The 52783-nt window shown below is 72.6% G+C and carries 41 protein-coding genes and 1 pseudogene; 27 read left to right on the plus strand and 15 right to left on the minus strand.

Annotated elements, in window-relative coordinates:
- A partial coding sequence (locus A6R01_RS09345) for a putative sulfate exporter family transporter (RefSeq protein ID WP_292605173.1) occupies positions 1-1274 on the plus strand: 1274 nt, incomplete at its 5' end.
- Positions 1275-1389: 115 nt separating this feature from the next.
- Here A6R01_RS09345 and lysS read toward each other — a convergent pair.
- Complete coding sequence (gene lysS / locus A6R01_RS09350; RefSeq protein WP_292605174.1) at positions 1390-3135, minus strand: lysine--tRNA ligase; 1746 nt, start codon at positions 3133-3135, stop codon at positions 1390-1392.
- A gap of 282 nt (positions 3136-3417) precedes the next feature.
- On the opposite strand from lysS, the gene A6R01_RS09355 reads away from it, so the two are divergent.
- On the plus strand, positions 3418-4398 hold the full coding sequence (locus A6R01_RS09355) for a helix-turn-helix transcriptional regulator (protein ID WP_292605175.1): 981 nt from the start codon (positions 3418-3420) through the stop codon (positions 4396-4398).
- A gap of 85 nt (positions 4399-4483) precedes the next feature.
- On the opposite strand, the gene A6R01_RS09360 is transcribed toward A6R01_RS09355, so the two are convergent.
- Complete coding sequence (locus A6R01_RS09360) at positions 4484-5401, minus strand: diacylglycerol kinase family protein (RefSeq protein WP_292605176.1); 918 nt, start codon at positions 5399-5401, stop codon at positions 4484-4486.
- Between the two features lie 235 nt (positions 5402-5636).
- Here A6R01_RS09360 and A6R01_RS09365 point away from each other — a divergent pair, with 235 nt between their 5' ends.
- The 4 genes from A6R01_RS09365 (at position 5637) to ppc (ending at position 12699) form a co-directional block, all read left to right on the plus strand.
- Positions 5637-6935 (plus strand): adenylosuccinate synthase, encoded by a 1299-nt coding sequence (locus A6R01_RS09365; protein WP_292605177.1) that lies wholly within the window; start codon positions 5637-5639, stop codon positions 6933-6935.
- Positions 6936-6980: 45 nt separating this feature from the next.
- Positions 6981-8231, plus strand: a complete 1251-nt coding sequence (gene purD / locus A6R01_RS09370; RefSeq protein WP_292605244.1) for a phosphoribosylamine--glycine ligase — start codon at positions 6981-6983, stop codon at positions 8229-8231.
- Positions 8232-8342: 111 nt separating this feature from the next.
- Positions 8343-9782 (plus strand): adenylosuccinate lyase, encoded by a 1440-nt coding sequence (purB, locus tag A6R01_RS09375; protein ID WP_292605178.1) that lies wholly within the window; start codon positions 8343-8345, stop codon positions 9780-9782.
- A 67-nt stretch (positions 9783-9849) separates the two neighbouring features.
- Positions 9850-12699, plus strand: a complete 2850-nt coding sequence (gene ppc, locus A6R01_RS09380; protein WP_292605179.1) for a phosphoenolpyruvate carboxylase — start codon at positions 9850-9852, stop codon at positions 12697-12699.
- Between the two features lie 133 nt (positions 12700-12832).
- Here the strand turns inward: ppc and A6R01_RS09385 are convergent, their stop codons facing one another.
- Positions 12833-13948: an MFS transporter gene (locus A6R01_RS09385; RefSeq protein ID WP_292605180.1), complete on the minus strand. Its 1116-nt coding sequence runs from the start codon at positions 13946-13948 to the stop codon at positions 12833-12835.
- Between the two features lie 226 nt (positions 13949-14174).
- Here A6R01_RS09385 and A6R01_RS09390 point away from each other — a divergent pair, with 226 nt between their 5' ends.
- The 5 genes from A6R01_RS09390 (at position 14175) to A6R01_RS09410 (ending at position 18091) form a co-directional block, all read left to right on the plus strand.
- A complete protein-coding gene (locus A6R01_RS09390) occupies positions 14175-14762 on the plus strand; it encodes an antibiotic biosynthesis monooxygenase (RefSeq protein WP_292605182.1) in 588 nt (195 codons plus the stop codon).
- A 123-nt stretch (positions 14763-14885) separates the two neighbouring features.
- Positions 14886-15782: a phosphoribosylaminoimidazolesuccinocarboxamide synthase gene (locus tag A6R01_RS09395; RefSeq protein ID WP_292605184.1), complete on the plus strand. Its 897-nt coding sequence runs from the start codon at positions 14886-14888 to the stop codon at positions 15780-15782.
- Positions 15783-15796: 14 nt separating this feature from the next.
- Positions 15797-16225 carry an SRPBCC family protein gene (locus A6R01_RS09400; RefSeq protein ID WP_292605186.1) on the plus strand — a complete coding sequence of 143 codons (429 nt, stop codon included), beginning with the start codon at positions 15797-15799 and terminating at the stop codon, positions 16223-16225.
- A 127-nt stretch (positions 16226-16352) separates the two neighbouring features.
- Positions 16353-17945, plus strand: a complete 1593-nt coding sequence (locus A6R01_RS09405; protein ID WP_292605188.1) for a long-chain fatty acid--CoA ligase — start codon at positions 16353-16355, stop codon at positions 17943-17945.
- Complete coding sequence (locus A6R01_RS09410; RefSeq protein WP_292605190.1) at positions 17942-18091, plus strand: hypothetical protein; 150 nt, start codon at positions 17942-17944, stop codon at positions 18089-18091. Before A6R01_RS09405 ends, A6R01_RS09410 begins: the two co-directional genes overlap by 4 nt.
- A 171-nt stretch (positions 18092-18262) precedes the next feature.
- On the opposite strand, the gene A6R01_RS09415 is transcribed toward A6R01_RS09410, so the two are convergent.
- Both A6R01_RS09415 and A6R01_RS09420 read right to left on the minus strand, forming a co-directional pair.
- Complete coding sequence (locus A6R01_RS09415; protein WP_292605192.1) at positions 18263-18763, minus strand: general stress protein; 501 nt, start codon at positions 18761-18763, stop codon at positions 18263-18265.
- A gap of 73 nt (positions 18764-18836) precedes the next feature.
- Positions 18837-19637: an N-acetylmuramoyl-L-alanine amidase gene (locus A6R01_RS09420; protein ID WP_292605194.1), complete on the minus strand. Its 801-nt coding sequence runs from the start codon at positions 19635-19637 to the stop codon at positions 18837-18839.
- Positions 19638-19722: 85 nt separating this feature from the next.
- Between A6R01_RS09420 and purS the strand changes: the two genes are divergently transcribed.
- From purS to A6R01_RS09435, 3 genes are read left to right on the plus strand one after another with little or no spacing between them, the layout of a single operon-like run.
- The gene (gene purS, locus A6R01_RS09425) at positions 19723-19998 is read left to right on the plus strand and encodes a phosphoribosylformylglycinamidine synthase subunit PurS (protein WP_292605196.1); all 276 of its coding nucleotides are present in this window, start codon (positions 19723-19725) and stop codon (positions 19996-19998) included.
- Entirely contained in the window at positions 19995-20663 is a 669-nt protein-coding gene (gene purQ / locus A6R01_RS09430) for a phosphoribosylformylglycinamidine synthase subunit PurQ (protein WP_292605198.1), read from the plus strand. The genes purS and purQ overlap by 4 nt, the downstream gene beginning before the upstream one ends.
- Positions 20664-20677: 14 nt before the next feature.
- Entirely contained in the window at positions 20678-21124 is a 447-nt protein-coding gene (locus A6R01_RS09435) for a DUF3817 domain-containing protein (protein WP_292605200.1), read from the plus strand.
- 31 nt (positions 21125-21155) lie between these two features.
- Here the strand turns inward: A6R01_RS09435 and A6R01_RS09440 are convergent, their stop codons facing one another.
- Positions 21156-22622 (minus strand): glycoside hydrolase domain-containing protein, encoded by a 1467-nt coding sequence (locus tag A6R01_RS09440; RefSeq protein ID WP_292605202.1) that lies wholly within the window; start codon positions 22620-22622, stop codon positions 21156-21158.
- Between the two features lie 241 nt (positions 22623-22863).
- Here A6R01_RS09440 and purL point away from each other — a divergent pair, with 241 nt between their 5' ends.
- From purL to A6R01_RS09455, 3 genes and pseudogenes are all read left to right on the plus strand, one after another.
- Positions 22864-25113, plus strand: a complete 2250-nt coding sequence (purL, locus tag A6R01_RS09445; RefSeq protein ID WP_292605204.1) for a phosphoribosylformylglycinamidine synthase subunit PurL — start codon at positions 22864-22866, stop codon at positions 25111-25113.
- 117 nt (positions 25114-25230) lie between these two features.
- A pseudogene (gene arfB / locus A6R01_RS09450) lies at positions 25231-25521 on the plus strand (alternative ribosome rescue aminoacyl-tRNA hydrolase ArfB); the annotation flags it as partial.
- A gap of 175 nt (positions 25522-25696) precedes the next feature.
- Positions 25697-26434: a prolyl oligopeptidase family serine peptidase gene (locus A6R01_RS09455; protein ID WP_292605206.1), complete on the plus strand. Its 738-nt coding sequence runs from the start codon at positions 25697-25699 to the stop codon at positions 26432-26434.
- A 72-nt stretch (positions 26435-26506) separates the two neighbouring features.
- Here the strand turns inward: A6R01_RS09455 and A6R01_RS09460 are convergent, their stop codons facing one another.
- Entirely contained in the window at positions 26507-27322 is an 816-nt protein-coding gene (locus tag A6R01_RS09460) for a DNA-formamidopyrimidine glycosylase family protein (RefSeq protein WP_292605208.1), read from the minus strand.
- A gap of 46 nt (positions 27323-27368) precedes the next feature.
- Here A6R01_RS09460 and A6R01_RS09465 point away from each other — a divergent pair, with 46 nt between their 5' ends.
- The 4 genes from A6R01_RS09465 to A6R01_RS09480 all read left to right on the plus strand — a co-directional run bounded on the left by A6R01_RS09465 (position 27369) and on the right by A6R01_RS09480 (position 32171).
- Positions 27369-27728, plus strand: a complete 360-nt coding sequence (locus tag A6R01_RS09465; protein ID WP_292605210.1) for a sterol carrier family protein — start codon at positions 27369-27371, stop codon at positions 27726-27728.
- A gap of 27 nt (positions 27729-27755) precedes the next feature.
- On the plus strand, positions 27756-29093 hold the full coding sequence (locus tag A6R01_RS09470; protein ID WP_292605212.1) for a dipeptidase: 1338 nt from the start codon (positions 27756-27758) through the stop codon (positions 29091-29093).
- Between the two features lie 211 nt (positions 29094-29304).
- A complete protein-coding gene (locus tag A6R01_RS09475) occupies positions 29305-31683 on the plus strand; it encodes a molybdopterin cofactor-binding domain-containing protein (RefSeq protein ID WP_292605214.1) in 2379 nt (792 codons plus the stop codon).
- 11 nt (positions 31684-31694) lie between these two features.
- On the plus strand, positions 31695-32171 hold the full coding sequence (locus A6R01_RS09480; protein ID WP_292605216.1) for a (2Fe-2S)-binding protein: 477 nt from the start codon (positions 31695-31697) through the stop codon (positions 32169-32171).
- A 65-nt stretch (positions 32172-32236) separates the two neighbouring features.
- Here the strand turns inward: A6R01_RS09480 and A6R01_RS09485 are convergent, their stop codons facing one another.
- Positions 32237-34093, minus strand: coding sequence for a cell wall metabolism sensor histidine kinase WalK (locus A6R01_RS09485; RefSeq protein WP_292605218.1), 1857 nt, complete (start codon positions 34091-34093; stop codon positions 32237-32239).
- A gap of 213 nt (positions 34094-34306) precedes the next feature.
- Between A6R01_RS09485 and purF the strand changes: the two genes are divergently transcribed.
- The 3 genes from purF to A6R01_RS09500 all read left to right on the plus strand — a co-directional run bounded on the left by purF (position 34307) and on the right by A6R01_RS09500 (position 37385).
- Positions 34307-35860 (plus strand): amidophosphoribosyltransferase, encoded by a 1554-nt coding sequence (gene purF, locus A6R01_RS09490; RefSeq protein ID WP_292605220.1) that lies wholly within the window; start codon positions 34307-34309, stop codon positions 35858-35860.
- Between the two features lie 16 nt (positions 35861-35876).
- Complete coding sequence (gene purM, locus A6R01_RS09495; RefSeq protein WP_292605222.1) at positions 35877-36953, plus strand: phosphoribosylformylglycinamidine cyclo-ligase; 1077 nt, start codon at positions 35877-35879, stop codon at positions 36951-36953.
- Positions 36954-37205: 252 nt separating this feature from the next.
- A complete protein-coding gene (locus tag A6R01_RS09500) occupies positions 37206-37385 on the plus strand; it encodes a DUF3073 domain-containing protein (RefSeq protein WP_179532341.1) in 180 nt (59 codons plus the stop codon).
- Between the two features lie 141 nt (positions 37386-37526).
- Here the strand turns inward: A6R01_RS09500 and A6R01_RS09505 are convergent, their stop codons facing one another.
- The 7 genes from A6R01_RS09505 to A6R01_RS09535 form a co-directional block, all read right to left on the minus strand.
- The gene (locus A6R01_RS09505; RefSeq protein WP_292605224.1) at positions 37527-38651 is read right to left on the minus strand and encodes a Glu/Leu/Phe/Val dehydrogenase dimerization domain-containing protein; all 1125 of its coding nucleotides are present in this window, start codon (positions 38649-38651) and stop codon (positions 37527-37529) included.
- Positions 38652-38730: 79 nt separating this feature from the next.
- The gene (locus tag A6R01_RS09510; protein WP_292605226.1) at positions 38731-39930 is read right to left on the minus strand and encodes a hypothetical protein; all 1200 of its coding nucleotides are present in this window, start codon (positions 39928-39930) and stop codon (positions 38731-38733) included.
- A 272-nt stretch (positions 39931-40202) separates the two neighbouring features.
- Positions 40203-43625: a response regulator gene (locus A6R01_RS09515; RefSeq protein ID WP_292605228.1), complete on the minus strand. Its 3423-nt coding sequence runs from the start codon at positions 43623-43625 to the stop codon at positions 40203-40205.
- Between the two features lie 203 nt (positions 43626-43828).
- Entirely contained in the window at positions 43829-45109 is a 1281-nt protein-coding gene (locus tag A6R01_RS09520; RefSeq protein WP_292605230.1) for a hypothetical protein, read from the minus strand.
- A gap of 357 nt (positions 45110-45466) precedes the next feature.
- Positions 45467-46537 (minus strand): LacI family DNA-binding transcriptional regulator, encoded by a 1071-nt coding sequence (locus A6R01_RS09525; protein ID WP_292605232.1) that lies wholly within the window; start codon positions 46535-46537, stop codon positions 45467-45469.
- Positions 46538-46790: 253 nt separating this feature from the next.
- A complete protein-coding gene (locus A6R01_RS09530; RefSeq protein WP_292605234.1) occupies positions 46791-47897 on the minus strand; it encodes a hypothetical protein in 1107 nt (368 codons plus the stop codon).
- Positions 47894-48259 carry a hypothetical protein gene (locus A6R01_RS09535; protein WP_292605236.1) on the minus strand — a complete coding sequence of 122 codons (366 nt, stop codon included), beginning with the start codon at positions 48257-48259 and terminating at the stop codon, positions 47894-47896. The genes A6R01_RS09530 and A6R01_RS09535 overlap by 4 nt, the downstream gene beginning before the upstream one ends.
- A gap of 224 nt (positions 48260-48483) precedes the next feature.
- On the opposite strand from A6R01_RS09535, the gene A6R01_RS09540 reads away from it, so the two are divergent.
- The 3 genes from A6R01_RS09540 to ppsA all read left to right on the plus strand — a co-directional run bounded on the left by A6R01_RS09540 (position 48484) and on the right by ppsA (position 52641).
- On the plus strand, positions 48484-49104 hold the full coding sequence (locus A6R01_RS09540) for a hypothetical protein (RefSeq protein WP_292605238.1): 621 nt from the start codon (positions 48484-48486) through the stop codon (positions 49102-49104).
- A gap of 199 nt (positions 49105-49303) precedes the next feature.
- Positions 49304-50200, plus strand: coding sequence for a pyruvate, water dikinase regulatory protein (locus A6R01_RS09545; protein ID WP_292605240.1), 897 nt, complete (start codon positions 49304-49306; stop codon positions 50198-50200).
- Positions 50197-52641 (plus strand): phosphoenolpyruvate synthase, encoded by a 2445-nt coding sequence (gene ppsA / locus A6R01_RS09550; protein WP_292605242.1) that lies wholly within the window; start codon positions 50197-50199, stop codon positions 52639-52641. Before A6R01_RS09545 ends, ppsA begins: the two co-directional genes overlap by 4 nt.
- Positions 52642-52783: the final 142 nt, after the last annotated feature.

Raw genomic sequence — 52783 nt, forward strand, 5'->3', positions numbered from 1 at the left:
CCGGTGCGGTGCTTGACCCATGTGGTCTGGATGCGCTGATCCCCGACTGGAAGGAAAAGGGCGCACCGCTCAACGTGCCGGTCAAGGACGACAATTTTTACATGCTGGGCGAGGCGGGCGACGTTCGTATTCCGAACTTCCCGATGCCGCCGCTGATGAACAACCACGGCAACTACATCGTGTCGATGGGCAACGTCTGCCGCTGGATGGCCGAGCAGGCCGAGGAACTGGGTGTCGAGATCTTCCCGGGCATGGCCTGTTCCGAGCTGGTCTATGGCGAGAACGGTGAAGTGAAGGGCGTGGTTGCAGGCGAGTTCGGCAAGGAAGCCGACGGCAGCCACGGCCCGAACTACGAACCCGGCATGGAACTGCACGGTAAGTACGTCTTCATCGCCGAAGGCGTGCGCGGCTCGCTCGCCAAGCAGGTGATCGCCAAGTACGACCTCCAGAAAGGCCACTGCCCGCAGAAGTTCGGCATCGGCATGAAGGAAATCTGGGAGATCGACCCGGCCAAGCACAAGGAAGGCTCGGTCACCCACACCATGGGCTGGCCGCTGGGCTCCAACGCGGGCGGCGGGTCGTTCATCTACCACATCGAGAACAATCAGGTTTACGTCGGCTTTGTCGTCCACCTGAACTACAAGAACCCGCACCTGTTCCCCTACATGGAATTCCAGCGCTTCAAGCACCACCCGATGGTCGCCGAGCTGCTGGAAGGCGGCAAGCGCGTGGCCTACGGCGCGCGGGCGATCACCGAGGGCGGTTACCAGTCGATGCCCAAGATGGTGGCGCCCGGCGTCGCGCTGCTGGCCGGTCTCGACCCGGTGCAGGTCGGCGCATGGGCCGGGGCCAGCACCCACGAGGTCGGCCAGGTCGTGGTCGCGGGTGGGCTCGCGGGCGGCGGGACGGCGCTCTCGGTCGCGGTGCTTGTCAAGCTCGGCCGGGTGCTGCTCCTGGCGCCGGTCGTCGCCGTGCTCGGGTGGCAGGCGCGACGGGGCGGTGGCGAGCAGGGGGAGCGGGCGCCGCTCGTGCCCGGCTTCGTGGTCGCGTTCGTGCTGCTGGCCGTGGCGCGGACCTGGCTGCCGCTCCCGGACCTGCTGCTGACCGTGGCCGGCGGTGCGCAGGACCTCGCGCTCGCCGTCGCGATGGCCGCGCTCGGCTGCGCCCTGCGGCCGCGGGTGCTGGGAGCGGTCGGTGGGCGCGGGCTCGCGCTGGCGGCCTGCTCGACGCTGCTGGTCGTGCTGCTCGGCGCGCCGGTGGTACTGGCGGCCTGAGGGTCGCGGGGGTCGCGGGGGCCTCCTGGCTCGTCGCTGGCGCTCCTCGCACCTCGACCAGCGGGGCACTGGTGGTCGAGGTGCGAGCGCAGCGAGCCTCGAGACCCGGTGACGCCTACGGGGTCAGCAGCGAGCGCACCTTGTCCGACCCCAGCGCCAGGAACAGCGTGGGCAGCCGGGGGCCGCGCTCGGCGGCGACGAGCAGCTCGTAGAGCAGCGCGAAGAACGCCTTCTGGTCGGCCTTCACCTCGTCGGTCGGTGCGTCGTCGAGGCCCATGCCGCGCGCCAGCTTGGGCACGCCGTAGATCAGCGCGGTGGTCTCGTCGAGCTCGAGACGGTCGGGCAGCCGGTCGAGCAGCTGGCGCAGCCAGCGCTCCTCGTCCTCGCTGAGCGCGGCCAGCCGCTCGGCGTCCTTGGTCTCGCGGACGGTGGTGCGGTCCTCGGCGGGGACGTACTCCGACATCCAGGTCATCGCGCGGCCCAGTCGCGGCTCGAGGTCCTCGACGGAGTCGTGGGCGTGGCCGACGTCGCCGACGATGCGGCTGATCAGCTCCGCCGACCCCGCGGTCACGTCGGCGACCGAGCTGAGCAGGCGGAACGGCACGACGACCTTCGGGCGGGGCAGGGTGCCGGCGGCCGCTGTGGAGACCGCGCGCTCGTAGGCCAGCACCTGGGCGTCGCGCTTGTCGGGGTTCTCGGCCTTGCGGTTCAGGGCGTCCCACTCGTCGTACAGGCGCACGACCTCGGGGCCGAAGTCGATGTCGAAGGCCTGCTTGGGCTGGCGGCGGGCGTAGAGCCAGCGCAGGATCGGCGCCTCGAGGATGCGCAGCGCGTCGGAGGCGGTGGGCACCCCGCCCGAGGACGAGGACATCTTCTGCATGCCGGCGAATCCGACGAAGGCGTAGGCGACGTAGGAGGGCGCGCGGAAGTCGAAGACTCGCTTCACGACCTCCTTGCCGACGGTGTAGGACGAGCCGGGCGTGGAGTGGTCGAGCCCGCCGGGCTCGAAGTCGACGCCCTCGTAGGCCCAGCGCATCGGCCAGTCGACCTTCCAGACCAGCTTGCCCTCGGGCTGGGTCGCCACGTTGGTGACGTGGGAGTCGCCGCAGGCGCAGGTGTAGGCGAGGTCCGTGGTCTCGTCGTCGTACGACGTGACCTCGACGGTGTCGCGGCCGCAGCTGCGGCAGTAGGGCTTGTAGGGGAACCGCGCAAGCGAGCCGGTGCTGGTGGGGGCGTCGTCCTCGTCGGCCACGGAGTCGGCCAGCGCGGCTGCCTCCTGCTCGGACTCGGCGGCGGGCTCGGTCTTCTTGGTGCGGTGCTTGGCCAGCACCTCCTCGATCACGTCGCGGTGACGGATCGCGTGGAGGACCTGCTCGGTGTAGGCGCCGGCGAGGTACTGCTCGGTCTGGGACACCTCGACCATCTCGACGCCGAGCTCGACGAGCGCGGCGCGCAGCGGTGCCTTGAAGTGCTCGGCCCAGGAGTCGTGGCACTCCCACGGGTCGGGTACGGCGGAGAGCGGGCGCCCGATGTGCTCGGCCCAGCTCGGGTCGACCCCGGCCGGCACCTTGCGGAAGCGGTCGAAGTCGTCCCAGCTGTGCAGGTGGCGCACCGCCACGCCCCGGCGGCGCAGCTCCTCGGCCACGAAGTGCGGGGTCAGGAACTCGCGCAGGTTGCCCAGGTGGATCGGCCCCGACGGGCTCGCGCCGGACGCGCAGGTGACGATGCGTCCCTCGGGCAGGCCCTCGGTGAGGGCCTCCTGGCCGCCGGCGTGGCGGATCGCGTCGTCGGCCGCGCGGGTCACCCAGTCGATCGGCTCGGTGCTCTTGCCGCTGGGTCGGGCGGAACCGCCTCGTGACATGGGGTGCTGCTCCTGGTGGGGCTGGTGGGGCTGGTGGGTCGGGGTGGGATACGGCTGTGGGGCGGCCCGCTCCGGGCCGCGGCCACGCTACCGGGTGGGCGCGGCGGGGGGTGGCTCCGACGCCCTCGAGGTGGGACCGGAGCGCGTTCATCCCCCGACGAAAGGCGCTCCGCACGGACCAGGGCCCGAGCCACCGGCACCCAGCATGCGGATGTCCGGTGCGTGCCACAAGGAGGGTAAAGGCCTCTGGCACCAACCTGTCAGGAGTCGTACCATCGCCAGATGTCGTCCGACTCGGTCATCACCGCCCTGGGGTTCGGCAAGGCCGCCGACCGCGCCTACCACCAGGTGGTGGGGCAGAGCGGGCGCGAGCTGGTCTCGATCGCCCAGTCGGTGCTGCGCACCCCAGAGGAGCTGATGCGCGACCTCGCGCCGCTGGTCGAGCGCGGCATCGCGCAGGTCGAGGACTCCCGACTCTTCGTCCTCACCCCGGCCGAGGCCGTCGTGCGGATGGTCGAGATCAGCGCCGATTCGGCTGCTGCGGCCCACGCGCGGCTGCAGGCGGTCGGCCGGGCGCTGCCGCACCTGACCGCCAGCAACGTCCGGCCCGCCGACGGCGACGTCGAGTCGGTGCAGCCGGTCGACGGTGAGATCAGCAGCGGCGGCCAGCCGGTCGAGCTGCTGGCCGCCCTGATCCGCGGCAGCACCGGCGACCTGCTGTGGCTGCGCCCCGACCAGTTCCGCAAGCCGCGCGAGGACGCGATGGCCCAGCTCGTGGGCGAGCAGATCCAGCGCGGACGCCGCTCGCGGGCCATCTACCCGGTGCGGGCCCTGCACGAGGCCGCAGACACCCTCGCGCAGCGGGCCGGCGTGGGCGAGGAGATCCGGCTGCTGCCGCAGCTGCCGACCCGGATGTTCATCATCGGCAGCACCCACGTGATCCTCCCCGAGCCGCTGGGCTTCGTCGACGAGCCGCGCTCGCTGGTGCGCCAGCGCGGCTGGGTGGAGGCGATGACGCTGTGGTTCGAGTGCCTGTGGGAGAAGGCCTCCCCGCTGACCTCGGCCTCCCAGCGCGGCGGCACCGACATGCGGACCTTCCTGCTGCAGCAGCTCGCGGCCGGGGCCCAGGACGAGCAGATCGCCCGCCGCCTCGGGGTCAGCCTGCGCACCGTCCGTCGCCGGGTGGCGGACCTGATGTCCGAGCTCGGCGCCGAGTCGCGCTTCCAGGCCGGTGTCGAGGCGTCCAAGCGCGGCTGGATCTGACCGCCGAGAGGTCACTCGCGCACGGCCGAGAGGTCACTCATGCACGGCCGAGGGGTCGCCGGCGCACGGCCACCACCGGTGAGTGTCAGCGGCGGGGCAGGACCATCCGGTACGCCGCGGGCTCGACGTGCCAGGTGCGGTGCCGCTCCGGGCCGTAGACCTCGCCGTCGGCCGAGCAGTAGAACTCATCGCCCGACACCGAGACGGTCGAGCCGCGGAGGTAGATGACGTCCTCGCGCTCGGGGTGCTTGCCGCGCACCAGCTGGACGGCGTACCCCATCCTCGCCAGCGGTCCGATCGAACGGGCGACCATGACGTCGACCTTCCCGCTCTCGGGGTCGGCGTGCGGGGCGAGCGAGGTGCCGCCGCCCACGTCGGAGCCGTTGCCGACGGCCACCATCAGGACCGGCTGGTCGAAGTCCACGACCCGCTCACCGTCGACCTCGACGCAGAGCCGGACGTAGGGCGGCTTGACCGCGGCCATGGCGGCGCCGATCGGGTAGCCCAGCTTGCCGAGGTTGACCCTGCCCACGCCGACGCTGTGCAGGCGGTCCTTCCAGACCGACGCGCGTCGGCTGGCCTGGGCGCCGGCGCCGGCGTGGACGTGGTTGACCACGACCTCGCCGACCTCGTCGACGACCAGGTCCACGGGCCGGACCTCGCCCTCGAGGACGACGCGGGCGGCCTCCTCGATCTCGAGGGGGATGTCGTTGCCCCGCGCGAAGTCGTTGCCGGTGCCCAGCGGCAGCAGCGCGAGCGTGCGCTCGGCGAGCTCGTGGCGCCGGTGCAGCGCGGAGACGACGGCGTGCATGCTGCCGTCGCCGCCGGCCACCACGATCGTGCGCGACCCGGCGCGGTGCAGGACGCCGTTGAGCTCCCCGGGGTCGGAGGTCGCCGCGACCTCGACCGACGTGGCCTCGCGCAGCACGGCCAGGCCCCGCTCGAGCGTCTCCTCGTCGGCGGTGCCGGCGTCGCTGTTCTTGATGACGAGCAGGGGCTCCACGACGTGCGAGCGTAGTCGTCGGCAGGTCTCCCCGGGGGGTGAGGTGGGGGACGGGCCGGCGCACCGGTACGCCGGCCCGACGGTCCGCGGGCGGGCGCGACAGGCTCGGGCGGACCGGATTTTGGTAGCGTTGCGCCGCAAGAGCCCCGGCGCGCCTTGTGCCGGGCTCTTCGCGTTTCCCCGGCGCTGCCAGCGCCGGGACCGCAGTGTCCGGCAACCAGAAAGTAGCGAGCAGATGCCCGCGATCGCCATCATCGGTGCCCAGTGGGGAGACGAGGGGAAGGGCAAGGCCACCGACCTGCTCGGCTCCAGCGTCGACTACGTCGTGAAGTTCAACGGCGGCAACAATGCCGGCCACACCGTCGTCATCGACACCCCTGACGGCAAGCAGGAGAAGTACGCCCTGCACCTGCTGCCCTCCGGCATCCTCACTCCCGGCTGCACCCCGGTGATCGGCAACGGCGTCGTGGTCGACCTCGACGTGCTGATGGAGGAGCTCGACGGCCTCGAGGCCCGCGGCGTCGACACCTCGAAGCTGGTCGTCAGCGCCAGCGCGCACGTCATCGCCGACTACAACCGGACCCTGGACAAGGTCACCGAGCGGTTCCTCGGCTCCCGCCGGCTCGGCACCACCGGACGCGGCATCGGGCCGACGTACGCCGACAAGATGAACCGCATCGGCATCCGCATCCAGGACCTCTTCGACGAGAAGATCCTGCGCCAGAAGGTCGAGGGCGCCCTCGAGCTCAAGGGCCAGGTGCTGACCAAGATCTACAACCGCCGCGCCCCGCTGGTCGACGAGACCGTCGCCGAGCTGCTCAAGCACGCCGACCGGCTGCGCCCGATGGTGCGCGACACCGGCCTGCTGCTCAACCAGGCGCTGGACCGCGGCGAGACCGTGCTGCTCGAGGCCGGCCAGGCCACACTGCTCGACGTCGACCACGGCACCTACCCGTTCGTCACCTCCTCCTCGGCCACCGCCGGCGGCGCCTGCACCGGCTCGGGCATCCCGCCGATGCGGATGGACCAGGTCATCGGCATCGTGAAGGCCTACACCACGCGCGTGGGCGAGGGGCCGTTCCCGACCGAGCTGTTCGACGACTCCGGCGAGCACCTGCGCAAGGTGGGTGCCGAGTTCGGCACGACGACCGGCCGCCCGCGGCGTTGCGGCTGGTACGACGCGGTCATCGCCCGCTACGCCGCGCGGGTCAACGGCGTCACCGACTTCGTGCTCACCAAGCTCGACGTGCTGACCGGCCTCGAGCAGGTGCCCGTGTGCGTCGCCTACGACGTGGGCGGCGTGCGTCACGACGAGATGCCGGTCAACCAGACCGACTTCCACCACGCGGTGCCGATCTACGAGTACCTCCCCGGCTGGTGGGAGGACATCTCCGGCGCCCGCACGTTCGCCGACCTGCCGCAGAACGCGCAGGACTACGTGCGTGCGGTGGAGAAGATGTCCGGCGCCCGGATCTCCGCCGTGGGCGTCGGGCCCTCGCGGGACGCCACCGTCGTCGTCCACCCGCTGATCTGATCCTCCCCTCCGGCTGAGAAGGACCCTCGCGTGAGCTCGTCCCCCCTGACCTGTCTCGTCATCGGCACCGGGGGGCGCGAGCACGCGCTGGCCCGCGCGCTCTCGCTCGACCCCGGAGTCGCCGCGGTGCACGCGGCGCCGGGCAACCCCGGCATCGCCGCGGTCGCCACGCTGCACGACGTCGACCCGCTCTCGGGGGAGTCGGTCGCCGACCTCGCCGAGTCGCTGGGCGCGGACCTGGTCGTCGTGGGCCCCGAGGCGCCGCTGGTGGCCGGGGTCGCCGACGTGGTGCGGGCGCGGGGGATCGCGGTCTTCGGTCCGTCCGGTGCCGCCGCGCAGCTCGAGGGCTCCAAGGCGTTCGCCAAGGAGGTCATGGAGGCCGCCGGCGTCCCGACCGCCGCCGCGATGGTGTGCACGACCCCGGTCGAGGTGCAGGCCGCCCTCGACGCCTACGGCCCGCCCTACGTCGTCAAGGACGACGGCCTGGCCGCCGGCAAGGGCGTGGTCGTCACCACCGACCGCGACGCCGCCGTCGAGCACGCCGCGCAGTGCGAGCGCGTGGTGATCGAGGAGTTCCTCGACGGGCCGGAGGTGTCGTTGTTCGCCCTGACCGACGGGACCACCGTCTACCCGCTGCAGCCCGCCCAGGACTTCAAGCGCATCTTCGACGGCGACGAGGGCGCCAACACCGGCGGCATGGGCGCCTACACCCCGCTGCCGTGGGCGCCCGAGGGCCTGGTCGAGGAGGTCCTGCGCGACGTGCTGCAGCCGACCGTCGACGAGATGGCCCGCCGCGGCACCCCGTTCTCCGGTCTGCTCTACGCCGGCCTCGCGCTCACCTCCCGCGGCGTGCGCGTGGTCGAGTTCAACGCCCGCTTCGGCGACCCCGAGACCCAGCCACTCATGGCGCTGCTGGACTCCCCGCTCTCCCCGCTGCTGATGGGCTCGGCCACCGGCACGCTCGCCTCGGTCCCCGCGCCCACCTGGAAGCCGGGCGCGGCCGTCGCCGTCGTGATGGCCTCGGCCGGCTACCCCGAGTCCTCCTCCAAGGGCGACGTGATCCGCGGGCTCCCCGACGCGGAGGCGCTCGAGGGCGTGCACGTCATCCACGCGGGCACCGCGATGGTCGAGCGGGCCACGGTCACCGCCGGCGGACGCGTGCTGGCAGTCGTCGGGACCGGTGGCTCCCTCGGCGAGGCGCGCGAAGCGGCGTACGACGGGGTGAGCTGCATCGAGTTCGAGGGCGCCCAGCACCGGACCGACATCGCGGCGAAGGCGGCGGCCGGCGAGGCGTGAGGTTCATCGGGGCGCCGATGAAGCTCACGGTGCCCCGACGCAGGTGCATCGGTGGGGCGTGAGACCCCCGCCCCGGACCACGATGTGCCCCGCACGGACGGACACGCGACAATGGCCGCCGTGACCGTCCCGAACGTCCTCGCCACCCGTTACGCCGCCGCCGACCTGGCCGAGATCTGGTCGCCCGAGCACAAGATCGTCCTGGAGCGCCAGCTCTGGGTCGCGGTGCTGAAGGCCCAGAAGGACCTCGGCATCGAGGTCCCCGAGGGCGTCGTCGAGGCCTACGAGGCGGTCGTGGCCCGCGGCGAGGAGGCCGTCGACCTCGACTCGATCGCCGCGCGCGAGCGGGTCACCCGCCACGACGTGAAGGCGCGCATCGAGGAGTTCTGCGCGCTCGCCGGTCACGAGCACATCCACAAGGGCATGACCAGCCGCGACCTCACCGAGAACGTCGAGCAGCTGCAGGTCAAGCAGTCCCTCGCCCTCCTGCGCGACCGCGCCGTCGCCACCCTGGCGCGGCTCGGCCGCCTCGCCGCCGAGCACGAGACCACCGTGATGGCCGGACGCTCCCACAACGTCGCCGCGCAGGCGACCACGCTGGGCAAGCGGTTCGCGACCGCCGCCGACGAGATGCTGGTCTCCGTCGAGCGCGTCGAGGACCTCCTCGCGCGCTACCCGCTGCGCGGCATCAAGGGCCCGATGGGCACCGCCCAGGACATGCTCGACCTCCTCGACGGTGACGCCGAGAAGCTCGCCGACCTCGAGCAGCGCGTCGCCGCCCACCTCGGCTTCGAGCGGGTGCTGACCAGCGTCGGGCAGGTCTACCCGCGCAGCCTGGACTTCGACGTGCTCTCCGCGTTGGTCCAGCTGACCGCCGGCCCGTCGAACCTCGCGACCACGATCCGGCTGATGGCCGGCAACGAGATCGTCACCGAGGGCTTCAAGGAGGGGCAGGTCGGCTCCTCGGCGATGCCGCACAAGATGAACACCCGCTCCTGCGAGCGCGTCAACGGCCTGGCCGTCGTCACCCGCGGCTACCTCTCGATGGTGGGCGAGCTGGCCGGCGACCAGTGGAACGAGGGCGACGTGTCCTGCTCCGTCGTACGCCGCGTGGCGCTGCCCGACGCGTTCTTCGCCGTCGACGGGCTGTTCCAGACCTTCCTCACCGTGCTCGACGAGTTCGGCGCGTTCCCGGCCGTGATCCAGCGCGAGCTCGACCGCTACCTCCCGTTCCTGGCCACCACCAAGGTGCTGATGAGCGCGGTCCGCAACGGCGTCGGCCGCGAGACCGCCCACGAGGCGATCAAGGAGGCCGCGGTCGGCACCGCGCTCTCGATGCGCCAGGGCCAGGCCGAGAACGACGTCTTCGCCAAGCTCGCCGCCGACGAGCGGCTCGGGCTCACCCAGGCCCAGCTCGAGGCGCTGGTCGCGGAGCCGATCAGCTTCACCGGCGCCGCTGTGGCGCAGGTGCAGGCGGTCGTCCGGGCCGTCGAGGCGCTGTGCGAGCGGCACCCGGCGGCTGCGGCGTACTCGCCCGGCGCCATCCTCTGACGCCGCTTCCACTCGCTGCGGCGGACACCTCACCCGGGTGAAACATCCGACGTGTTGACTTGTCCGCATGGTTGAGGAGACCCGTACGCCGGAGACCGCCGACCTCATCGAGGCCGACCGCCGCGAGCCCCGGGTGTCGGCGTTCGCGGGGGGCGTGTCCTCCGACGAGCAGCACGCCTCGCTGCGGGCGTCGGTGCGTCAGCTCGGCCGCCTGCTCGGGGAGGCGATCAGCCGGCACCAGGGTCCGGAGACGCTCGCGCTGGTCGAGCAGGTCCGCGAGCTCTCGCGCGACCCCGACGACGGCGACCTGCACGCGCTGCTCAGCGAGCAGGACGACGCGACGGCCGTGACCCTGGCGCGCGCATTCACGGCGTACTTCCAGCTCGTCAACGTCACCGAGCAGCTGCACCGCTGGCAGGAGGTGACCGAGGACGGCGAGGGGCCGCTGGCCGCGACGACCGGCCGCATCCGTGAGGCGCTCGACGAGGGCTCGCTGAGCCCGGAGCTGCTGACCGAGGTGCTCGGCCGGGTCGAGTACCGCCCCGTCTTCACCGCCCACCCCACCGAGTCCACCCGCCGCACGGTCCTGCGGCTGCTGCGCAAGGTCGCCGCGACGATCGCCGCCGCCGAGGACCCGCGCCGCCGCCCCGGCGACGACGCGCGCACCGAGCGCCGCCTCGCCGAGCTGGTCGACCTGCTGTGGCAGACCGACGAGCTGCGCATCGCCAAGCCGCAGCCCACCGACGAGGCGCGCACCGCGCTCTACTACCTCGCCCAGATCGCCCAGCACGTCATCCCCGGGCTGATGGAGGAGCTGCAGCACCAGCTCGGCACCGTCGGTGTCGAGCTGCCCGCCGACGCGCGGCCGCTGCGCTTCGGCACGTGGGCGGGCGGCGACCGCGACGGCAACCCGTTCGTCACCCCGGAGGTCACGCTGGAGGTGCTCGGCCTGCAGCATGACTTCGGGCTGCGCGAGCTGGTCCGCCAGGTCGAAGAGCTGCTCACCGAGATGAGCGCCTCCACCCGCGTCGTCGACGTGACCGAGGAGCTCCAGGAGTCGCTGGCCGCCGACGCCGAGGCGCTGCCGATCACCTACTCCACGATCAAGCGGCTCAACGCCGAGGAGCCCTACCGCCTCAAGCTCAGCTTCGTCCGCGTCCGTCTCCAGCGCACCCGCGACCGGCTCGCGAACGGCACCGCCCACGAGCCCGGCCGCGACTACCTCGGGTTCGCCGAGCTGCTGCGCGACCTCACGCTCGTGCGCGACTCGATGCTCGCTGACGGCGACACGCTGACCGGCAACGGCGCGATCCTGCGGATGATCCGCACCGCCACCGCGACCGGCCTCGGCATGGCGACCCTCGACGTGCGCGAGCACAGCGGCAAGCACCACGACGCCCTCGCGGAGCTCTTCGACCGCACCGGCGAGCTCGACGTGCCGTACGCCGACCTCGACCGTGAGCAGCGCATCGAGCTGCTCTCCCGGGAGATGGCGGGTCGGCGTCCGCTCGTCGGCGCCGGGCACCCGCTGGGTGACGGTCAGGCCGCCGCCAGCCTGGAGCTGATGCAGACCCTGCGCACGGCGCTGGACACCTACGGCCCCGACGTCGTCGAGACCTACATCGTGTCGATGGCGCACGACGTCGACGACCTCTTCGCGGTCGTGGTGCTGGCCCGCGAGGCCGGGCTGGTCGACACAGGCGCCGAGGGGGAGGACGCGGTCGCGCGGATCGGGTTCGCCCCGCTCTTCGAGACCGTCGCCGAGCTCGAGGTGGCGGGGCCGCTGCTGGAGCGGCTGCTCTCGGACCCGGCGTACCGTCGCGTGGTCGCCGCCCGCGGGGACGTGCAGGAGATCATGCTCGGCTACTCAGACTCCTCCAAGGACGCCGGCATCGCCGCCTCGCAGTGGCAGATCCACCGCGCCCAGCGGGCGCTGCGCGACATCGCCCGCGAGCACGGCGTGCGGCTGCGGCTCTTCCACGGCCGCGGCGGCTCGGTGGGTCGTGGCGGTGGCCCGACGGCGGAGGCGATCCTCTCCCAGCCCTACGGCTCTCTCGACGGGCCCATCAAGGTGACCGAGCAGGGCGAGGTCATCTCCGACAAGTACCTCCTGCCCGAGCTCGGTCGCTACAACCTCGAGGGCGCGCTCGCCGCCGTGGTCGAGGCATCGGTCCTGCACCGCACCTCGCTGCTGCCGCAGGAGGTCCTCGACGACTGGAACGGCACCATGGACCTGGTCGCCGGCCACGGCCAGACGGCCTACCGCGGGCTGGTGCGCGACGAGGCGCTCGTGCCGTTCTTCGTCACCGCGACCCCGGTCGACGAGCTGGGCAAGATGAACATCGGCTCGCGCCCGTCCAAGCGCCCCGGCGGCGCCGGCGGCCTCGACGACCTGCGCGCGATCCCGTGGGTCTTCGGGTGGACCCAGTCGCGGATCATCCTGCCCGGCTGGTTCGGCGTCGGCTCCGGCCTCGCCGCGGCCCGCGAGGACGGTCGCCTGGAGACGCTGCAGGAGATGTACGGCTCTTGGAGCTTCTTCCGCACCTTCCTCTCCAACGTGCAGATGACGCTCACCAAGACCGACCTCGACATCGCCGGTCGCTACGTCCGCACCCTCGTGCCCGACGAGGCGGCCGGCATCTTCGACGTCATCCGCGCCGAGCACGAGCGCACCGTCGAGGAGGTGCTGCGGGTGACCGGCCAGTCCGCGCTGCTCGAGCAGGCTCCGGTGCTGCGCCGCACCCTCGAGCTGCGCGACCACTACCTCGCGCCGCTGCACGCGCTCCAGGTCTCGATGCTGGCCCGCTCCCGCGAGGCCGTCGGCGACGACCCGGACGCCTCCGCGCCCGAGGACGTCCAACGCGCGCTGTCGCTGACGATCAACGGCATCGCCGCGGGGCTGCGAAACACCGGCTGATCCCGGCTGACCCCGGGCTGGCCCGGGGTGGCCGTAGCCGGACGGACCGAACCGGCTGGTCGACCACCGACCCACGCGGCGTGTCCGTCAGTTCCGCCGCTGTTCGGTCCGTCCGGCTACGTGGGGGCATTCGTCACGACCGCAACGAGCGGACCGCGACGGCCAGCGAAGCGGCGACCATCAGCGCGGCCACGACCAGCGCCGCGCGCAGGCCGGCGGCAGCGCCGTACGACGTGGCGACGACGGTGTAGGCGGTGACGCCTGCGGCCGTGCCGAGCGCCGAGCCGATGCGCTGGCCGGTCTGCAGCGCCCCGCCGGCAGCGCCGCCCATCCGCGGCGGGACCTCGTCGAGGGTGAGGGTGATGTTGGGGGAGATGACCGCCCCGCCACCGAGCCCGGCGACGAACAGCAGCGGCGCACCGCCCCGCGCCACCACCCGGCGCTCCCACCGCACGAACGCCCAACCCAGCGCCGGGACCGCCGCGAGCAGGACCAGCCAGCGGTACCCGCCGCCCTCCAGGCTCACCAGCGGGTAGATCACGCACAGCACGGCCAGCCCGAGCAGGAGCGCGCCGACGAGGTCGAGCCTGGGGTCGTCGCCCTCCGAGGAGACCTCGGACGGGACGATCCGGGCGACCAGCACGAGCGCCACCAGTCCGACGGGCACGTTGACCCAGAAGATCCAGCGCCAGCCGTCCTCGCTGCCTGCCAGGGTGATGATCAGCCCGCCGAGCACGGGGCCGAGCGCGGAGGAGATCGAGACGACGAAGCCGAAGAGGCCGAAGGCCCGTCCCCGCTCCGCGCCCCGGAAGAGCGTCTGGATGAGCCCGGAGTTCTGCGGGGTCAGCAGCCCGGCGCTGATGCCCTGGAGCAGCCTCGCGGCCACCACGAGCTCGATGCCCGGGGCGATCCCGACGAGCGCGCTGGAAACCACGAACCCGGTCAGCCCGACCAGCATCAGCCGCCGTCGCCCGAACGCGTCGCCGAGCCGCCCGCCGATCACGAGCACCAGGCCGAAGCTCAGCGCGTACCCCGACACCACCCACTGCACCGCGGCCGCCGACGTGTCCAGCCCCGACTGCATCGAGGGGATCGCGACGTTGACGATCGTGACGTCGAGCAGCGACATGAAGCCGACGACCAGCGACACCGCGAGGATGCGCCAGCGCCGCGGGTCCGGCTCGTACGCCGTGCTCCGCCGCCCCTCCGCGTCCTCGCCCGTCGCGGGCTGCGCCTGCTGCTCGACCACCACCCCACCCTCTCCCCGCGCCCAACACCCTCCCGGGTCGAGCACAGCCGGTCGAGCACAGCGGGTCGAGCCGGCGCATTGGTACGCCGGCTCGGCGTGCGGGTGGGTCGAACCGGCGCATTGGTACGCCGGCCCGGCGTGCTGGGGCGTGGTGGTGGCCACTCGGGAAGGTTGTGGAGGAGTGCCGACGTGGCGGACCGGGTGCAGGGCCGCGACCATAGGGGGCATGTCCACCCCCGTCACCGTGAGCATCACCCGGCATCTCGACCCCGGCCGCGAGGTCGAGATGACCAGCTGGCTGCAGGCGGGTACGACGTTGGCCCAGCGCTTCCCGGGGTTCCTCGGCGCCGGGTGGGTCCGGCCGGAGGCCGACTCCGAGACGTGGCACATGCTCTACCGGTTCGCCGACGCCGAGTCGCTCCAGGCGTGGGAGGACTCCCCGCAGCGACAGTGGTGGCGCGACTCCGCGGCCGGGCTGGGCGTCGTGGAGAGCCGAGTGGAGCGGCGTACCGGGATCGAGGGCTGGTTCGACGAGCCGCACTCCCGCGACATCCGTGACCTCCGCATGGGCCCGAAGGCGCCGCCGCGGTGGAAGCAGGCGGTGACCATCTTCCTGGTGTTCTACCCGTTGTCGGTGCTGGTCAACTGGCTGGCCGGCGCGGTCGGGGTCAACGACCTGACGCTGCTGCTGCGGGTCTTCCTGGTCATCGCGGTGATGACGCCGACGATGACGTACTTCGCGCTGCCGTGGATCACGCGACGGATGGAGTGGTTCCTCCAGGGGCAGCCGCCGCCCTGGCGCCGCGCACGGTGAGTGGCGGGGGCTCGACGTCCGCTCGTCGCTGGCGCTCCTCGCTGCTCGACCACCGGGACCGGCCCGCTGCTCGCCGGCGCTCCTCGCTGCTCGACCACCGGGGGGCGGCCCTAGGCTGGGGCCGTGGCCGACCTGAACATCCCGCCCGCTCCCGCGATCGCCGGCACCCGGCACGTCCACTCCGGCAAGGTGCGTGACCTCTACGAGGTCACCGAGGGCGACCACGCCGGCCGCTTCCTCATGGTCGCCAGCGACCGCCTCTCGATCTTCGACTTCGTGCTCGACACCACGATCCCCGACAAGGGCGAGATCCTGACCCGGATGTCGCTGTGGTGGTTCGAGCAGCTCTCCGACCTGGTCCCGCACCACGTGGTGTCCACCGACGTGCCCGAGGCCGTCCGCGGCCGCGCGGTGATCTGCGAGAAGCTCGACATGTTCCCGGTCGAGTGCGTGGCCCGCGGCTACCTCACCGGCTCCGGCCTCATCGACTACCGCGCCACCGGCGAGGTCTGCGGGGTCCCGCTGCCCGCCGGTCTGGTCGACGGCAGCCGCCTGGACCACCCGATCTTCACCCCCGCCACGAAGGCCGAGCTCGGCGACCACGACGAGAACGTCTCCTACGACGCCGTCGTGGCGACCATCGGTGCCGACGACGCGGCCGCCCTGCGCGACCTGACGCTGCAGGTCTACGCCCGCGCCGAGTCGCTGGCCCGGGAGCGCGGCATCCTGCTGGCCGACACGAAGCTGGAGTTCGGGCGGAGGTCGGACGGGGCCGTCGTCCTGGGCGACGAGGTGCTCACCCCCGACTCCAGCCGGTTCTGGCCGGCCGACGACTACGAGCCCGGCCGCACCCAGCCGTCCTACGACAAGCAGATCGTGCGCAACTGGGCACTCTCTCCCGAGTCGGGCTGGGACAAGGCGTCCGGCGAGGCGCCGCCCGCGCTGCCCACCGAGGTCGTCGAGCGCACCCGTTCGCGCTACATCGAGGCCTACGAGCGCCTCACCGGCCAGCGGTTCTGAGAGCGGGTACGACGATGCACACCGTCGGCGGCACCGTGCCGTTCCCCGTGCCGGCCGAGGTGGCCTTCGACTACCTCGTCGACCCGGCCAACCGCCCCCAGTGGCAGTCCAGCCTGGCCGCGGTCGAGGACGTCACCGGGCAGGTCGGGGTCGGGCAGACCTGGACCGACGTCACCAGGCCCGGGCTGCGTCCGGCGATGCGCACCACCTCCTACGACCGGCCGCGCCAGTGGTCCGAGGACGGCACCTGGAAGGCCGTGACGGCCGCGCTGGACCTGGAGTTCGTCCCGACCGGGACCGGGTGCGACGTGCGGTTCCGCTTCCGGATCACCGGGCCCGGGCCGGTGCGTGGGATCGGGTTGCTGGCGTCGTACGCCTCGGTGCTGCCGGTGCGCGCCGACCTGAGGAAGGCCGCGCAGATCCTGGGGTCGCGAAGCCGCTGAGGCAGGGCTGGGCAGGTCGTCGCTGTGGCGGGATCCAGCACCGGCGCCGATCTTTGGACGGCAGCACTGCCCGCGTTGGTGACCGGTCGGTAGGTTGGCGCCGAACCCGACGTGACGGAGGCCACCTGTGACCAGCTACAACCTCGCGAGCCTGCTCGAGACCAGCGCTGCGACGTACCCCGAGCGTGACGCCATCGTCTTCGGCGACACGCGCCTGAACTACGCGACCGTGAACACCCTGGCCAACCAGGTCGCCGGCGCGCTCGCCGAGCGCGGCATCGGCCACGGCGACAAGGTCGCGCTGTCGTGCCCGAACCTGCCGTACTTCTCGATCGTCTACTACGGCATCCTCAAGGCCGGCGCGACCGTGGTGCCGCTCAACGTGCTGCTGAAGGGCCGTGAGGTGGCCTACCACCTCGCCGACTCCGAGGCCAAGGCCCTGTTCTGCTTCCAGGGCACCCCGGAGCTGCCGATCGGTGAGGCCGGCCACGAGGGCTTCACCGCCACCGAGGGCTGCGAGCACTTCTTCATGATCACCGCCGACCCGGCCGCGGCCTCGCCGATCGAGGGCACCACCACCTTGTTCCAGGCGATCGGGTCGCAGGCGCCGACCTTCGAGACCGTCGCCACCGACGAGGACGACACCGCGGTCATCCTCTACACCTCCGGCACCACCGGCCAGCCCAAGGGCGCCGAGCTGCGGCACCGCAACATGCGCGACAACGCGCTCTCGGGCGAGGCACTGTTCGGTGCGAACGCGGAGACGCCCGACACCTACCTGTGCGTGCTGCCGCTGTTCCACTCCTTCGGTCAGACCGTCATCCAGAACGGCGGCTTCGCCTACGGCGGCACCGTGGTGATGCTGCCCCGCTTCGAGGCCGAGCCCGCGCTGGGCCTGATGCTCAAGGAGCAGGTCACCTTCTTCGCGGGCGTCCCGACGATGTACTGGGGCCTGCTGGGCGCGCTGACCCCCGACGTCGACGTGGAGACCCTCGCGAAGAACCTCCGCGTCGCCGCGGCCGGTGGCTCCGCGCTGCCGGTGGAGGTCCACAAGGACTTCGAGAAGAAGTTCGGCGTCACCATCCTGGAGGGCTACGGCCTCTCGGAGACCTCGCCGGTCGCCTCGTTCAGCCCGTACGGCGAGCCGCCGCGCGTGGGCTCGATCGGCACTCCCATCCCCGGGGTGGAGATGTGCCTGCTCCAGGCCGACTCCTGGGAGCGGGTGCCCGAGGACATTGAGGAGGACGGCAAGACCGCGGTCGGCGAGATCGCCATCAAGGGCCACAACATCATGAAGGGCTACTACAACCGTCCCGAGGCCACCGCCGAGGTGCTCGGCACGGTCGACGGGGCCGACGGCTGGTTCCGCTCAGGCGACCTGGGCCGCAAAGACGCCGACGGCTTCTACTACATCGTCGACCGGTCCAAGGACATGATCATCCGCGGCGGCTACAACGTGTACCCCCGCGAGATCGAGGAGGTCCTGATGACCCACGAGGACGTCTCGCTGGCCGCGGTCATCGGCGTCCCCCACGAGTCCCACGGCGAGGAGGTCAAGGCGTACGTCATCCTCAACCCCGGCGCCACCACCACCGCCGAGGACCTCGTCGCGTGGGGCAAGGACCAGATGGCCAACTACAAGTACCCCCGCCTCGTCGAGATCGTCGAGAACCTCCCCATGACCGCCACCGGCAAGATCCTCAAGCGCGAGCTCTCGTGAGGCTGGTCCTCCTGGCGGCCGCCGCCCTCATGACCGTGGGCGGCGGCCTCTGGTGGTACGGCTCGCCGGACGCCCCGTTCGGACCGCTCCTCGCGGGGCTGGGCGTCGCGCTGTTCATCGTGGTGCTGCGGCCGAGCCGTCACTGACGCACGGCCGAGAGGTCGCTGACGCACGGCCGAGAGGTCGCTGACGCACGGCCGAGAGGTCGCTGACGCACGGCCATGCGCGAGTGACGGTTGGGCCGTGCGCGGGTGACGGTTGGGCCGTGCGCGGGTGACGGTTGGGCCGTGCGCGGGTGACCTCTCGGCGCGTCCCCGTCAGTCGAACGGGTTCGGCAGCGCCCCGGGGAGGCCGGTGAGGAGCTCGCGGGCGCGGGCGGCCGACTTGTGCTCGACCAGCACCTCGTAGCGGGTGGCGACCACCTGGGTGACGGAGGAGAAGTCGCGCTGGCCGCGGGTGGCGGCGTAGCCCATCAGGGCGAAGATCAGTCCGAAGAGCGCGCCGATCAGCAGCGGCGGCAGCAGCGCCGCCAGCGCGGACTCGTCGGTGAGCAGCACGAAGATGAGCCCGACGAACAGGCCGAACCACGCACCGGAGGCCGCCCCGCTCAGGGCGACCCGGCCGGTGGTGAGCCGGCCGGTGATCTTCTCGACCCGCTTGAGGTCGGTGCCGACGATCATCAGCTGCTCGACGGGGAACTCCTCGTCGCTGAGGAAGTCGACGGTGCGCTGCGCCTGGGCGTAGTCGTCGTAGACCGCCAGGGACTGCGGGAACTCCAGGCTCAGCGGTGAGGCGAGGTTCGGGCGCGGCTGGCTCATGCCTCCAGTGTGCCGCAGCCGCCCCACCCGGTCGCGCCCGTGGACCCGCGTGAGCAGCCGGTCGTGCTGCGGGTCACCGCAGCCAGCGTCGTACGCCGGAGGCCAGCGCGCTCGCGAACCGCTCCTGCCCGGCGGGGCTGGTCATCACCGCGGCGTCGCCGGCGTCGCGCATGTTGCCGAGCTCGACCAGCACCGCGGGCATCTGTGAGAGGTTGAGCGTGGCCAGGTCGGTGCGCAGGTCGAGCCCGTCCCCGCCGGCGACGTAGGTCGCCCGGGCGAACCCGGCGTCCTCCAGCGCGCCCCGCACCACCGCGGCGACCCGCAGCGACGCCTCGTCGCCGGCGATCACGTGGAACCCGTGCGCGCCCGCGGCGTACGACCCGTCGCCGTGCACCGACACCTTCAGGTCGGCGCCCTCGGCGTTGCCGGTGGTGCCCCGCTCGTCCACGCACGGCCCCCAGCGGTCGGGGGAGTCGCCGTCCCGGGTCAGCGTGACCGTCGCGCCCGCCCGGCGCAGCCGCTCGGCGAGCCGGCGGGAGACCTCCCAGGTGAAGGTCGCCTCGGCGTAGCCGGCGTCGGTCGCCGTGCCGCTGGTGTTGCACGCCTTGCGGAAGCCACCCGCCTCCACGAGCCTGGCGGCCTCGGCGGGGAAGCGGGCGTTGCCGAGCTGGTGCCCGGGGTCCACGACGACGTGCCGCCCGGTCAGCGGCAGTGGCCGCAGGACGTGGCCGGCCACGACCTCCTGGGGCGGTGCGACCTCGTCCGCCCAGGCGGGGCTTGGGCCGACCGCCGAGCCGAGCACGGACCCCAGCGAAGCGGCAGCGCACAGCGCGAGCAGGAGCGGCACGACGGCCGCGGCTCGGGGGCGCCTCATCGCGCGAGGGTATCGCCCGTCGGCCCGCCCGAGGGCCCCGATAGGATCGGCCCCGGTTGTCCACCCCTGAGCCAGGAGCTGCCCCGTGGCCCGTGTCGTCGTCGACGTGATGCCCAAGCCCGAGATCCTCGACCCCCAGGGCAAGGCCGTGCTCGGTGCACTGCCGCGCCTCGGCTTCTCCGGCGTGACCGACGTCCGCCAGGGGAAGCGCTTCGAGCTCGAGATCGCCGGCGAGATCACCGCCGAGGTCCTCGCCGAGGTCGAGAAGATGGCCGAGACCCTGCTCTCCAACCCCGTGATCGAGAACTTCGCGGTCCACGTCGAGGACGACGTCACCCCCGGCGCCGGAGCGCAGGCGTGAAGATCGGCGTCGTCACCTTCCCCGGCTCCCTCGACGACGTCGACGCCGCCCGCGCGGTCGGCCTCGGCGGCCAGGAGGCCGTCGCCCTCTGGCACGGCGACCACGACCTGAAGGGCGTCGACGCGGTCGTGCTGCCCGGTGGCTTCTCCTACGGCGACTACCTCCGCTGCGGCGCCATCTCCCGCTTCTCCCCGGTCATGACCGAGGTGATCGAGGCGGCCCGGAAGGGCATGCCCGTCCTCGGCATCTGCAACGGCTTCCAGATCCTCTGCGAGTCCCACCTGCTGCCGGGCGCGCTGATCCGCAACGACCACCGCAGGTTCATCTGCCGCGACCAGCGGCTGCGCATCGAGAACGACCGCACCGCCTGGACCTCCGCCTACACCGCGGGCCAGGAGATCACCCTCGTGCTGAAGAACGGCGAGGGCGGCTACGTCGCCGACGAGCCCACCCTCGACCGGCTCGAGGGCGAGGGCCAGGTCGTCGCGCGCTACCTCGACCTCAACCCCAACGGCTCGGCCCGCGACATCGCCGGTGTCTCCAACGAGCGCGGCAACGTGGTCGGCCTGATGCCGCACCCCGAGCACTCCGTCGAGGAGCTCACCGGCTCCGGCACCGACGGGCTGGGCTTCTTCACCAGCCTGGTCGAGTCCGCGTTCGCCTGAGCCCCGTCCGCACCATGACCCCCGCACTGCTGTTCCGCCGCGTCGCCGTCGCCGAGGCCATCACCTGGGCGCTGCTGCTGACCGGCATGTTCCTCAAGTACGTCACCGAGACCACCGAGCTCGGCGTGCGCGTCTTCGGCATGCTCCACGGTGTCGTCTTCGTCGCGTACGGCGTCGTCACGCTCGTCGTCGCGATCGACCAGCGCTGGCGGCCCGGCCGGACCCTGTCCGCGCTGGCCTGCGCCGTACCCCCGTTCGCGACCGTGCCCTTCGACCGCTGGCTCGAGCGCCGGCACCCGCTGGCCGACTCCTGGCGCCTGCGCGCCACCGATCCCGCCGGCCCGCTCGAGCGCGTCGTCGCCTGGTTGGTCCGCTCGCCCGCCCAGGGCGTCGCCGCGGGCCTGGTCGCCGTCGCCGCCCTCACCGGCCTCGCGCTCCTGGTCGGTCCGCCCACCTCCTGACCCGCTCGCCGGTCGAGGTGCGAGCGGAGGCTCAGCTGCGGACGCCCTTGCGCAGCTTGCGCCAGACGCGCTTGTTCACGACGCCGGAGGCCTCCATGCCGATCCGCTCCTGCCAGTCCTTGACCGCCGGCTCGACGCCGGGGCCGTAGACGCCGGTGACGACCAGGGTCGCCTTGGGCGAGGCGGCGTTCAGGGCGCGCTGGAGGCGGCGTACGGCGTCCCCGGAGGAGCCGTACTTCAGGATCGGCTTGGAGCCGGCCGAGAGCAGCGACATCCAGTGCTGGCGCGACCAGAGGTTCTTCTCGGGCATCTTGTGGTCGGCCTGCCAGGCGCGGGTGGCCTTGAGCGTGCGGGTGCCGTACTCGCCGGTGAGGTCGCCGTCGAAGTACTTCTTCTCGCGCAGCAGGCACTGCAGCGTGGTGACCAGCGCGGGGTCGGGGACGACCTCCTGGCCGTTCTTCTTCGTCCGCGGCGGGCGCAGCAGCGGGTAGTCCTGCCAGTTGATGCGGGTGCCGCCGCAGCGGTCCTTCTCGGCGCGCGCGGTGGTGCCGCGGCCGAGGTCGAGGAAGTTGCTGTCGATGTTGATGCGGACGCCGCCCCAGGTCTCGTCGTGGCCGCCGCGGTACTGCTTCATCCGGCCGCCCGGTCGCCAGCCGTCGTCGCGGATGTAGGTGGTGTCGGTGTTGGCCTTCCCGTCCCAGCGGGCGATCCAGATGGCGTCGGGCAGCACGAACCGGTCCGGGCGCTCGACACGCGCGTCGTCGAGGGCCGCGATGCCGGAGCTGGCGCTGGAGTAGACGCCGGAGACGTAGCCGAGGCGGTGCAGCTTCTGGGTCCAGCCGGAGAGGAAGGAGAGTGCGGACTCGCGGCAGTCGGTGTTGGAGGCGTCGAAGCCCTCGAGGTCGTACCACAGCGTGCTGCCCTCGGCGATGCCGAGCGCGCGGGCGTCGGCGACGGTGGTCTCCGCCTCGGCGCGACCCATCTTCAGCGCCTTGTGGTAGTCCTTCTTCTTCCCCGGCTTGGGGTTGATCCGCACGTCGTCGGAGTAGCGCGGGAAGCGCGGCTGGCAGGAGGCCTGCGGCCCGAGCGTGATCGGCAGCAGCCGCCACCCGAGCGTGGCCTGCTGCAGCACCCACTCCTTGCTGAGGTTGGGCTGGTTGCGGCAGGCGCGGGACTTGCCGGAGATGTAGATCCCGACCGCGGAGAACGGCGAGTTGTTCCACCAGGTGCGCATCGCCCTGCTGTCCGGGGCGAGGCACTGGTCGAAGCCGTAGCCGGTGAAGTTGCCCGGCGTCACGACCACGCCCCCGTCGACGATGGGGGAGCGGCGGGCACCGACCTCGGCGGCGTACGCCGGTGCGCCGGCCGGCGCGGAGCCCAGCACGGTCAACGCGAGCAGCCCGGACGCGGCGGCGGTGCCTGCGCGCCGCAGGAGGGTGCGGCGGGGCGCGCTGCTGCGCGAGGTGGTGCGGGTGCGGACGAGGCCCGGTCGGGTCATGGTGGAGCTCCAGCGGCACGGAGGTGAGGCGGGGGGAAGTGGTCGCTCCTGACGGACCGACCACAGCACGATAACCACACCAGTCACACGAGTAACAGGCTTCGCCGTGAACTACAGAGATGTAGTTTCCGCAGGTCAGCGGGGGTGTCGCCAGGTTCCATGGGGGCCGATCGGCCGCCGAGGAACCGCGGAAGAGGGGCGCGGCTGAACGTCGGCCGAGCAGGCTCGGTAGATTTCTCCCGTGCTGGACACCGTCGCCGTCGCCGCCGAGGACCCGAGCCGTGAGCAGCCCTGGGCCGATCTCGGCCTGAAGGCCGACGAGTACGCCAGGATCCGCGAGATCCTCGGGCGCCGTCCCACCTCCTCGGAGCTGGCGATGTACTCCGTCATGTGGAGCGAGCACTGCTCTTACAAGTCCTCCAAGGTGCACCTCAAGCAGTTCGGCGAGCTGCCGCAGGAGACCCCGGTCGGCAAGATGCTGGCCGGCATCGGCGAGAACGCCGGCGTCATCGACGTCGGGCAGGGCTACGCGGTGACCTTCAAGGTCGAGTCGCACAACCACCCGTCGTACGTCGAGCCCTACCAGGGCGCCGCGACCGGCATCGGCGGCATCGTCCGCGACATCCTCGCGATGGGCGCGCGCCCGGTGGCCGTCATGGACCCGCTGCGCTTCGGCCCGCTCGACGCCCCCGACACCCATCGTGTGCTGCCTGGGATCGTGGCCGGCGTCGGTGGCTACGGCAACTGCCTGGGTCTGCCCAACATCGGCGGCGAGGCGGTGTTCGACGAGACCTACCTCGGCAACCCGCTGGTCAACGCCCTGTGCGTGGGCGTGCTGAAGCACGAGGACCTCCACCTGGCCAAGGCCTCCGGGGTCGGCAACCAGGTGATCCTCTACGGCGCCCGCACCGGCGGCGACGGCATCGGCGGCGTCTCCGTGCTCGCCTCGGAGACCTTCGACGCCGACGGTCCCGCCAAGCGGCCCAGCGTGCAGGTCGGCGACCCCTTCATGGAGAAGCTGCTCATCGAGTGCACGCTCGAGATCTTCGCCGCCGGCCTGGTCGCCGGCATCCAGGACCTCGGCGGCGCCGGGCTCTCCTGCGCCACCTCCGAGCTGGCCTCGGCCGGTGACGGCGGCATGCACGTCGAGCTCGACCGCGTCCCCCTGCGCGACTCCACGCTGGCTCCCGAGGAGATCCTCATGAGCGAGAGCCAGGAGCGGATGATGGCCGTCGTCGAGCCCGACGACGTCGCGGCGTTCATGGCGATCTGCGCCAAGTGGGACGTCGAGGCCGTCGTCGTCGGCGAGGTCACCGACACCGGTCGCCTCGAGATCGACTGGCACGGCGAGCGCGTCGTCGACGTCCCGCCCCGCTCGGTCGCCCACGACGGCCCGACCTACCAGCGCCCCTTCGCGCGCCCCGACTGGCAGGACGCCCTGCAGGCCGACGCCGCCGAGTCGCTGCCGCGTCCCGCCGACGCCTCAGAGCTGCGCGAGACCGTGCTGCGCCTGGTCGCCTCGCCCAACCTGTGCGACAAGTCGTGGATCACCGACCAATACGACCGCTACGTCCGCGGCAACACCGTGCTCTCCCAGCCGGCCGACTCCGGGATGATCCGCATCGACGAGGACACCAACCTCGGTGTCTCGGTCTCGACCGACTGCAACGGCCGCTACGCCAAGCTCGACCCGTACGCCGGGGCCCAGCTCGCCCTCGCCGAGTCCTACCGCAACGTCGCCACCGGCGGCGCCACCCCGCTGGCCGTCTCCGACTGCCTCAACTTCGGCTCGCCGGAGGACCCGTCGGTGATGTGGCAGTTCGCCGAGGCCTGCCGCGGCCTCAAGGACGCCTGCCTCGAGCTCGGCGTGCCCGTCACCGGCGGCAACGTCAGCCTCTACAACCAGACCGGCGAGACCGCGATCCTGCCGACGCCGGTCGTCGCCGTGCTCGGCGTCATCGAGGACGTCACGCGCCGCACCCCCTCGTCGTGGTCGGCCGCGGGCGAGACCGTCGTGCTGCTCGGCGAGACCCGCGAGGAGCTCTCCGGCTCCGAGTGGGCCCACGTCGTCCACGGCCACCTCGGCGGCCGCCCGCCGGCCCTCTCGCTCGAGGGCGAGAAGGCGCTCGCCGCACTGCTGCACGAGGCCGTCGGGCTGATCAGCTCCGCGCACGACCTGTCCGACGGCGGGCTCGCCCAGGCGCTCATCGAGGCGTCGCTGCCCTCGATGACCGGCGCCTCGGTGTCGCTCGCCGGGGTGCACGAGGACCCGTTCGTCGCGCTGTTCTCCGAGTCGACCGGCCGCGTGCTCGTCACCGTGCCGGAGTCGGAGGTCGGCCGGCTGACCGACCTCGCCGCGCGCCACGGCGTACCCGCTGCGCAGTTGGGCACCACCGGCGGCGACTCCGTGGACCTGCAGGGGCTCTTCGACCTCCCGCTGCTCGAGGTCCGCTCGACCTGGATGGCCACCCTCCCCGCTGCCCTGGGCTGAGGCTCGCGGCTGGTCGAGCGTCTTTCGCTGGTCGAGGTGCGACGAGCGCCAGCGAGGAGCCTCGAGACCCGGTGACCCCGACTGGGAGGCGCGAGCGGCGCGACGCATGATGGACAGGTGCCCGACGACCTGCCCGTGACGCGGACCCTGGTGATCCCGGGGTCCGAGCTCAGCGAGCGGTTCAGCCGGTCCTCGGGGCCCGGCGGTCAGGGCGTGAACACCACCGACTCGCGGGTCGAGCTGGTGTGGGACGCCGCAAGCTCAGCCCTCCCCGACCACGTACGCCGCCGGGTGCTCGACCAGCTGGCCGGCCGACTGGTCGACGGGGTGCTCACCGTGGCCGCGTCCGAGCACCGCACCCAGCTGGCCAACCGGCGGGCGGCGCGGGAGCGGCTCGCGACGCTGGTCCGTCGAGCCCGGCGACGGGGCGACGCGACCCATCCGACCCGCCCCGCGGGGCCGAACCACCCGCGTGCCCCGGATGCCCCGTCGTACCCTCCTCACGCTCCCGGCCCTGGGAGCGGCCGCTGTCGGCCTGACCGTTCTGGTCCGCGGGGGCGTCGGCCCCGAGGAGGTGCCACCCATGCCCGAGGGAGTGCGTGAGCCGCAGCGCCACGACTACGGCAGCGACCCGAGCCAGTTCGGCGAGCTGACGCTGCCCGCCGGCGTGCCGCGCGGGGTGGCCGTCGTGGTGCACGGCGGGTTCTGGAAGACCGCCTACGGCATCGAGTACGCCCGCCCGCTCGTGCCGAGCCTGGTCGAGCAGGGCTGGGCGACCTGGGCCATCGAGTACCGCCGCGTCGGTGGCGGCCCGGGCGGTGGCGGGGGCAATCCCGAGACCTTCGACGACGTGCGTGCCGCGATCGAGGAGCTCGACGAGCTCGTGCTCGGCGTCGACCCGCGCACCGTCCCGGTGGTCGGCATCGGCCACTCCGCCGGCGGTCACCTCGCCACCTGGGCCGGTGGGCAGGGCCTGCTGACCCACGTCGTGTCGCAGGCCGGCGTCCTGGACCTGCGCGGCGCGTACACCGCCGGGCTGGGCGGCCCCGGCACGGTCACCGGCATCGTCGGCGGCGTGCCGACCAGCGCGGACGCCGACATCGACCCGGTCCAGCAGGTGCCGCTCCCGGCGCCCGTGTGGTGCGTCCACGCGACCGGCGACGACATCGTGCCGATCAGCCAGTCCCGCTCCTACGTGGAGGCCGCGGCCGCCGCCGGCGGCACCGCGCGCCTGGTCGAGGTCGAGGGCGACTCCTTCTCCGTCATCGACCCCGCCTCCGACGCCTGGGCGACCACGCTGACGATCCTCGAGGCGCTCTGACTCACCGACCCACCGGGTCGTGCCCCTGAGCGGGCGCCATGGCGCCCGGTGGCGGGCACGACTCACCTGAGATCACCTCGCGCGCGCCTCGGGGCCGGGCCCGGGCTGGCAGTGCGGGCACCACCAGGTACGCCGGTTGGCCGGGTCGTTCGGGACCTCCTCGACCATCCGCACGGTCGTGCCGCAGCGCAGGCAGGGCCGACGCTGCCGACCGGCGACCCAGTGCGACTCGCCACGGCGTCCGGTGCCGGTGGTGACCTGGTAGGCACCGGCCACGGTCGCGGAGTGCCTCAGTGCGGCCACGGCCCGGTCGACCAGCCGCGGCACGTCCACCTCGCCGATCGGCGTCCACGGGCTGACCCCCACCAGGAACGCCAACTCGTTGGCCCACAGGTTGCCGAGCCCGGCCACCCGCGTCTGGTCCAGCAGCGCGGAGACCAGCGGGGCCCCGGGGTCGGTCAGCAACCGGCGTACCGCCTCGGGCCGGTCGAGGTCGTCGTGCAGTAGGTCGGGGCCGAGGTGCCCGATCACGCGCGACTCCTGATCCGTCGCGACCAGGTCGAGCTGGTGCAGCCGCAGGCCCCAGGCGGTGCCGGTCGACGTCTCCAGGACGACGCGCACGTCGCGCTGCAGCCGTGGCGGCAGCCGCTTGCCGACCCCGGTGACCGACCACTCGCCGTCCATCAGCAGGTGGCTGTGCAGCGTCACACCGCCGGAGAGCCGGGTCAGCAGGTGCTTGCCGTGGGTGTGGTGCTCGAGCACCTCGCGCCCGGCGAGGTCGCGGGTCGCCAGCCGGGGGACCCGGAAGTCCGAGCGCGTGACGGTGCGCCCCAGCAGCGCGCGGTCCAGGCGGCGCGCGAGCTTCCAGACGCTGTCCCCCTCCGGCACGGGCTCGACTGTAGGGAGCCCCTGGTCGCCGCCGTACCCTCTCCTGGTGCCCGCCCGCCTCCGCCGCGCCGACCCCGCCGAGCTCGCCGACGCCCTCGACCGGCTGCGGGCCGGTGGCGACGAGCGCGCCGACCTCAAGCTGGTCGTCAAGCACGTGCTCGCCGTGCTGGAGCAGAAGGCGCCGGGGCACTCGGTGGAGGTGCGCGTCCCGCCGTACGCCGCCGTGCAGTGCATCCCCGGCGTGCGCCACACCCGGGGCACCCCGCCGGCCGTGGTGGAGACCGACGCCCGGACGATGATCGCCCTGGCGACCGGTGAGCTGTCCTGGGCCGACGCCGTGGCCGAGGGGCGGGTCAGTGCGTCCGGGGAGCGGACCGACCTCACGCCCCACCTGCCCCTGCTGTAGGCGCACGCGGCGACTACCGTGCTCGCCATGAGTGAGGATCTCCGCGCCCGCGTCCAGTCCGTCCTGCCCGGCATCCGGTCCGACCTCGAGGACCTGGTGCGCATCGAGTCGGTCAGCGCCGACCCGGAGCGGGCCGGCGAGGTCCAGCGCAGCGCCGAGGCCGTGAAGGCGCTCTTCGACGCCGAGGGCTTCACCTCCTCCATCGTCAGCGCCGACGGTGGCGCGCCCGCCGTCATCGCGCACAAGGCCGGGCCCGAGGGCGCACCCACCGTGCTGCTCTACGCCCACCACGACGTGCAGCCGGAGAACGACCACGCCGATTGGGACTCCCCGCCGTTCGAGCCCACCGAGCGCGGCGACCGGCTCTACGCGCGCGGTGCCGCCGACGACAAGGCCGGCATCGCCGCCCACCTCGGGGCGGTCCGCGTCTTCGGCGACGACCTGCCGGTCAACGTCGTGATGTTCATCGAGGGCGAGGAGGAGGTCGGCTCCGAGACGCTGCCGGCGCTGCTCGCGGAGCACCGGGAGTCGCTGCGCGCCGACGTCATCGTCATCGCCGACTCCGGCAACTGGGACATCGGCGTCCCGGCGCTGACCACCAGCCTGCGTGGCCTGGTCCGCATGGACATCGAGGTCCGCACGCTGACCCACGCCGTGCACTCGGGCATGTGGGGCGGCCTCGTGCCCGACTCGCTGATGGCGCTGAGCCGGGTGATCGCCAGCCTGCACGACGACGAGGGCAACGTGGCGATCGAGGGACTGCACAGCGGGCCCGCCGCGGACGTGGAGTACCCCGAGGACCGCCTGCGCGCCGAGTCCGGCGCCGCCCCCGGCATCGAGTGGATCGGCTCCGGCTCGGCCGTCGAGCGGCTGTGGACCAAGCCCGCCCTCTCGATCACCGGCCTCGACGCGCCGAAGGTCGCCGGCGCCTCCAACACCCTCGTGCCCGCCGCCCGGGCCCGCATCTCGATGCGCATCGCCCCCGGCGACACCGCCGAGAACGCCGTCGCCCGCCTCGTCGAGCACCTCGAGGCGCACACCCCCTGGGGCGCGACGCTCACCCACACCGTCGTCGACACCGGCGAGGCGACCCAGATCGATGCCACCGGTCCGGCGTACGACGCCGCCCGCTCGGCCTTCACCGAGGCCTGGGACGGCACCGAGCCGATCGACATGGGCGTCGGCGGGTCCATCCCGTTCATCGCGGAGTTCCTCGAGGCGTTCCCGCAGGCCAGCGTGCTCGTGACCGGCGTCGAGGACCCCGACACCCGCGCCCACGGCGCCAACGAGGGTCTCCATCTCGCCGAGTTCGAGCGCGTCGTCCTCGCCGAGACCCTCCTTCTCGCCACGCTCGGCGCCCAGTAGCCCACCGCCCTCGCTCCCGACCCCTGAGCCCCGGAGTGGGTCGAGCCGGCCTAACAATACGCCGGTTCGACCAATCCGGAAGCCCGTCCTGTCCGAATCCCGGCCGGGGGAGTGACGACCGTCACCGCCCCGTCTAGGTTCGCGACACGGGCAGGAGCCCCCGCTCCTGCGCGTCGCACCCGTCCGGGGTGCCCATGGGGAAGGGGTAGGGATGCACGAGTCCGACACGTCCGCACGCAGCACGACCGAGCGCTCGCACAGTGACGGGGGAGAGGTGGTGGCGGTCGGACCGGCGGGCCTGGACCGCCGACGGTTCGTCGGCTACGTCCTCGGCGGCGCCACCCTCGTCACCGCCGCCGACCTGACGCTGGGCCGGGCACCGGCGCGCGGCGCGGTCCCGTCGCTGCCGCAGATCCCGGAGATCTACGACCTCGAGGACCTGCAGACCGACGCCGCGCTGCCGACCAGCCAGCTGATCACCGTGACGATCCGCGAGGACGGCACCGCCGCTTTCGAGCTGCCCCGCATGGAGGTCGGGCAGGGCATCGTCACCTCGACGGCGATGATCCTCGCCGAGGAGCTCGACCTGCCGATGCGCAAGGTCGAGGTCACCTTGGCGCCGGCTCGCCCCGAGCTGATCTTCAACCAGCTCACCGGCGGCTCCAACACGACCGTCTCGACGTTCACTCCCATCCGGGTGGCCGCCGCCGTGGCGCGGCAGCAGCTGCTCGAGGCGGCCGCCGCCCGGTTGGGCACCGACGCCGACCGGCTCAGCACGATCTCCGGGACGGTCGTGGACGCCGCCGGCAACGCCATCCCGTATGGCGAGCTGGCGAGCGACGCGGCCAGCCAGGTCGTCAAGCAGGTCGGCGTCACGCTGCGTCCGCGCGAGGAGTACCGCGTCATCGGCACCGGTCGCAAGCGCACCGACGCCCGCGCGGCCGTCACCGGCCAGAAGGACTTCGCGACCGACCTGGACGTCAAGGGGGCCAAGCCCACGATGGTCTGCCGCCCGCCGACGCACCGTGGCCGCCCGGTCCGGCTGCGCAACCGCAAGCAGATCCTGAAGATGAAGGGCGTCACCCACGTGGCGCAGGTCCCCACCGGCATCGCCGTGCGAGCCAAGACCTTCGGGCAGTGCATCGACGCGATCCGCAAGATGGACGTCGAGTGGGACCTCGGCGACCTCGCCGGCGAGAACGACGAGTCGATCCTCGAGGGGCTGCGCGCGGCGGAGCTGCCGATGGCCGTGCCCGACGTGCCGATCCTGGCCGAGCAGGTCGACCTCGGCTTCGAGTTCATGTTCCGCAGCAGCGCCGCGCTGGAGCCGTTCGCCGCGATCGCCGACGTGCGCGAGGACCGTGCCGAGATCTGGGCCGGCCTGAAGGTGCCGATCCTGGCCCAGCAGAACATCGCGCAGATCCTGGGCATGTCCCAGGACCAGGTGAAGGTCAACGTCGTCACCGGTGGCGGGTCGTTCGGGCACAAGCTCTTCAGCGACCACGCGATCGAGGCCGCGCAGATCTCCCAGGCGATGGGCAAGCCGGTCAAGCTGATGTGGCACCGCGCCGACGAGCCGCGGCAGGGCCGGATGCACCCGATGTGCACCTCCCGGGTGCGCGCCACGATGCTCGCGGGCCAGGTGCTCTCCTTCGAGCAGCGCCACACCAGCGTCGTCACCGACTTCAGCCACGGGCTCGGCGAGATCATCACCTCGACGATCGACGAGGCGCCGACCGAGGTCGGCCGCTACCTCGGCGGTCTGGGGTTCTCCGAGACGATCTTCACCCTCACCCAGGAGCTGCCCTACAACCTCGGAGCGGTCACCCAGCTGCTCAACGAGACCGACCAGCGCTTCAGCACCGGCAGCATGCGCAACATCTACAGCCCCGACGTCTGTGTCGCCGCCGAGCTGACGATGGACGAGCTGGCCCGCCGGATGGGCAAGGACCCGCTCGAGCTGCGCCTCGAGCTGTGCCGCAACGACCGGGTCCGCGCCGCGATCGAGGCGGTCGCCGAGCGCGGGAACTGGGGCCGGAAAATGCCGAAGGGCATGGCCCAGGGCATCGCCGTGCACAAGGAGTACAAGGGCTGCACCGCCGTCCTGGTCGAGATCGACTGCCGCCCGCGCACGGTCGACCGCAAGGTCCGCAACGCCGTCACCGGCCCGCGTGTCACCAAGGCGGTCATCGCCGTCGACGCCGGACTGGTGATCAACCCGATCGGCCTGGAGGCGCAGATGCAGGGCGGGTTCATGGACGGCCTCGCGCTGACGCTGACCAGCAGCTGCCACCTCGAGGACGGCCGCTTCCTGGAGGCCAGCTGGGACAACTACTTCTACACCCGGCAGTGGAACGTCCCGCCCGAGATGGAGGTCATCGTGATGGACCCCGACGTCGACCAGCCCGGCGGGGCGGGTGAGGCGGCCGTCGGCTCCTCGGCCGCTGCGGTGGCCTGCGCGTACGCCCGCGCGACCGGCGAGGTGCCGACCCGGTTCCCGATCAACCACGACACCATCTCGTTCCGTCCCAAGTCCTTCATCCCCCCTGTGCCCAAGTCGCCGACCAACGGCCTGAAGTTCACCTACTGAGGAGACGACCGATGCCCAAGCAGACCTTCGTCCTCAACGGCGAACGCGTGACCGTCAAGGTCGCCGACAGCGAGCGCGTCCTGTGGGTCCTCCGGGACCTGCTCGGCGTGACCGGCCCGAAGTACGGCTGCGGGATCAACGTGTGCAAGGCGTGCACGTCCCACATCAACGGCAAGGCCTTCAACCCGTGCTCGGTGAAGGTGGGTGACCTGCAGCCGGACGACGAGATCACCACCATCGAGGGCCTCGCCGACACCGCCGACGGTGACCTGCACCCGATGCAGGAGGCCTGGATCGACCGCGACGTGCCGCAGTGCGGCTACTGCCAGCCCGGCCAGATCATGGCCGCGGTGGCGCTGGTGCGGAAGGTGCAGCGCGAGGGCGGCACGATCACCGAGTCCGACCTCGACGGCATCCGCAACATCTGCCGCTGCGGCACCTACACGCGCATCCGCGAGGCGGTGCGCCAGGGCGCGCGCAGGATGTGAGGACCGGCGTACGCCGTCGCAGGCCCGTCCGGAGCCCCGTCGCCGGCGCCTGAGCCGACCCGGGCTCAGGCGTCGGCGCGGGGCAGCCGCACCGTGAAGGTGCTGCCCTCGCCCGGTGCCGACCGCACGGTGATGCGGCCGCCGTGGCGGTCCACGACCCGCTTGACGATCGCCAGCCCCAGCCCGGTGCCCGGCTGACGGACCGCCTCGGGGTCCTCGCTGCGGAAGAACTCCTCGAACAGGTGCTCCTGGTCGGCCGCGGAGATCCCGATGCCCTGGTCGGTGACCTCCAGGACCACCTCGCCGTGCGTCCCGGCGGTCGGGTCCTCGCTGAGCGTGACGCGTACGTCGGTGCCGTCGGGGGAGTACTTCACGGCGTTCCCCACGAGGTTCGAGACCACCCGCTCCAGGTCGCCGGACTCCCCGCGCACCGTCAGCGGCCGGTCCGGCACGGCCGTGGTCAGGCGGATGCCGCGCGGTGCCGCCTGCACCGCCACCAGCTCGACGCTGTCGCGCACGACGTCGGTGACGTCGACCGGATCGCAGGCGGTGGGGTGGATCTCCTCGGTGGCGCGCGCGAGCGCCAGCAGGTCGGTCACGATGTCGAGCAGTCGGCCGCTGGCCCGCTCCATGCCGCGCAGGCTCTTCTCGGCGTCGGGATCGTCGACGCCGAGGTCGTCCAGGACGTCCTCGAGGATCGAGGCGTAGCCGCGAGCCGCGGCCAGGGGGTTCTGCAGCTCGTGGGCCATGGTGGCGATCAGCTGCTGGGTGTAGGCCGCGGCCTGCTGCTCGCGGGCGAAGCTGCGGGCGTTCAGCACGGCCCGGCCCAGGTCGTGCCCCATGTCGAGCGCGGTGTCGGCCTCCTCGTCGGACCAGTCCCCGCGGTCGCGGCGGAACATCAGCATCCGCCCCAAGCACTCGGGACCGGCACCCAGCGGCACCAGTAGCAGGGAGGTGTCGCCCTTCTCGCGCAGACCGTCGAGCAGGGCGGAGTGCTCCTCGGGAGCGAGCAGGCCCGGAGCGGTGCGCTGCGCCGAGACCACGAGCGCACGCTGACGCGTCCAGCACCCGTGGGCCAGGGAACGGGCCAGAGCCGACAGGCCGTCGAGGGAGTCGACGTCCTCGTGCTCGTCCAGGAGCACTCGGACGTCGTCGACGCCGAAGCCCTCCTGTGCGGCCCCGACCGTCGCCTCCAGCAGGCGGTCGAGGTCCAGCTGCGCCGTCGCATCGCGTACGACGCGGCGCGCGGCCGCCGCGAGGCGCACCTGCTCGGAGAGCCGGCTGCGCTCGATGGCGACGAGCACCGCCTCGCTGGCCTGCCGCGCGTACGTCTCGATCCGTCGGCGCTTGTCCGGGCCGGGCCGCAACCCGTCCAGGGGCAGGTCCACCCACAAGATGCCCTGGAGCTGCTCGTCCCGGTCGTGGAGCGGCGCGAAGAGCATGTCGTAGGGCTGCCACGCCTCCGGGTGGTCGACCACGGGCTGCTCGCCGACCCACACGTGCTCGGCGAGCCGGATCGTCCGGTCGTGCGGGAGGAAGCGCAGTCGGCCCCAGTGCTCGGACTCGCGGATCCACTGGTCGACGATCTCGCGCGGGGTGACGTCGCCGTCGAGCTCGGCCTGGGCGTCCTCGTCGCCGCTGACGACCAGGAACTCCAGCTCGTCGCTGTTGCGGAAGACGCTGACCGCGGCGAGCCGGAAGCCGGCCGCGCTGGCCACCCCATCGGTGATCGAGCGCAGGGTCGCACGCAGGTCGGAGTGCCGGAACAGGTCGGGCACCAGGTCGGGCGCGGGGGTGAGGGGGGTGCCAGGGGTGCCAGGGCTGAAAGGGGTGCCGGCGCTGCCAGGGGTGCCCGCAGCGCCGGCCCGGGGCGGGGCCGTGGCGTCGGTCGGCACGGTCAGGTGCACGGCGGGTTCTGTCACGCGGACGGTCGTCCGATCGGCAAGGGGCAAGGACAGTGGCTCAGGCAGGATAGACAGAATGCGGCGATACGGGAGGGGGTTTGGCGGGGTTCTGCCCGGACGGCGGAGCCCGGGGCGCCCGACCGTGGCGGTCCGTGCTGCCCGAGCGTGCCGGTCCGGTCCGCCCGACCCGTGAGTGGGTGACGGGGGCGAGCGGCCCGTAGAATCCGGCCCGTGCCCTTCCAGAGCAGTGGCCACAGTGCCCGCAGGGGCGGCGACGGACGTCTGACGGACGCGCTGGACCCCCAGGACCAGGGACCCCAGGACGCCTGCGGCGTCTTCGGTGTCTGGGCGCCCGGTGAGGACGTCGCGAAGCTGACCTACTTCGGTCTCTACGCGCTCCAGCACCGCGGCCAGGAGTCGGCCGGGATCGCGGTGAGCAACGGTCGCCAGATCCTGGTCTACAAGGACATGGGACTGGTCTCCCAGGTCTTCGACGAGACCACGCTGGACTCCCTCAAGGGCCACCTGGCGATCGGGCACTCGCGCTACTCCACGACCGGCGCCAGCACCTGGCACAACGCCCAGCCGACCTTCCGGCCGACGCCGGACGGCTCGATCGCGCTGGGCCACAACGGCAACCTCATCAACACCCACGAGCTGCGCGAGGCCGTCGCCGCGCTGCCGGGCCCCGAGGGCGAGCTCGACCTGGCCCAGCGGCCGGGGGAGACCTCGACCAACGACACCAGCCTGGTCACCGCGCTGATGGCCCACCACCCCGACCAGGGGCTGGAGGAGCGCGCGCTGGAGGTGCTGCCGATGCTGCGCGGCGCCTTCTGCTTCGTGTGGATGAACGAGGACACCCTGTACGCCGCCCGCGACCCCCAGGGCATCCGTCCGCTGGTCCTCGGTCGGCTCGACCGCGGCTGGGTCGTGGCGTCCGAGGACGCCGCGCTGAAGACCATCGGCGCCTCGGTCGTGCGCGAGGTCGAGCCCGGGGAGATGCTCGTCATCGACGAGAACGGTCTGCGTTCGCACCACTTCGCCGAGCCGGAGCCCAAGGGCTGCGTCTTCGAGTACGTCTACCTCGCCCGCCCCGACGCCACCATCGCCGCCCGCAGCGTCCACCAGGCGCGGGTGGAGATGGGCCGGCAGCTGGCCCGCGAGTTCCCCGTCGAGGCCGACCTGGTGATGCCGGTGCCCGAGTCCGGCACCCCCGCCGCAGCCGGCTACGCCGAGGAGTCCGGCATCCCCTTCGGCCAGGGGTTCGTGAAGAACGCCTACGTCGGGCGCACCTTCATCCAGCCCAGCCAGACACTGCGCCAGCTGGGACTGCGGCTCAAGCTCAACGCGCTCGAGCACATGGTGCGCGGCAAGCGGCTGGTCGTCGTGGACGACTCGATCGTGCGTGGCAACACCCAGCGCGCCCAGATCCGGATGCTGCGCGAGGCCGGCGCCCTGGAGGTGCACGTCCGCATCTCCAGCCCACCGGTGAAGTGGCCGTGCTTCTACGGCATCGACTTCGCCACCCGCGCCGAGCTGATCGCCAACGGCCTCGACGTCGAGGAGATCGCGGCCAGCGTCGGCGCCGACAGCCTGGGCTACATCTCCCTGGACGGGATGATCGAGTCGACCGGGCAGCAGCGCTCCGCGCTGTGCACCGCCTGCTTCACCGGCGAGTACCCCGTGGAGCTGCCCGACGAGTCCCTGCTCGGCAAGCACCTCCTCGAGGCCACGCTGAGCTCGCCGACGATGGGCCGGGCGCTCCCGGTCCTCAACAACCCCTGACCCCGACGGGAGTCCCGTGAGCGACAGCACCAGCGCCGGCAACGCCTACGCCGAGGCCGGCGTCAGCATCGAGGCGGCCGACAAGGCCATCGAGCTGATGAAGGTCTGGGTCGAGAAGGCCAAGCGCCCCGAGATGATCGGTGGCCTGGGCGGCTTCGCGGGTCTCTTCGACGCCAGCGCGCTCACGGCGTACAAGCGCCCGCTGCTGGCCACCTCCACCGACGGCGTCGGCACGAAGGTCGCCATCGCGCAGGCGATGGACGTCCATGACACCATCGGCTACGACCTGGTCGGCATGGTCGTCGACGACCTCGTGGTGTGCGGTGCCGAGCCGCTGTTCATGACCGACTACATCGCCACCGGCCGGGTCGTCCCGGAGCGGATCGCGGCGATCGTCAAGGGCATCGCCGAGGCGTGCGTCGAGGCCGGCTGCGCGCTGGTCGGCGGCGAGACGGCCGAGCACCCCGGTCTGCTGGCTCCCGACGAGTACGACGTCGCCGGCGCCACCACCGGCGTGGTCGAGGCCGACGACCTGCTCGGCCCGGCGCGGGTGCGTCCCGACGACGTGGTGCTGGCCATGGCGTCCTCGGGCCTGCACTCCAACGGTTACTCGCTGGTGCGCCACGTGCTGCTCAACACCGCCCAGTGGGAGCTGGACCGCCACGTCGACGAGCTCGGTGGGCCGCTGGGCGAGACCCTGCTGACCCCCACCCGGATCTACGCCAAGGCCTGCCTGGACCTGGCGCGCAGCACCACCGTGCACGCGATGTCCCACGTCACCGGTGGCGGCCTGGCGGCCAACCTCGAGCGCGTGATGCCCGAGGAGCTCTCCGCGACCATCGAGCGCGGCACCTGGACCCCCGAGCCGGTCTTCGACCTCGTCCGCCGCGTCGGCGACGTCTCGCAGCCCGACCTGGAGGCCACGCTCAACTGCGGTGTCGGCATGGTCGCCCTGCTGCCCGCCGACCAGGTCGACGCCGCCGTCGCCCTGCTGGCCGGCTACGGCATCCACGCCTGGCCCGCCGGCCGGGTCGCGCCCGCCACCGGCCGCCCCGGCGCCGTGGAGCTGGTGGGTCAGCACCCGGGCTGGTGAGGCACCGGCAAGGTTCATCGGCCGGCCGATGAACCTTGCCGTGGACCGATGGAGGAACATCGGCCAAGGGCAGGGTCTGTCGGTCGGCCGATGAAACTTTCCGGCGTGCGCGCGACCCACGCCACGCGGACCAATCCGGGGAGGGGTGTGCGCGAACAGCCACCCAGCAGGTAGCGTTGGGGTCACGAGTATTCGAGAGACAGCCCGGGAGCCATTAGTGCCCCGGCCAAGTGTGCGAGGGGGCTGGACCCTATGGGCCGCGGCCGTGCAAAAGCCAAGCAGACCAAGGTCGCTCGCGAGCTCAAGTACCGGACTCACGAGACGGACTTGGGTGCGCTGGCGCGAGAGCTCCACGGAGGCGATGCCTCCGATGACGTCGCGCAGGACGATCACGACGAGTGGTCGGACTACGCCGACCCTCGCCGCGATTGACCTCTCGCGACTCCTGACGCGCTGACCTGCATGTGAGCCGCCCCGTGCCCTGAGGCCCGGGACGGCTCACATCGGTCTCGCGTGTCCAGATCCGTGCGTCCTCGCCGGCGTACGCCGGTCGTCCGGTCGACCCGGGGTGGCTCAGCCCACCCAGATCGACCGGAGCCGGCCCACGGTCCTGATCCGCTCCTCGGCGATGCGGTCAGCGGCCACGGCCGGGGAGACCCGCTCGTCGTCGGCGAGCGCGAGGATGCGTCGCGTGGTCTCCAGGATGCCGCTCGCGCGCTGCTGCGCGCGCTCGAAGGAGAAGCCGCGCGGGTCGAGCTCGTCGGCGACCTGGATCAGCCCGCCGGCGTTGACGACGTAGTCGGGTGCGTAGGTGATGCCGGCGTCCATCAGGTGCTTCTCGACGCCCGGGTGCGCCAGCTGGTTGTTGGCCGCGCCGCAGACGATCTTCGCGCTGAGGGTGTCGACGACCTCGTCGGTGATCGCGCCGCCCATGGCGCAGGGCGCGTAGACGTCGAGCGCGGCCGCGACGAGCGCCTCGGTCGAGGCGACGGCGCGCACGCCCGGGTGCTCGGCGAGCACCGCGTCGACGGCCGGCCCGTGCACGTCGGTGACCACGACGTCGGCGCCGTCATTCACCAGGTGGCCGACCAGGTGACGACCGACCTTGCCGACACCCGCGACGCCGACGGTGCGGCCGGCGAGCGACGTCGAGCCCCACACGGACTCGGCGGCGGCGCGCATGCCCTGGAACACGCCGTACGCCGTCAGCACCGAGCTGTCCCCGGCGCCGCCGTGGGCGACCGTGCGGCCGGTGACGAAGTCGCACTCCCGCGCCACGTGGTCCATGTCGGGGCTGAAGGTGCCGATGTCGCAGGCCGTGCGATAGCGACCGCCGAGGCTCTGCACGAACCGGCCGTAGGCACGCAGCAGCGCCTCGGTCTTCAGCGTGGCCGGGTCGCCCAGGATGACGGCTTTGCCGCCGCCGAGGTCGAGCCCGGCGACCGCGGCCTTGTAGGTCATGCCGCGGGAGAGGTCGAGGACGTCGCGCACGGCGGCGTCGGTGCTGGCGTAGGGGTAGAAGCGGGTGCCGCCGAGCGCGGGGCCCAGGGCCGTGGAGTGGATCGCGACGATCGCGCGCAGGCCGGTGGCCTCGTCGGTGCAGAAGACGACCTGCTCGTGCTCGGAGCCGAGCTCGAAGACGTCGACGGGCGTGCTGCCGGGGGCGGTGCTGGACGACGGGCTGGATGAGGTGCTCATGGGTCAGGCTCTCTGTCGGGTCGCGGGGATGGTGCGACCGGGTGGACGACCCGCAGGGGTGGCGCGGATCACTCCCAGGTTAGTGCCGGACCCCGCGCATCACCACGACGTCGCCGTGGGTGCCGTATCCGCACACCCGCCCGCCCTGACGGGTGTCGTCGAAGGTGACCAGCAGCCAGTCCTCGCCGTGCGGGACCAGCGTGGGCCACGGGATGTTGGTCGGGTACGCCGCCTCGAGCACGCCCCGGGTGCGCAGGTCGAGGTCGAGCACCGCCCACTGCCCCCGGGTCGCCCGCGGACCGTCGCGGCCGTCGGAGACCAGCACGATGGTCCGCGGCGACCCGCCGGGGCCGCCTCCGCCGGCCGGGCCGCCTGAGCTGCCTGAGCCGCCTGGGCCGGGCGGCGAGTCGGGCGGCAGCGCGAGCAGGGTGGTGCCCTCCGAGGCACGCCGGAACGGGTCGGCGGCGCGCAGCCGCAGCGAGTCGAGGTCGGGTCCCTCGGCGATCACCGGGTGGAACCGGAAGAACCGGGTGGCGCTGACGTAGCCCACCAGCCACCCGTCGTCGGTGCGCAGCAGGTGGGGGTCCCAGACGCCGACCGACGGGTCGTCGGTGGGCAGCGGGAGCGGCTCGCCGGGGACGACGTGGACGCCGTGCAGCAGGTCGGCCCCGGTCTCTGCGAGGGTCACCGCCACCGACGCGTCGTGGCGATCGGGGTCGAAGTCGCCCCAGGTGCTGGTCGCCAGCAGCCAGGCGTCGTCGACGCGCAGCAGGTGGCCGGCGTGGTCGCCGAGCACCGCGCTGCTGCCGCGGCGGCGGACGAACAGGTCCGCGGTGTGCGTGAGCGCACCCGACTCGGGGGCTCCCGCCGCGGACCCCAGCCGGGCGGGATCCAGCGCCCACACCGAGGAGTGCCCGGTCCCGAACGGGCCGGGGCCGGCGCTGGTGGCGGTCAGGTGGAGCCGACCCGAGCCGTCGTCGTAGGGGCGACCGTCGGCGTGGGTGACCAGTCTCAGGTCGCGCAGCCCGAGCTGCCCGAAGCCGCCGGCCACCAGATCGGTCGTCACCCCGTCGTGGCCGACCTGCAGGTCCTCGAGCCAGGTGGGGCTGCGGGTCAGCCGTGCGGCCCGGGGGTGGCTGGTCGCCAGGTCGACGCGGGCGCGACCGGTCCACGGGCCGCCCTCGTGGTCCTGGGTCAGCACGGCGGCGTGGGTGCCGGTCAGGCACAGCGCCAGCGCCGTGGCGTCCGCTGCACGGCCGTCGCGTCGGCTGCGCAGCACCACCGGCCCCGTGACGCCGTCGAGCTCGAGGCGGCAGTGCTCGCCGTCGTACGCGGCGCGCAGCAGCAGGTCCGGGCCGGTCAGGGAGAGGGTCAGGGGCTCGCGGTCCGCGAGGCCGGCCCGGACGGCGGCGTAGGGCGCGCGGCGGGGCAGCGGGGTGACAGACGTCCGCCCGGGCCGGGTGCGCGAGACGGGCCGGTCGACCGCGCTGACCGGGTCGACGGGGCGCAGCCGCGAGACCTCCTCGTAGCGCAGGCCGAGGGGATCGCTGGTCAGCGCATCCTCCGCCGCAGCTCGGTGACGGCGGTGGCCACCTCGCGGTCGAGCTCGTCCAGCATCTCCTGCACCCCGCTCAGCGAGCCGGTGTGTGCCTGAGCCTCGATCGCCGCGGCGGCCGCGGAGACCCGCGGCAGGCCGAGGTTGAGCGCGCTGCCCTTGACCAGGTGGGCGCTGGTGAAGGTCTCGTGCGCACTGCCCTTGCGGTGCGCGCTGCGGATGTCGCGGACCTGGCCGTCGATGCGGCCGACGAAGGAGCGGGCGGTCCGGTCGAAGAAGCTCTCGCCGTCCTTGACCAGCTCGGCCAGCAGCTGTCGCCGGTCCTCGTCGATGACGACGAGCCCCGGGTCGACCACACCCGAGGCCTGCTCCGTGACCGCGGGTGACGGGGCGGAGGAGGCGCTCGAGGCCGCCGCGTCGGCCCGGGACCGCTGGTCCCGTGGATCCCCCTGCTCGGACGGCTGCCCGGACGGCTGGTCGGGCTGCTGGTCGCTCGGGTGGCCGTCGGAGGCGGGCCCGGAGCGCTTGGTCCAGCGCTGGACGACCTCCTCCAGCTGCGTGGGGTCCACCGGCTTGGTGAGGAAGTCGTCCATCCCCGCGTCGAGGCAGCGCTCGCGCTCGCCCTCCAGCGCCGAGGCGGTCATCGCGATGATGGGCACCCGCTCGCCGGTCGGCTCGGCGGCACGGATCGCCCGGGTGGCGTCGAAGCCGTCGATGCCCGGCATCCGGCAGTCCATCAGCACCAGCGCGAAGCCGTGGTCGCCCTTGAGCGCCTCGATGGCGGCCTCGCCGTCGTCGGCGACCTCGACCCGGACCCCGAGGGCCTCCAGCAGGCCGGTGGCCACCAGCTGGTTGACCGGGTTGTCCTCCACCACGAGCACCGAGAGGTCGAGCGAGGGCACGACCAGGCGCCGCGGTGCCCGGGGTGCGGACTCCTGGGGCTGTCCCACCAGGCGCAGCAGGGACTCCAGCAGCTCGGAGTGACGGACCGGCTTGGACAGGGTGGTGGCGATGCCGGCCTCGCGGGCGGTGCGTGCGCCGACACCCTGATCGGAGGTCAGCAGGACCAGCGTCAGGTCGCGCAGCGCGGGGTCGGCCTTGATGATGCGCGCGAGCTCCAGGCCGTCGATGCGGGGGAGCACGAGGTCGAGCAACGCGACGGTGAAGGGCCGACCGGCCCGCTGTGCCTCGCGCAGCGTGGCGAGGCACTCCGCGGGCGTGGCGACGGCGACGGGCTGCAGCTGCCAGGCCGAGAGCTGCTCGGTGAGGATGAAGCGGTTGGTCTCGTTGTCGTCGACGATCAGCACCCGCTGGCCCTCGAGCGACTCCGCGGGCTCCTGCAGGCGCGGCGCGACGGGGGTGCGCTCCAGGTCGGCGGTGAAGGAGAAGGTCGACCCCTTGCCGGGCGCGGAGTCCACCCAGATCCGGCCGCCCATCGCCTCGACGAGCTGCTGGCAGATCGCCAGGCCCAGGCCGGTGCCACCGTGGCGACGGGTGGTGGCCAGGTCGGCCTGGATGAAGGCGTCGAAGAGGCTGGCCTGCGCGGCGGCGGGGATGCCGATGCCGGTGTCGGTGACGTCGACGCGCAGCACCACCCGGCCGTCGGCGGCGGACTCGACGTGTGCCTGGACCGACACCTCGCCGTGCTCGGTGAACTTCACGGCGTTGGAGCCGAGGTTGGTGAGGACCTGCCCCAGCCGCGTCGGGTCGCCGCGGAGGTAGTCCGGGACGTCGGGGTGGCAGGCCACGACCAGCTCGATCCCCTTCTCGTGGGCGGGGCCGGCCAGCACCGACGCGGTCTGCTCGAAGACGCTGCGGACCTCGAAGTCGACGTCCTCGAGCTCCAGCTTGCCGGCCTCGATCTTGGAGAGGTCGAGGATGTCGTTGATGATCGCCAGCAGCGACAGGCCCGACTGGTGGACCCCGTCGGCCAGCCGTCGCTGGTGGTCGTCGAGCTCGGTGCGCAGCAGCAGCTCGTTGAGGCCGATCACGCCGTTCATCGGGGTGCGGATCTCGTGGCTCATGGTCGCCAGGAACTCCGACTTCATCCGCGAGGCCTCCATGGCCCGGTCGCGGGCGTCGGCCAGCGCCTCGGCGGCGCGCTCGCGCTCGGCGACGACGCCGAGCTGGGCGGCCACCTGCTGCACGAGGTCGTGGGCCGGCTCGGAGAGCGGCGCCTCGTCGGCGAGCACCTCCAGGACCGCGACGACCTCCTCCTCGACGACGACCGGGAGGGCGACCCGGGAGAAGGTGCGGCCCTCGATCGAGCGGGCGTCCTGGGCGACCTGCCCGTCGACGAGGCACTGCTCGGCCAGGTCGGTGGCGGCCGGGCGCGCGGTGGTCGCGGGGTAGACCTGCTCGAGCTCCACGACACGGTCCTGGCGGGGCCCGCCGGTGGCGCTGACCAGCCACCCGGCGATGGGCTGCCAGCCGGTGTGCTCGGGCAGTCGCACGGCGGCGACCTCGATGGCCTCCACGAGGGTCCGCGCGCGGTTGGCGGCGGTCGCCATCTGCTGCATCAGGCGCAGCCGCCGCGAGGACGCCGAGGCCGAGACCTCGGCGCGACGGACCTCGGTGATGTCCTGGTTGGTGCCGTCCATGCGCACCGGACGCCCGGTGGCAGGGTCACGCGTGAGGCGGCAGCGGCCGTGCATCCAACGGACGTCGCCGTCGGGTCGCAGGACCCGGGCGTCGAACTCGAAGGAGTGCCGCTCGCGCAGGGCGGCCTCGGTGACCAGGCGGACGTGCTCCCGGTCGTCGGGGTGCAGGCACGCGACGAAGGCCTCGAAGGTGCCGTCGAAGTCCTCGGGCGGCACGCCGTAGAGGCGGTGCAGCTGCCCGGACCAGGTGACCAGGCCGGTGTCGAGGTCCCACGTGAAGGAGCCGATGCCGGCGATCTCCTGGGCCTCGCTGAGCTGACGGGCCCGGGCCTCGGCCTCGGGGTCGGCCACCGGGGCCACCGGGGCCACCGGGGCCACCGGGGCCGCTGGAACAGCGCCCGCAGCACCCGCGGGGGCAGCAGCGGCTGGAGCAGCAGCTGGAGCAGCAGATGGGGCGGGAGCGGTGACGGCGTACGGGGTGAACCGGTGCAGCCACCCGGTGATCCGCCCGTCCTCGCGCACCGGGCTGTAGCTGAGCAGCCCGTCGACCAGGGTGGCGTCGGAGCGGCGCAGCGTCACCGGCAGGTTGTCGCGGCCGCGGGTGCCGCGCCGCAGCAGCGAGACGTGCATGTCCACCCTGGTGCGCTGGTCGGCGGGGAAGACGTCGCGGGCGGGCAGCCCGGTCATCGAGCCGGGCTCACGGCGCAGCAGGGCGGCCATCGCGTCGTTGGCCCACACGGTCGTGCCGTCGCGGTCGAGCACCCACAGGCCGTCGGTCGTCGCGTCGACGACCGCGCCCAGCCAGGCGGAGTGCCCCACACCTGCTCCTTCCGATGGAATCGTCGGACCCATCATGTCCTGTCATCCTCACCCGTGCGGCCAGGAGTGGGGAAAGCCATCCGGAAGTCGTGCGGACGGCGGTGCAGGTTCGACGGTTCAGGTCGACGGTTCAGGTCGACGGTGCCGGTCGACGGTCGGGTCGGCAGGTCGGGTGGGCAGGTGCGGGGCCTCGCGGCGGCCGGCTACTGCAGCGTCATCCGCGGCTCCCCGCCGACCAGGCCGGTGCCGGAGATCGAGCAGGTGCCGCCGCGAGGGCTGCCGCCGTTCCACGCCTGCCGCACGCAGCTGCGGGTGGCCATCTGCGCCCAGTAGTTCGGGTGCAGCGACTCCTGGATGTAGTACGGGCTGTTGGAGCAGCAGGTGCTGACGGTGCGGATCTGGTTGATCCACTCGGTCTTGTCGACAGCGGTGGGCTGGGTCCAGGAGGTCAGCCCCTTCTCCTCGTAGAGCCCCACGCCGCTCTCGCACAGTCGCCGGCCGTTGAAGGCCGAGGCCAGGTCGAGGGTGCGGGTGTTGGTCAGCCCGGAGGCGGTGATGGCGCTCTTGACGGTGTTGTTGATCGTGGGCAGGGCGCTGTTGTTGGCCCAGGCGGCGTCCTTGTCCCAGAAGCCGCAGCCACCCGTGCTCTGCCGGGTGTAGCCGCTCTGGGAGTAGCGGAAGCCCGAGGCCTTCGGGATCGGCGAGGGGTAGGTCTGCACCAGGAGCGTCCAGGCGTTGTCGGCGTACCCGGCGTTGCGCATGGCGGTGCGCAGGTGGGTGAAGGAGGTGGCGATGCGCGAGTGGACGGTGCTGACGTTGGCCGAGGTGAAGTTCGAGGTGACCGACCTGTCGTCGTAGCAGTAGTCCTTCCACCAGCTCGGGGAGTAGAGGAAGTTCGCGACGCAGGCGGCGACGATGTCGGCGAAGTTGAAGTCGTTGCCGCCGATGGAGACGACGACGAGCTTGACGTTGTGCGAGGACGCGAACTGCTGCAGTGCCTTGGCCTGGCCGATGTTGCCGGCGCCGTCGTCGTAGAAGTCCAGCCCGGGCTTGAAGTTGCTGCCGGAGGCGTCGGTGGCGGTCTTCGCGCCCGAGCAGGCGAGGTTCTTGCCGAGGGTGCCGGCGCCGATGAACACCTCCGCCGACCTGCTGCGGTGGCAGCGGTTGATCGCCTCGCCGTTCGGGGTGTCCCAGTAGGCCGTGGAGCCCAACGCGTCGGCGGCGGACGAGCGGCTGTTCGACGACCCGGCCCAGCGCCCGGCCTCACCGGAGATGTAGGAGTCACCGACGGTGACGACGTACGGCGTGCCGACGCCGGGCCCGTCCGCGCGGGCGATGGGGGCGGGGGTGCCGGGCAGCGCGCCGCTGGTGAGCACGGTCAGCAGGGCCACCAGGAGCAGCAGCACCACCGCGGGCACCGCCAGCCGGGGCCGGAGCCCGACTGAGGGCGCGGAGGACGCGGGGGACGACGTGGACGAGGACATGAGGAGGCCTTTCCCGAGCAGTCAGCGATGGGCCCACGACGCGTCGGTCGATGTGGCCCGCCTCACATCGAGGCGCGCTCGCACGCTAGCGAGGCGCGACGGGGCTGGGAAGGGGCGGCAGGTGAAGTCTCCGGCGTCGGGCGGCTGCTGCTCGCGCGCGGGCCCGGGCGTCCTCGCGCACGGGGGGACGCGGCTAGTGTCGCGTCTCGGAAGTTGTTGAACGGTTGGCGTCCTCAGGGTGCGTGCATCGCCAGGCGCCGGCGCGCAGCCATAGCCGTTCCTCTCGCAAGCGTCGGCAACGCAGCGAGGTGCGTGCCATGGGGGCGCGAAGCGCCCAAGAACTTCTGTGACGCGGCACTAGGACCCTCGAGGTGGCCGCACGGACCCGCGGTCCACGAAGCGGTGCCGCACGCGCACCGAGCGGGTGCCCGGCTCGCCGCGGATCAGGCGCACCGCGATCCCCGCGGCCTCCTCGGCCTGGCGCTCGACGTTCTGGTCCATCGTGCTGAGGCCGAAGAGCTCGGCCATCGGGTGGCCGTCGACGCCGATGACCGAGAGGTCCTCGGGCACGCGCAGACCGTGGCGCTGCGCCCCCACCGCGACCGCGGCGGCGATCTCGTCGGAGTAGCCGAAGACGGCGGTCGGGCGACGGTCCAGGGCGAGCAACCGCTCGACCGCGCGGGTGCCGGAGTCCACGCCGTAGGACTCGGTGACCAGCAGCTCGGGCCGCCCCTCGATGCCGGCGGCGGCGAGGGCCTCGCGGTAGCCCGCGACGCGCAGCAGGTCGGCGTCCCAGGTGGTGGCGTCGGTGTCGCTGGTGCGCACCATCGCGATGTCGCGGTGCCCCTCGGTGATGAGGCGGTCGACCGCGGCACGCGCCATCGCCCGGTCGTCGACGTCGACGTGGGGGAGCCCGCGCGCCTGGCCGCCGGCGATCACCATCGGGACGCCGAGCAGGTCGAGTCGGTCGCGCTGCTCCGGGGAGAGCGGCAGGGCGGCCAGGATCACCGCGTCGACCTTGCGGCGGGCGGGCAGGTCGCGGACGAAGGCGCCCCGCTCCGAGGGTCCGTCGACCTGGTAGACGAGCACGTCGATGCCCTCGCTGCGCAGGGCGCGCTCGAGGCCCGAGAGCATCGTGGAGTAGAACCACACGTCGATGCGCGGCATGACCACCGCGACCCGGCCGGTCTCGCGGCCCGAGAGCGAGCTGGCCTCGGGGGAGATGACGTAGGCCAGCTCCTCGGCGACCTTGCGCACCCGGTCACGGGTGGCGTCGCCGACGCCGGGGACGTCACGCAGGGCACGCGACACGGTCGCGATGGAGACGCCGGCCACGCGGGCGACGTCGGCCATGTTGGCTGGGGCGCCCGCCGGCGGGCGGGGGGCGTCAGAGGCCCCGGCGCCCGCGTCGTCGCTGTCGTGCTCCACGGCGTCAGGGTAGGACACTGCGGGGTTTCGCGTGCTGGGACGGGCGCGTGGCGACTACCCCTGGAGGTATGGGAGGTGCCACACTGTGAGTACGGCGTCGGCCGGGACGTCTGCCCCCCAGCGGTCCGGCCGGCGCCTCTCCACGTCCGGCCCGACCGGGCGTGATCGGACTCAGCCCAGGACGCCCGGGGCAGCCTCGTCGTCGAGCCAGTCCGAGCCGTCGTCGTCGTAGTGCTCGTGGTCCGAGGACCCGTCACGGTCGCGTCGACGCCCCGCGGTGGGGCTCCCTCCGGCACGACCGCCCGCCCCGCGCCGCCGGCCGTCCCGAGACCGGCGCCCCGACCACGGAGCCGCGGCCGAGGGTGCCGGAGACCGCCGAGCGGCTCAGGCCGCCCAAAGGTCGGGTCTGTGATCGCGCCGTCGCCCGCACCTGCTGGCCACCGACCAGCGCACCGCCGGTGAGGCCGCGCAGCACGCCGCCCTTGGCCAAGCCACCCAGGAGAGCGCCCCCGCCGAGGCCGACGCCCACCGCAGTGCCGCTCGAGCCGCCGGAGCCACCGGTCGTCGCGGTGGTCAGGACGGTGGGCTCGTCGCCCGCGTCCGGGCCGAGCGTGGTGCCGTCGGTGCCTCCGCCCGGGCCGCTGCCCGGGTCGGTGCCCTCGCCGGGGCCCACCGGGTCCGCGGCGTACGTCGGGTGCGGACCGCCGCCGAGCAGCCCACCGGTGCCCGGGGTGCCGCCGGCGCCGCGCGGACCGGGCACGGAGCCGCGCCCACCACCGCCGGCACCACCGTCGCCCGAGACGGTCTCCGGCTCGGGGTCGGGGATGCCGTGGATCTTCTTCATCACCGCGATCGGCTCGTCGTAGCGCCGGTCGAACTCCTCGGCGATCTCGCGCGCCCGCTGCTCGCGCAGCGCCTCGCGGTCGGCGAAGGCGCTGGCCGCCGCGGTGTGCCGGCTCTGCTCTCTCAGCCGCTTCTCGTCGTCCCACTCCGGGTCGTCGCGGAACTCGCCGGGGTCGGTGAGCGCGGCGGTCTCGGGGTCGGTGTCGAGCCGGTCGCGCTGCTCGCGGACCCGAGAGATCGTGTCGGCGGCCGACCCGAGGGCGGCGCGTCCCTCGTTGAACAGGGCGATCCGCTCGTCGAGGTGGTCGGCCGACCGACGCATCGCCTTGAACATCGCCGGCCCGGTCTGCCCACCGATGCCCAGGCCGGCGTTGGCCGCGACCCGCAGGGCGCGCGACACGTCGCGCAGGCGGTACGTCGCGCTCAGCCACTCGGCCTCGCCGTTGCCCCGCACCACCGCCTCGTCGGCCTCGGCCAGCGCGGCGTCGAGACGCAGGCGCTCGGGACCGCGCGTCATCGGTCGAGACCTCCGTCCGTCGCGGACCGCACGCTGCCGACCTCGGCGGCGATGTGGGCGAGGTCCTCCTGCGCGTGCTGGTCGGCCACGTTGAAGCCCTTGCGGAACGTGTCGACGCCCTCGCCGTAGTGCTGCAGGTCGTGGACCATCGTCAGGATCGCCTCGCGGACCGCACGCCGGGCGAGCTCGGTGTGGTGGCCCAGCGCGGCGCCGTTGCCCAGCGTGCCGAAGCGCCGCTCGGGGACCTGTGCCGGCTCGTAGCCGTCGACGCGGTCCACGCCGTCGGCCAGCGCCGACATGATGTCGGCGATGACGACGTTGTCGATGCGCAGCTCCTGGAGCAGCTGCGTTATCGCACCCATGTTGACGGGCATACCGTCCGGCCCGATGGCCACCATCACGTGCCTCCCGAGAGCGTGTGCTGGTCGTGTCCTGAGGAAGTCGTCGAGCCTCGACAGTAAAGGCCCGACCCAGCGTCTTCCCACGCAGGGCGGACCTCAATCCTCCTGGCAGTGGATCGGGTGCTGGCCCGCCACCGGTGTCGTCCTGTCGTTTGGTCGAGGGCGCGGGGGGGCAGCAGGGGTTGGTGAGCAGACGACTGCTGGGACTCGCCGCCCTGACCCTCCTGGCCGCCAGCACGGCCGCCTGCGGTGACGACGCCACCGACCCGCGGCCCGGTGGTGACGCGACCTCGATCGCCACCACGACGGCGTCCCCGACCTCGACGACCGGGGACGCGGCCCCGGTCGACACCTACGCCGACGTGGAGCCGGCGCCGCAGGCCCTCGACGCGAGCCTGGTCGAGGGTGTGGAGGCGTTCGCGATCTGGGCCGACGCGGAGCCTGAGGAGACCCCCCAGCAGCTGGGGGGAGGCACCAGGACCGCCGACGGGGAGGCGGTCGCCGTCGCACTCAGCTCGCGGACGGGACTGCTGGCGATGAAGAACGCCAGGGCCGAGATGCGTTACCTCGACAAGCGCAACGGCCTCACCACCGAACCGTTGGAGATGCTCGATCCGGTCGTCGTCGACGGGCTGGAGATGGCCCGCGCCCGCGGCGCGAGCGTCAACGGCCTGGACGCCGACTTCTTCGTCCACGCGACCGGGGAGACGACGATCGAGGTGAACTTCCTGACTCCGTCGTCGCTGAGCGAGGCAGAGCGCGAGGAGTGGATCGGGCAGGTCATGGCGACCCTGGAGTTCTCGTGACCGGGAGCAGCACCGGCCGGGCGTGGAGCGGGTGGTCCCGGGCGGGTGAGGCGGTCGGTGACCTTCGCGGCGCAGGGGTGAGAAGTGCCACGCCCACCGGTTGGACCAGCTCCGTGGGGCGGTCCCGGTACGGGCGCACTGCCGCTACGGTGACCCCCACACGACCGGCGCACCAACCGCGTCGGCCAGGAGGTGCACCGTGGGCGAGGACGAGCGCGTCGTACCTGTCTTCTTCCTCTCCGACAGCACCGGCATCAGCGCCGAGACGATGGGCAACGCGCTGCTGCTGCAGTTCCCAGACCTGAAGTTCGAGCGCAGCACCATCCCGTTCATCGCCGGCGTCGAGCAGGCCCGCGAGATCGCGGCCATGCTCGACGAGGTGGCCGCGGGGCCGGTGATGCCGCTGGTGTTCTCCACCGCGGCCGACGACGACGTGCGGCACGAGCTGAACCGCACCGTCGCGCCGGTCATCGACTTCTTCGACATGCACATGAACCGCGTCGAGGGCATCCTCGGCCAGCGCGGCATCCGGCGGGCCGCACGACTGCACGGCGTGGGCGACATCAAGCGCTACAACGCCCGGATGGCGGCGGTGGAGTTCACCATCGAGCACGACGACGGCCAGTCGCTGCGCGCCCTCGACAAGGCCGACGTGATCCTGCTGGCGCCCTCGCGGTGCGGCAAGACGCCGACCAGCATGTACCTCGCGCTCCAGCACGGCCTGTACGTCGCCAACTACCCGCTCGTCGAGGAGGACCTCCACGAGTCCGAGCTGCCGGCCCCGGTGCGGGAGTACGCCGACCGCTGCTTCGGCCTGGTGACGACCGTCGACCGGTTGAGCCGGGTCCGCAACGAGCGCCGGCCCGGCTCGCGCTACGCCTCACCGGAGCAGTGCCGGTGGGAGCTGCGGCGTACCAAGGAGCTCTTCGAGGCCCACCGGCTCCCGATCGTCGACTCCTCGGCCAAGTCGGTGGAGGAGATCTCCGCGATCATCCTGCAAACCAAGAAGCACCGTGCCCGCAGCGCCGCGGCCGCGAGACTCAGCACCAGCCAGCAGACCCGCAGCACCAGCAGCAGAGGGGACTCCCCAGCATGACCGGCACCGACAGCACCACCCACAGCAACGTCCGGTGGTTCGCCGACCTCGGACTCGGCGACCTCGAGCAGGTGGGCGGCAAGAACTCCTCGCTCGGCGAGATGGTCTCCCACCTGACCGACCTCGGCGTGCGCGTGCCCGACGGCTTCGCGACCACCGCCGACGCGTTCCACCGCTTCATCGCCGCTGACGTGGATGGGAAGGGCGGGCTGACCGAGCGGATCGCCGACCTGCTGCGCGACCTCGACACCGACGACACCCGGGCGCTGGCCGCGGCCGGCAAGGAGATCCGCGATGCCGTCGTGGGTCAGCCCTTCCCCGAGGACCTCGAGGCCGACATCCGGGCCGCCTACGAGAAGCTCGTCGACGAGGCCGGCGGAGAGGCGTCCTTCGCGGTGCGGTCCTCCGCCACCGCCGAGGACCTCCCCGACGCCTCCTTCGCCGGTCAGCAGGAGACCTTCCTCAACGTGCGCGGGATCGACGCGATCCTCACCGCGATCCGCGAGGTCTACGCCTCGCTCTACAACGACCGCGCCATCGCCTACCGCGTCCACCACGACTTCGCCCACGACGCCGTCGGCATCTCCGCCGGCGTCCAGCGGATGGTGCGCTCGGACATCGGCTCCTCGGGCGTCATGTTCACGATGGACACCGAGTCAGGCTTCACCGACGCGGTGTTCGTGACCTCGGCGTACGGCCTGGGCGAGGGCGTGGTGCAGGGGGCCGTGAACCCCGACGAGTTCTACGTCTACAAGCCGGCGCTCAAGGCCGGGCGCCCGGCGGTGCTCAAGCGCGGCGTCGGCGGCAAGGCCACCAAGATGGTCTACACCGACGACGCCACCGTCGGACGCACGACCGAGTTCGTCGACGTCGACCCGGCCGAGTCCCGCCGGCTGTCGCTCACCGACGACGAGGTCACCGAGCTCGCCCGGCACGCGCTGGTCATCGAGGAGCACTACGGGCGCCCGATGGACATCGAGTGGGGCAAGGACGGCCTCGACGGCAAGCTCTACATCCTCCAGGCCCGCCCCGAGACCGTGCAGTCGCGCCGCACCGGCGCGCTCGAGCGCTTCAAGATCGACCCGGCGACCACCAAGGGCGCCTCCGTGCTGGTCGAGGGCCGTGCGATCGGCCAGAAGATCGGCGCCGGCCCGGTGCGGGTGCTGACCTCGCTGGAGGACATGCACACCTTCAACCCCGGCGAGGTGCTCGTCGCCGACATGACCGACCCCGACTGGGAGCCGATCATGAAGCGCGCCTCGGCGATCGTCACCAACCGCGGCGGCCGCACCTGCCACGCCGCGATCATCGCCCGCGAGCTCGGCATCCCGGCCGTCGTCGGCACCGGCGGCGCGACCCGCGACCTCGCCGACGGCACCGAGGTGACCGTCTCCTGCGCCGAGGGCGACACCGGCCTGGTCTACGACGGCGTCCTCGACTTCTCCGTCGAGCGCACCGAGCTGGACTCGATGCCCGAGGTGCCGGTCAAGATCATGATGAACGTCGGCACCCCCGAGCAGGCCTTCGCCTTCTCGCGCCTGCCGCACAAGGGCGTGGGCCTGGCCCGCCTGGAGTTCATCATCAACCGCCAGATCGGCGTGCACCCCAAGGCGCTGCTCGACCTCGAGCGCGACCCCGACGGCTCGAAGGGCTCGCTGGAGCCCGACCTGCGCGCCGAGATCGAGGAGATCATCGCGGCGTACGACGGGCCGCGCGACTTCTTCGTCAAGCGCGTGGCCGAGGGCGTGGCCACGATCGCGGCGGCCTTCGCGCCCGAGCCGGTGATCGTGCGGATGAGCGACTTCAAGTCCAACGAGTACGCCAACCTCGTCGGCGGCCCGGCCTACGAGCCGCACGAGGAGAACCCGATGATCGGCTACCGCGGTGCCTCGCGGTACCTGTCGGAGGACTTCGCGGAGTGCTTCGAGATGGAGTGCGCGGCACTGCGCCACGTGCGCGACGAGATGGGCCTGACCAACGTCAAGGTGATGATCCCGTTCGTCCGCACCCTCGCCGAGGCCGAGGGCGTCATCGACCTGCTGGCCTCCCACGGGCTCAAGCGCGGCGAGAACGACCTGCAGGTCGTGATGATGTGCGAGCTGCCGTCCAACGCCGTGATCGCCGAGCAGTTCCTCGAGCACTTCGACGGCTTCTCGATCGGGTCCAACGACATGACCCAGCTGACCCTCGGCCTGGACCGCGACTCCGGCCTGGTCGCGGACAAGTTCGACGAGCGCGACCCCGCGGTGCTGCACATGCTCGAGCTGGCCATCAGCGCCTGCAAGAAGCAGGGCAAGTACGTCGGCATCTGCGGCCAGGGCCCCTCCGACCACCCCGACCTCGCCCAGTGGCTGCTGGACCAGGGCATCGAGTCGATGTCGCTCAACCCCGACACCGTCGTCGACACCTGGTTGCGGCTGGGGGGCGTCAGCGTCGGCTGAGGTCGGCGCGGGATAGTCCGCACGACTTCTCACCCTCACCTCGCTTGAGGTCAACCGGTCTAAGCAACTGGGTGGGGTCAGGCGGCCTCGGTGAGGAGCCTGTTGAGTCGTACGGCGGGTGTCTCGAGGTCCAGGGTGGGTC

The organism is Nocardioides sp. REDSEA-S30_B4, from assembly GCF_001627265.1.
Lineage (GTDB): Bacteria > Actinomycetota > Actinomycetes > Propionibacteriales > Nocardioidaceae > Nocardioides.

Excerpts from the sequence above, each read along its gene's own strand:
- A6R01_RS09365 (WP_292605177.1), top strand. The coding sequence starts at position 5,637 with ATGCCCGCGATCGCCATCATCGGTGCCCAGTGGGGAGACGAGGGGAAG.
- A6R01_RS09420 (WP_292605194.1), bottom strand. The coding sequence starts at position 19,637 with ATGAGGCGCCCCCGAGCCGCGGCCGTCGTGCCGCTCCTGCTCGCGCTG.
- ppsA (WP_292605242.1), top strand. The coding sequence starts at position 50,197 with ATGACCGGCACCGACAGCACCACCCACAGCAACGTCCGGTGGTTCGCC.
- A6R01_RS09505 (WP_292605224.1), bottom strand. The coding sequence starts at position 38,651 with ATGAGCACCTCATCCAGCCCGTCGTCCAGCACCGCCCCCGGCAGCACG.
- A6R01_RS09530 (WP_292605234.1), bottom strand. The coding sequence starts at position 47,897 with ATGACGCGCGGTCCCGAGCGCCTGCGTCTCGACGCCGCGCTGGCCGAG.
- A6R01_RS09415 (WP_292605192.1), bottom strand. The coding sequence starts at position 18,763 with ATGAGCCAGCCGCGCCCGAACCTCGCCTCACCGCTGAGCCTGGAGTTC.
- lysS (WP_292605174.1), bottom strand. The coding sequence starts at position 3,135 with ATGTCACGAGGCGGTTCCGCCCGACCCAGCGGCAAGAGCACCGAGCCG.
- A6R01_RS09470 (WP_292605212.1), top strand. The coding sequence starts at position 27,756 with ATGAGTGAGGATCTCCGCGCCCGCGTCCAGTCCGTCCTGCCCGGCATC.
- purB (WP_292605178.1), top strand. The coding sequence starts at position 8,343 with ATGGCCGCCGTGACCGTCCCGAACGTCCTCGCCACCCGTTACGCCGCC.
- ppc (WP_292605179.1), top strand. The coding sequence starts at position 9,850 with ATGGTTGAGGAGACCCGTACGCCGGAGACCGCCGACCTCATCGAGGCC.
- A6R01_RS09390 (WP_292605182.1), top strand. The coding sequence starts at position 14,175 with ATGTCCACCCCCGTCACCGTGAGCATCACCCGGCATCTCGACCCCGGC.
- A6R01_RS09535 (WP_292605236.1), bottom strand. The coding sequence starts at position 48,259 with ATGGGTGCGATAACGCAGCTGCTCCAGGAGCTGCGCATCGACAACGTC.
- A6R01_RS09475 (WP_292605214.1), top strand. The coding sequence starts at position 29,305 with ATGCACGAGTCCGACACGTCCGCACGCAGCACGACCGAGCGCTCGCAC.
- A6R01_RS09435 (WP_292605200.1), top strand. The coding sequence starts at position 20,678 with ATGACCCCCGCACTGCTGTTCCGCCGCGTCGCCGTCGCCGAGGCCATC.
- A6R01_RS09500 (WP_179532341.1), top strand. The coding sequence starts at position 37,206 with ATGGGCCGCGGCCGTGCAAAAGCCAAGCAGACCAAGGTCGCTCGCGAG.
- A6R01_RS09455 (WP_292605206.1), top strand. The coding sequence starts at position 25,697 with ATGCCCGAGGGAGTGCGTGAGCCGCAGCGCCACGACTACGGCAGCGAC.
- A6R01_RS09440 (WP_292605202.1), bottom strand. The coding sequence starts at position 22,622 with ATGACCCGACCGGGCCTCGTCCGCACCCGCACCACCTCGCGCAGCAGC.
- A6R01_RS09480 (WP_292605216.1), top strand. The coding sequence starts at position 31,695 with ATGCCCAAGCAGACCTTCGTCCTCAACGGCGAACGCGTGACCGTCAAG.
- A6R01_RS09355 (WP_292605175.1), top strand. The coding sequence starts at position 3,418 with ATGTCGTCCGACTCGGTCATCACCGCCCTGGGGTTCGGCAAGGCCGCC.
- A6R01_RS09520 (WP_292605230.1), bottom strand. The coding sequence starts at position 45,109 with ATGTCCTCGTCCACGTCGTCCCCCGCGTCCTCCGCGCCCTCAGTCGGG.
- A6R01_RS09400 (WP_292605186.1), top strand. The coding sequence starts at position 15,797 with ATGCACACCGTCGGCGGCACCGTGCCGTTCCCCGTGCCGGCCGAGGTG.